Genomic DNA, 45,651 nt, shown 5'->3' on the forward strand with positions numbered 1-45,651 from the left:
TTTTTATTGAATCATAAAAAGCTATAGACATCAATACGCCCTTACACATCTTTATATACTTTGAATCTTGTTGCTAAAGCCTGATTTGCTCTCTGGGGGCACCATATGATTTTTTAATTACGTGTAGCTTATTCATTTTCCGATCCTTTTTAAATTCAGGAGAAGGTAGAGCTGGGCGTGAATATAAAAAACGTATTATTTTTATAAAATTTCTTTTTTAATGCTTTAAATTCAGCCAATTCCTACCAAGGAAAATATTAGAGTTTAAGTTTCTAATGAATATACTAACAACTCCATAACATTGGCAAAATTATCCGGTGAGCCGTTATTAAAAGAATCAGAAAGTTTTTTGTAAAGTTTCTTTCCACAAATATTTTCTTCAATAAAGCCACCTAATGCATCAGCCTTAACTTTACCAAAGATATAACCAAAGTCTTTTAAAGATTATAGCCTTCTATTTAACAGCGTTTTTTGCTGTAAAACTTAAATTATCTATCTGCTCAACTAAAAGAACTTTTATTATTTAGCTTTTGTGCTTTTTTCAAAGAGATGTGGGCTTTCAAGAATAAGCTTTTCTCGTGCTTTTTGTAACTGTTTAATGACTTCATCAATCTTTGATGGAGAACAACAAGATTCTTGGCTATTCAACAAATGCAGCCTCTCCTTTCCCTCATATAAACATTGCATCTGAGATTGAAGTATTCTAACTTCTTGAAAAAAAAGACGTCCTGTTTCCTTAAAACCATTGTTAAGTGCAAAAAGTTGATCTGAAATGGATAGCAGAATTTGTTTTAAAAAACGCTCATTTTCTTGGCGTTTACGATATTCTAAAATAAGAGCATGGCTTATCTCATCTAATTGTTTTTTTGTAGAATCAATTTGACGCAATAAATTTGGTTTTTCCCCCATATCACCTTTTCTCACCTTCACAAGCATAGCATGAATATCTAACAACTTAATTGCGGAATGAGATAAATAATCAACAACTGTAGGCGTATTAACATAGCGTTTCCGTGCAATCATAACAAACTCACCTAATGACTGTTTTTTACATTCATCCCGCTATTTATATTTTTCATTTTACAAAGCCATTCTAAAGAAAATGCTAAAAAATATTACCTCCAATGCATTATTCGATGTCCCCCTTCTCTATTTTTACTATCAACGTGGAATTCGTGGAGAGAGAAAACGTACAGGTGTATAAAGGATAAGATGTGTTGTTTTCTCCAACACACTACTACCATCAGCAAGAAGGGCTTGACTAGGTGACAATTCTGTACCTTGCATAATTGTAGAAGCCAAAGAACCTTCTCGAGAAAGAGCCATCAACGTTGGCGAAGATGCAAAGACATTGTGTGCTCCCCCATCCACATGAGAGAAATCAAGAACAGCTATTCCATTTTTACGCAACATTTCAATATCTGAGCCATCGCCCACACGATGATGTCCACCCGTAAGACGTCCTGAAACCGCGAGAGCTTTATCCGCTCTGGATACTAAAATCGCTGTTGGCTGCGGGAGTTTTTTTATATCATTAAGTTGACGCTCAAATACATCAACATCAATGTCTGGTGCCGCCATTAATAAACTTGTAATACGACGAATAGGCTTATATTTTTTCTGTAAGGCTAAAGTTCTAAATGCTTCCATTATAACAAAATTGCCCATAGAATGCGCAATAACCGAAATCTGATCAGCATTTGTTTCACTAATAAGTGTTAAGAGCTCTATCAATCCGTCACGGGCAAAATTAGCACTGTCACGATCATAAATATAAAGAGGAACAGATCCGGCAGAAGGCCAAGAATAATGCACAGCGACAACATTTAAAGAATAATCGTGTGTAAACTGTGCTGTACGAAATGTACCATCTGCAAAATTATTATTATACCCATGGATAAAAAGAAAAATTTCTCTTTTTCCTTTTGACTTTTTTGCTAAGGCAGCATTTAATTGCTGCTTAAACTGTTCTTTATTATCGTATTTTTGCAATGCTACTGCTGCAAAATACTTATCATGCGTAGGTTTATACGCATTTATTTCAACAACTCCCTTTACATGTTGCTGAGGAATTCCTACGTCAACGCGATTGTAATGTACTTTATTTGATCGCTCTGCACCATAAGGTTGAGCGTAATTATTTTGTATCATACGACTTGTTGCAACATATACTGGAATGATGGCTTTTGGAGAAACCGGTTTCCCTTCAACTTCCCTTTCTACTGCAGTCATAGAAGGAGTCGCATGCACTCCATGCCAAAGCACAGCGCGTGAATCACTACATGCTGACAATAAAGAGATACAAATAAGAAGTGTTAAATATCTCAAAATCATTATACTTCTCACTGCAACTTCACCCCCACCCTATAAAAATATAACATTTCAAATGTACAGATAAAGTAATAAAAAATGAAACATTATTAGCAACACATCAACAAATAACATACAAAAAAGATTTTTCTATAATACGCATAAATCCCCTCTCTACATAAATTCATCTCATTACAGAGAGACTCACTGCTAACTGGTGCGGTCGAGAAGACTCGAACTTCCACGGGTTGCCCCACAGCGACCTCAACGCTGCGCGTCTACCAATTCCGCCACGACCGCACGTGAGAAGAAAAACATTTTGGTTTTTAGCCTTTAACAAATCATAAAGAAAGGTACAAGCCAATTTTCTCTTTCTCATAATTTATTTTTATCCGGACGATTTATAACTTAATAGAGATTACTAAAAATATGGACTTCCTACGATCTTTGAATCATCATCATAAAGTGTGCTTGTGCAGCTTGATCTTTTTCATAATAACCATGAAAGTTTTTTGTAATTGTTGTAGAGCCCTGTTTTTGGATTCCTCTCATAGCCATACACATGTGCTCAGCCTCAATCAATACTGCTACACCATGAGGCTTCAGATACGTTTTTAACGCGTGAGCCACTTGCGCTGTCATAGCTTCTTGTGTTTGTAAACGACGAGAAAAAATATCTACAACACGTACAATTTTTGAAAGGCCAACAATTTTTTCATTAGGAAGATATGCTATATGTGCTTTCCCAATAATTGGGATCATATGATGCTCACAGTGTGAATAAAAAGGTATATTTTTTACGATCACGGCTTCATTGTATCCTGAAACCTCTTCAAAAACTGTACCTAAGGTTTCTTTAACCGATTGACTATAACCACTAAAAAGCTCGCGATATGCCTTGGCTATACGTCTTGGAGTATCTAAAAGCCCCTCTCTATTTGGATTTTCCCCTATCCATAAGAGTAATGTACGAATCGCTTCTTCCACCTCTTCAATACTCGGACGCTTTTCTTCAGATAAAAAAGAATCCTTCGCGTCTTCTTTAACAACATTACGCATTCAAAAACTCCAAGCTTACTCTATACAAAGCATTTGCTCCATACCTATTTCATTTTGTATAATCTCTATATAAGCGAATTAAAAGTTTAAACAATCACGACTCTCAAAATTTCAGGCAATAGCGCATGATTGATAATATTTATAATGATAAAATACTTAAATATGCTGCACATATAAGCAAAATTGGGCGTCTTAATAATCCTGATGCAACATCAAGAAAACATGCACACCTTTGTGGTTCGACAATCATTGTAGATTTAAAAGTGGAAAATGGTATTATTACGGATTTTGCCCATGAAATACACGCATGTGTGCTAGGGCAAGCATCGGCTTCACTTTTAGCATCTCATATCATCGGACAAACAACACAAGATCTTAAAATATTGCGTGAAGTTATTTATCAAATGCTAACGCAAAATGGTCCCTCTCCTCAAACTCCATTTGAGGATTTTTCTTGCTTACAGCCCATTAAAGACTATAAAGTGCGCCATGCAGCAACACTATTACCCTTTGATGCAACGATAGACTGCATTCAAAAAATTGAAGAAAAATAAATGTTCAAATCACAATCTCGACAAAAAAAATTGACTCGAAATTACACAGGCACTTGGCAAAAAACACCTGGACGATTATTGGGTATTTTCTTAATACGTTTCTATCAAATAACACTTTCAAGTCTTATAGGCAATCAATGTCGCCATGCCCCGACTTGTTCAGAATATACATATGAAGCGATTGCACGCCATGGGCTTTGGGCTGGTGCATGGATGGGACTCTTTCGTATCATACGTTGTGGGCCCTTTGGAACATATGGCTTTGATCCAGTACCTATTTCGCTTGGAAATTCTTGCTGTTTTTATAAACCTTGGCGTTACTGGAAAATTTCTGACAAACACAACAAATAATCCTTTTCTTTTTTCGTATGTATTGATAAAAAATCAGTCTATAAGCTTTTTACTCAATTTTCACGAAACCATCCGCAATCGTTAGCGGAATTGGATTAAAAGGGTGTTTTTATGTCTTGCTCTGTTTCTCTTTCTTTTCCTGATGGTTCAAAACGTAATTACCCCCCCGAAATGACTGGTTTGGAATTAGCAGAATCCATTTCTAAATCACTCGCAAAAAAAGCAGTCGCCTATAGTCTTGATGGTATCACGCGAGACTTATCGGATCCATTGGAACAATCTGGTCAAGTAGAGATTATTACCCGAGAAGATTCACGCGCTCTTGAGCTCATAAGGCATGATTGCGCCCATGTCCTTGCTGAAGCAGTGCAAGAACTCTTTCCTGAAACGCAAGTAACAATAGGTCCTGTCATTGAAAATGGATTCTATTATGATTTTGCACGCCAACAACCTTTTACATTAGATGATCTCACCGTCATTGAAAAGAAAATGCGTGAAATTATCCAACGCAATAAGCCTTTTAGAAAAGAAATTTGGTCTCGTGAAAAAGCCAGAAAAATTTTTTCTGAGAAAAAGGAATTTTATAAAGTTGAACTTATTGATAGCATTCCTGAAAATCAAGATTTAAAAATTTATTATCAAGGAAAATGGTTTGATCTTTGCCGCGGACCGCACATGCAATCTACAGGGCAAATTGGAAATGCTTTCAAATTAATGAAAGTCGCAGGAGCTTATTGGCGTGGCGATGCCAATAATCCTATGCTCACAAGAATTTATGGAACAGCATTTGCAAATGAAAATGACTTAAAAGCCTATCTCCATATGCTAGAAGAAGCTGAAAAACGTGATCATCGCCGCTTGGGACGTGAAATGGACTTATTTCATTTTCAAGAAGAAGGGCCAGGAATGATTTTTTGGCACAAAAAAGGTTGGAAAATGTTCCAAAATTTGATCAACTATATGCGTAGACGCCTTGATGATCATCAATATGCTGAAGTTAATGCACCACAAGTTCTCGATAGGTCACTCTGGGAAATATCTGGCCATTGGGGCTGGTATAAGGAGAATATGTTCAAAGTAATTCCAGCCGCAGAAGATTCAGATCATGGGAATGTTTATGCCCTTAAACCAATGAATTGCCCTGGTCATGTGCAAATTTTTAAACATGGTTTAAAATCTTATCGTGATTTGCCTATTAGACTTGCTGAATTTGGACTTGTTCATCGTTATGAGCCTTCGGGCTCTTTACATGGTCTTATGCGTGTGCGTGGTTTTACGCAAGACGATGCGCATATTTTTTGTACTGATGAACAATTAGCCGATGAATGTCTCAGTATTAATGATCTTATTTTATCAACTTATGCTGACTTTGGTTTTAAAGAAATTAGTCTTAAGCTTTCAACACGTCCAGAAAAACGAGTTGGCTCTGATGCATTATGGGATCATGCAGAAAGTATCATGGAATCTGTCCTTAAAACGATTGAAACAAAATTTGCAGGACAAATCAAAACAAGCATCCTTCCAGGTGAAGGAGCATTTTATGGTCCAAAATTTGAATATACATTAAAGGATGCTATCGGTCGTGAATGGCAATGTGGAACAACACAAATAGACTTTAATCTCCCCGAACGTTTTGGTGCATTCTATATTGATAAAGATTCAGAAAAACGTCAACCTGTTATGATCCACCGTGCTATCTTTGGATCAATGGAGCGTTTTCTTGGTATATTAATCGAAAATTTTGCTGGACATATGCCACTTTGGCTTGCTCCTGAACAAGTTGTTGTTGCAACAATTACGTCCGAAGCAAATGAATATGCCCAAAAAATAACGGCAAAACTTAGAGCTATGGGGCTTTCCGCAACAATAGATCTCCGCAATGAAAAAATTAACTATAAAATACGAGAACATTCTTTACAAAAAGTCCCCATAATTTTGGTATGTGGTAAACGTGAAGCTGAAACAAACAGCGTAAATATGCGTCGCTTAGGAAGTACAAATAAAACCCTTTTATCTGTAGAAGATGTGCTTAAGCAACTCTCAAATGAAGCAACACCTCCGGATTTGCAGCGTGTAATAAATGCATAACATTACAGAAGATGGTAATACGTTAATTTTTTACTATAAATCTTCAATTTTTGTACAAAATGAAATAATTTGATATTATAGTGCGTTTTTGTTTCATGCACAATTACCTATCACCGGAAAGAATCACGTGATCACTCTCTACAAGATGGATTGGTGAAAAAGTTAAATGTAAGCTATGAGCTATTTAAATGAAAAAATCATAGATAATTGAATATTAATAATAACATTAATCTTTTACCTTTATAATGAAAAGATAGCGCTATTATCATGGATAGATCATTACGATAATTATAGCAACATCAAGCAAGAAGACTGAAAACAAGATCATATTTATTAATAAAAAATATGTAAAATTAGCTGAACAATGATATGTCTTATTCGTAAGATAAGCCCTTATAGAAAAGACAAGATATTGATTTATAATGATAATATATCGTTATTCATATTAAATAAGGTTTAAAATATCATAGAATTCTTTCATTTTAAATATGTTTATGTTGAATCTATCAAAATCATTCGCTTGCACGAAATAAGCGGAATGAGTGTGTGGATAAAAATTATTGAGAAAGGACTTTAAAATGCTCACAATAAACCGCCTCAAGTGCTAAGATTGTTGCAATCATTGAGGGCAAGCTAAACTATAATGATGATGCCGACTTGCTCTTTCATAAGTGTAAAAATAGCGGTACTTAACGGGTTTAGCATTATATGATTCACGAGGAATCATGATAAAATAAGCTTAAGGAGCCTTAAGAAACATCTCTTTAAAACAAGCACATAAATTGGTAAACTAATAACATTCTATATCTCGCAATCTACACTGATGAGATATTGCCTTAACTTTTATAAAGTCAAATCAGAGAAAAATGGCAAAACTCAGCGTCTATTCTTTCCCCTCTTCATATTTTACCAAATTAAAAACTCTTATAAAAAACGCGTTAAATATACACATATGATACATTACTACTCGTTGAACGTATAAAACTCTGGGCACACCCATAAAACGTCTAAATATCTACGAAACACATTGCTACGCTAGACGCAAGATATTGATTTGTAAAACAATTTCAAAACACATGTTTTGCTAAAAAAGCAACACATATAAAACACAAAATATTATTGTTATCGTGCCCTATCAAGGACACGCTTACATTCAATGAGTTCAAATAAGATTTCTTGCAACAATGCTTTATCAGTTTTATCTTTATAAAGATTCACAGAACCGACAGATGTTTCTCCCTCATTCCTCATGAAACTCAAAAGCCCAAAAGAAGATTTCTTAAGCTTATTGCTAGCATTTTCAGAAGTTTGTCCTGCATGTTTCTTCTCTATGACCACATTCATAGCATCAAGATCACCATTACCCAATGCAGTCACAAAAGCAACACCATTTTCTTTCAAAAGACGTTGCACACCTTTTATCGTATAACCCTGATCATATAATAACTGCTTAATACCATTGAGCAAATCAACATCGACCGGACGATAATAGCGTCTTCCTCCCCCACGTTTCATTGGTTTAATCTGCCTAAAACGTGTTTCCCAGAATCTTAAAACATGCTGCGGAAGCTCCAATAACTCGGCTACTTCGCTAATTGTGCGAAAAGCATCAGAGCTTTTATCCATTTTGCAACACCTTATTTAAAACAAAATAAATTACTTTACAATGACTCATTCTCTCTCAATTTCTCAACAAGATTAGTCAAAAATAAGACCATCATTGACGACTTACGCAACTGTCTTTTTCTAAAAACCAAAGGCTTTTATTCTATCATTTTTTTAACAAATACCAAACATACCATGACATTCATTTATGAAATATCATTTTTTCTGTCTTGCACGATGCGAATCTAAAATTCTCTGTTTAAGGACATTGGCAGCCTTAAACGTCACAACACGTCGCGGCGGAATAGGTGCTTCAACACCTGTTTTTGGATTGCGTCCAACACGTTCATTTTTACTGCGAACCTGAAAAGTTGCAAAAGAGGATAATTTAACCGCTTCACCTCTTACAAGTGAGTTGCAAATCTCATCCAAAACCAATTCGACTAAAGCTGCTGATTCAGTATGTGACAAGCCCACTCTTTTACAAACTACGCTCGCTAAATCTGCACGCGTTACTGTCTTACTTGTCATTATAACCACCTATTAAAATATTAAAAATTACAAAATGACTTATACGTTTTCTTGAAATATGGTCAAGTAGCCATAATTTACCAACGAATAAGAATTGCTCCCCATGTAAATCCACCTCCCATGGCCTCTAACATGATCAGATCTCCTTCTTTTATTTTTCCATCACAAACAGCTGTTGTTAAAGCCAACGGAACTGATGCCGCAGACGTATTACCATGTTGATCAACGGTAATCACAACTTTATCTAGTGAAATTCCCAGTTTTTTAGCAGATGCTTCAATAATGCGCTTATTAGCCTGATGAGGTATAAACCAATCTAGTTGTGAAGAATCCATACCTGCAGCTGCAAAACAATCATCAACCACATCCGTTATCATACCAACAGCATATTTAAAAACTTCTCGTCCTTCCATACGCAAATAACCTGTCGTTTGTGTTGTTGAAGGTCCACCATCAACATATAGCTTATCTATATAAGCACCATTAGAGCGCAATTTCGCAGACAATATACCACGCTCAAAAGCAATCCCCCCCTCAATTTCTTGTGCTTCCAAAATAGCAGCACCCGCACCATCACCAAACAAAACACATGTCGTACGATCTTCCCAATCTAAAATTCGAGAAAATGTATCGGATCCAATAACTAAAATTCTTTTAGCCGCTCCACACCGTAAATAAGAATCTCCTGTCGTTAAAGCAAAAATAAAACCAGAGCAAACAGCTTGAATATCAAAAGCAAATCCATGGCTCATTCCCAAAGCACGCTGAATTTCAACAGCAGAAGCAGGAAAAGTACGATTCGGGGTGGACGTTGCTAAAATAATACAATCAATGTCTTTTATTGTTAAACCAGCATTTGTAAGTGCTGCTTGCGCAGCCTCAACTCCTAAAGAAACAGTTGTTTCATTTTCACTGGCAATATAACGTTGGCGTATTCCTGTACGCTGAACAATCCATGAATCTGACGTTTCAACAAACTTTGCAATCTCATCATTTGATAAACTTCTCTTCGGCAAAGCACTTCCTACACCACGTATAATTGACCGAATCATTCAGCTCTTACCTTTTCTTCAAATTTTTCATTTCTATTATAAGAGCTTATCATAAGGACTCTCCATTCACTGTCTCTTCACCTTCTTGATCAAAAAGTGTTTCTTTATTCTCATGAAACCGTCGCAAATCAGCTGTTATTTTTTTCAAAAGTCCATTATTAACCATCTCATAACCAACGCGGATAGCAGAAGCAAAACCGTTAGCATTAGCACTCCCATGGCTTTTGATCACAACACCATTCAACCCCAAAAGCACTCCTCCATTCACCCTCTCGGGATCCATTTTGTGTTTCAGCGTACGAAAAGCACCTCGCGATAAAAAATACCCAAGAGATGTTAAAAAAGAACTGCGCAGTGCAGAGTTTAAAATCTCTCCTATCTGTCGCGCGGTTCCTTCTGCGGTTTTTAAAGCAATATTACCAGAAAACCCCTCTGTTACAACAACATCGACTGTTCCTTTTCCAATGTCATTGCCCTCAACAAATCCTTTATATTCCAATCCTTCTAATTGTACTTCACGCAATATCATTCCTGCTTTTTTTATTTCATAAAGTCCTTTAACCTCTTCCACCCCCACATTTAAAAGCCCAACACTTGGTCTTTCAGTGTGATATAAAGCGCGAAACATACCCGCTCCCATAACCGCCAAATCAACCAACTGACTAGCAGAGGCACCAATTGTTGCCCCAATATCCAAAACGATACTCTCACTGCGAAGTGTTGGCCAGATACCCGCAATACCTGGACGTTCAGCCTCTGCTAGCATTTTCAAACAAAAATAAGACATGGCCATGAGTGCACCCGTATTACCAGCAGAAATGCAAGCATCAGCTTCACCATTTTTTACCGCTTCAATGGCGTACCACATTGATGATTTACCACGTCCATTACGAAGTGCTTGGCTTGGCTTTTCATCCATACGTGTATAACTTTCTGTAGGGCAAAAGCGCGATACAGAATCCAAACAAGGGTATTTTTTTAAAACCGGACGAACAGCCTCCTCTATTCCATAAAACAGAAAATAAATATTTGATAAATATTTTTGTACAATTGCTGCTCCTGCAATAACTGCTTCTGGACCGTAATCACCGCCCATAACATCCACAGAAATTCTAATCACGCTTGCATATCCCACATCTTTTCATTTACATCTTTAAACATATATTATGATTTTTGGCTCCTGAACACTCACAAAGCAAATCTTGCAAAAATCGCTCCGCAGAAAATACCGTTTAGCATACAATAGATATTTTTTATGTTTTTACAATCACTTCCAATTTTTCAAAACAAAAAATGGCGAGAATTTTTGTTCTGCTTCTTCTAAATTTTCAACCATATCCATCTTTATCCCCTCTTTACGTGGATAATGATTAATAGACAACTCAAAAAACTCTTCCATGATTGCACCAATATCAATTTTATCACCATAAAACACTTCAGGAGTATCAAGCCCCTCCACATCTAAAAACAATTCTCCTGTATCCTCTGATATTTTTGGCTTCATCAAATTTGAATCTTCAGGAACAAAAACAACCTCAATATTTTCACAAAGGATATTTTCTAATGGTTCTAATGTAACAACACATAACTGTAGTATACGCGCTTGCAACAGACCTTTTATACGCACTCCGCGTTTTTTCCACGGGAAAATATGGAAATTTCCCTCACAAGATTTTACTTCAATTAAATCATGGTTCTGAGCTAAATGTGTACATTCTTTTTTGTTTGCACAAAATTGAACCCTTATACCTTTAGCAGGTAGAGAACGTACGGATATTGGATAAGCCAAAGCAAATGTCATTTGAGGAACATTTTGAACATTCATTGACAACTCCCAAACATAAAAACGCATAAAACACTGTGTTTTTATTTATCTCAAGTATTCATGCATTTTTTTCTTTTCTAAAGAAATTCTATATGGCATAATTTGCTTTATAACAGGGAAACTCAGTGTAAGCTACGGTAGATTAAGCTAAAATTAGAAAAAACTTGAGGTTGCCTTCTTGTCCTACATCTCAGTATAAAAAGGAGATATCATTGTTTCAAATGCCTCACATAATAGCCTTAATCAGACGTAAATTATTGATTGGTCTATCAATAGCAAGCATAGGAATGCTTGGTGGGTGTAGTCTTCTCGATTCTTCAGGTTCGAGCCAAATTTATAGAGAGGGCTATGTTCTTGATAAAAATGCTCTAAGTTCTATTGCTATTGGCTCAAGTCAAGAGCAAGTTCTTTTAACTTTAGGAACCCCTTCATTAAAAACAAAATATGATAATGAAGTTTTTTATTACATCTCACAGACACGCTATCGTGGGATGCAGTTTATGAAAACAAAGATTATTGATCGCAAAGTTTTAGCTATTTACTTCAATAAAAATGATCAGGTTGCAAAAGTTGCTAATTACGGATTACAAGACGGTCAAGTATTTGATTTTATTACACAAACAACACCAACTGTAACAAAAGAACATCCTTTCTTAATTCAAATTATAAAAGGCCCTGCGAATTTGCCACCCCATAACTAAATTATATAGTCTACATACCGTCTCAATATTATTAGGTCTGATATTATCAGACCTAATAATAGGGGGATTTGTAGCTCTTAGAGGCGGACTTTTTTTGCCATACTGTCGAGAACTGCATTAACAAGTTTTGGCTCATCACCTTCAAAAAACGCCTTCGCTATATCAACATATTCATTCATGACAACCGCAACAGGAACATCTTTACGGTTGATCAACTCCCATAAACCTGCTCGTAAAATTGCTCGCAATATAGAATCAAGACGTGAAAGAGACCACTCTGCAGAAAGCTGTTGATGAAGTAGAGGATCAAGCTGCTTTTGATCTTTTACAACACCCGTTATAATAGCCAAAAACCATTGAAAATCAGCTTCAAGATACTGGTCTCCATCGATATCTTTTCCCAAACGATAAGCTTCATACTCAGCTGCCGTTTCCATCACCCCCAAACCCACGATATCCATTTGATAGAGGGCTTGGACTGCAGCGAGTCTTGCTGCTCCACGTTTATTGGCTGAACGCGGAAAATGTCTGCTTTTTATATCAGCCATATTTAACGATTATCTCCAAATCTCTTTTTTAGAGCGATCATACATAAAGCAGCTTCAGCCGCAAAACCACCTTTATTTTTGTCATCTAGTTTTGCACGCACCCATGCTTGTTCTTCGTTTTCAACAGTCAAAATACCATTTCCAATAGCCAAATGCTGATGAACAGTTAAATCCATCAATGCACGACAAGAATCATTAGCAACAATTTCAAAGTGATATGTTTCCCCCCGAATAACACAACCAAGAGCAACATAGCCATCATAAGATATGTTATTTTGTTCAGCAAAAGCTATTGCACTTGGTATTTCTAATGCTCCAGGAACCGTTACAACATCATAACTTGCTTCAGCTTTTTGCAAAGTATTCACTGCACCTCTCAAAAGCTCATCAGAAATCCCCTCATAAAAACGTGCTTCAACAATCAATACGTGAGGCTCTTTACGTATCTCTTTCATCATAATGGAATTCCACAAAAAACGAATCAAAAAAATCAAGGTTATAAAGCATAAAGTTCTGAAAACGATCAATAGAGTTTTGGCTTATTCATCTTCTCTTTTTAAAGCAAAAATCTTCACAGCATAACGAGCAAGTTGATCAATTTCCAAATTGACCCGATCTCCAATTCCAGCTTGTCCCCACGTTGTCATTTCGAGCGTATGGCGAATAATAAGAACATCAAAAACACAATCCTCAACACCATTAACAGTCAAAGATGTCCCATTAAGTGCAATAGATCCCTTATTGACAATGAAAGGCATAAATTGTCTTGCAACTTTTAAATAAAAACGAATTGCATCGCCTTCATTTTTTTGATCAATAATTTCAGCCAAACCATCAATATGACCAGAAACCAAATGTCCTCCCATTTCATCACCCAATCGAAGCGAACGTTCCAAATTAACAAAGGTTCCTTTTGTCCATTGTGCAAGATTCGTTAAACGTAATGTTTCTTCCCACGCCTCGACAACAAACCAATTGGAATCGTCTTGTTTTAATCCTCGCTCTACAATTGTCAGACAAATTCCTGAACAAGCAATTGACGCGCCTATTGTTAAGCTTTCTATAGCATAGCGTGTAGAAATCTTTAAACGCATCCCCTGCTTTAAAGGTTGAATATCTTCAATACAACCAACATCCGTTATAATTCCTGTGAACATAATGTCTTACGTCTCCATTTATAAAAACGGTCATTTCCAAACATTCTTGTCTCAATCTCATGAAACTGCGAGAGATAATTTCCAAAATGAGGGGCTTCAATACGATTTTTTCCTAACACCATGGGAGTATGAAAACATATCAAATGATCAACACAACCAGCATTCAAAAACTTTTCCCCTGTCTTTACGCCCCCTTCCAATAAAACACTATTAATCCCATGTTTATAAAGCATCTGTAAAAGAGCAAAGGGTTCTACACAACCATTGTTCATCTCTACCGAATAAACAGACACACCATATTGCTCCAATGCATTTTTTTTGCTTTTCTTTGAAAGATCCCCATCACAAATAACCCATGTAGGAATTTTCATGGCTGTTTGGACAACTTTTGCATCAAGGGGGATAGATAAATCTACATCCAAAATAATACGAATTGGTGAGCGCATCTCCATCCCTGGCAAGCGGCAATTGAGTTGTGGATCATCTGCTAATATAGTACCAATACCAACGAGTATAGCATTATTTTGAGCACGTAGAATATGTGTATGGGCATGAGAAAGTATTCCACTAATTTTTACGCTGCCCTTTTCTCTTTTTCCAACACCATTATCGGCAGAAATTGCCATTTTAAAAGTGACCGCACAGCGTTGTATCTTTCTTATGCACCAATGCGTCCATAAAGATTCAAAAGCCTCTTCAGCTAAAATGCCCTCAACCACTTCAATACCCGCCGCTCGCAAAAGAGCAATACCATGGCCATCAACACGCTTGTCACAATCAGTCAGCGCAACAACAACCCGTGAAATACCTGAATCAATAAGTGCATTCACACACGGCGAAGTTTTTCCATAATGCGCACAAGGTTCTAAAGTAACATAAGCAGTCGCTCCTTGAGCCAAAGAACCAGCCATATGTAAAGCTTGCACTTCCGCATGAGGGCTCCCATGAATAGCTGTTACGCCATATCCAACAATAAATGCCCCCGCACTATTATCGTTTCGCACAATTAACGTACCAACGGAAGGATTCTCACCTGTAAGACCGACATGACGTTCTGCTAAACGAATAGCTGCAGCCATAAACCGTTCATCTTGCACTTTTTTATTCATCAAAACAAGATTCTGTATCCGCGATACCCTTTGACAATTCATCTATAACATTGTGAAAATCGCTTGCATTACGAAAGTCTCGATACACAGAAGCAAAACGAATATAAGCAATATCATCAATTCTTTTCAATGCTTCCATCACAAGATGTCCAATTTTTTCTGAAGCAATCTCTGGTTCTCCGAAACTTTCAAGCTGGCGCACAATGCCAGAAATTGCTCGTTCAATATGATCAGGATCAATATTGCGCTTACGTACAGCCACATCAACTGATCGCATTAACTTATCACGATCGAATGGTTCACATCGCCCACTTTTTTTAGCAACCAAGAGCTCACGCAACTGAACACGTTCAAAAGTTGTAAAACGACCACCACAAACGGAACACACACGACGGCGGCGAATCACTGCCCCCTCTTCTGCTGGACGTGAATCTTTAACCTGTGTATCCTCATATTGGCAGTAAGGACAGCGCATCTTTTGTTCCCTTAACGAGTACTAAGATAAGAGTAAAGAGGAAATTGACTCGTTATATCTTTTACCTTTTTCTCAACAGCCATTTCAACGGCATAATTATCTTCATCGCTTTTTGCGCTCCGAAGACCATCAAGAACTTCTGAAACCAGATGACCAACTTGAATAAACTCTTTTTCTAAAAAACCACGCGTTGTGGCAGCAGGTGATCCCAAGCGAATTCCCGATGTTATAGATGGCGTTTCAGAATCAAAAGGAATACCATTTTTATTGCAGGTAATATGAGCGCGCCCCAAAGCCAATTCAGCACGTTTACCTGTTAGATTTTTGGAACGTAAATCAACCAACAACAAATGATTATCTGTGCCACCAGAAACAATATTAAAACCATTACTCTGTAATATTTTTGCTAAAGTTTTCGCATTAGCAACCACATTGGCACTGTAACTCTTGAAAGAGGGACGCAAAGCCTCCTCAAATGCAACAGCCTTTGCGGCAATTACATGCATTAAAGGACCACCTTGAAGACCAGGAAAAATTGCAGAATTAATTTTTCTGGATAAAGACTCATCATTTGTCAATATTAAACCACCACGAGGACCTCGAAGCGACTTATGTGTTGTTGTTGTTACAATATGCGCGTGTGGAACAGGTGAAGGATGCACACCACCAGCAACAAGACCGGCAATATGAGACATATCAACGAGTAGATGAGCACCAATCTCATCTGCAATTTCACGGAATCGTTTCCAATCCCATAGCCGTGGATAAGATGAGCCACCCGCTATAATAAGTTTGGGCTTACGTTCTTTTGCAAGCTGCTCAACCTCATCCATATCAATAATCTGATCTTCTTGACGCACACCATAGGAAACAACATCAAACCATTTTCCTGACATATTAACAGATGAACCATGGGTAAGGTGACCACCAGCATTTAAATCTAATCCCATAAATGTGTCACCAGGCTGAAGTAAAGCTAAAAAGACAGCTTGATTCATTTGGCTACCAGAATTAGGCTGTACATTCGCAAAAGCAGCACCAAAAAGCTGTTTTGCCCTTTCAATGGCTAAATCTTCAACGACATCAACAAATTGACACCCACCATAGTAGCGCTTTCTTGGATAACCTTCTGCATACTTATTAGTTAAAACAGACCCCTGCGCTTCAAGAACCGCTCTTGAAACAATATTCTCTGAAGCAATCAACTCAATTTCATGTTGTTGACGCTCAAACTCCCCTCTAATTGCATCAAAGATTGCACCATCAACAGTTTGTAAATTATCATTAAAAAAGCGCTTTTGTGCGTCATTTCCTTGCTGAGTCATAAAACACGTTCCTAACATAAAAAAATAAAGTTACTGAACGATAACACAGCAAACCATGCAAACCAAACATTTTAAACCACTTACACTCAAAAATAATGATGCAAATATTTATCTTACTCTTTGTTATAAAAATAGCGAAAAACTTCCCTCTCAAGAATAGCAAAAAATGAGATTACATTTCTTTTTTTACACTCTTATTTGTTTACACCTTTTACAAAAGGTATCTATAATCTAAAGAAATTCAATAATTTAATGATTAAAAATAGTTTATAATGTGAAATGCTGAATATAATAGGCAAAGTTAATACAAGGCAAATAAGAATGCTAACCAAAGTTTTTATTGATGGTGAACATGGCACAACCGGACTACAAATACAAAAACGCTTAGAGAGGCGTACAGATTTAAAACTACTCTCTCTTGCTCATAAAGACCGCCATAATGTTCATCTGCGACAAGACTATCTTAATCAAGCCGATATTGCTATTTTGTGTCTTCCAGATGATGCTGCACGCGAAACAGTTCATTGGCTTAAAAAAAATAAAAACATTAGGATTATTGATAGCTCGACAGCCCACCGTGTTGCACCAGACTGGGTTTACGGTTTTCCTGAAATGACAGCAGGACAAAGAAAGCGCATCCAAGCAGCACATTATGTAACTAATCCAGGATGCTATCCTACCGGTGCCATTAGTTTGATTCGCCCACTCCGTGAAGCAGGACTACTAGACGCCTATTATCCCATCTCGATTAATGCAATCTCCGGCTATACCGGTGGTGGAAAACAGTTGATTTTACAAATGGAAAATCAATCTCAACAAAATATTCAGGAAAATTATTTTATCTATGGTCTTAATCTTGAACATAAACATGTGCCAGAAATTAAAATCTATGGACAAATCAACCAAACCCCAATTTTTATACCAAGTGTTGGTCGTTTTCCCCAGGGAATGATTGTGAATCTCCCTCTGCATCGCCATTTATTCACAAAATCAGCAAACTGTTCTGATTTGCGCGAAATTCTCGCAAACCATTACGATGGGCAAAATACCATTTTAGTTGCATCACAAGAAGAAACTGCTTCACTTCAAAGACTTAACCCAGAGTGTTTAGCCAATAAAGATGATATGAAACTGTTCGTATTTGGAAATGATCGTGAAGGTATTTTTAATCTCAGCGCCATATTCGATAATTTAGGAAAAGGCGCATCAGCTGCGGCTATCCAGAACCTCGATTTAATGCTTTCAAGCGACTAAAACTTCCTAAATACAAGCTTTTATTCAACAACGCGATATGCCCCTTTCGTTGCTCGCCAGTGCGCAACCGCAAAACATAACACTGCTAGTGCCATACTTTGGTGAATGAGCCCTAAACTTATCGGAACCTCATGTAACAGTGTTAAGATACCCAAGAGTGCTTGGATAATAATCATAACACAGATAAGAAATGCACGACGAGAATGGGTTGAATGTGGAATGTTTTTTTGTACATAGAACGCATGAATAACTGAGACAATAAATAAAAAATAAGCAAAAAACCGATGAATAAACTGAACCATTAAGGAATTTTCGAATAAATTGAGCCAAACAGGACGAAGCTGCAACAACCCATCAGGAATAATCTGCCCATCCATAAGAGGCCATGTATTATAGACTTTTCCAGCATGAAGCCCTGCAACCAAAGCTCCGAAATAAATCTCTATCAAGATGAGAACAACAAGCCAAGCCGCAAAATATTGCACCTTTTGATTTGCTGGCTTTTCTGAGTATTCTGCAAGTCCTCGAGATAAATAAGTAACAAAAACAATAACAAAACATGCCGTTATAAGATGAAATGCCAAACGATATTGGCTCACACTTGTTAAATTACTTTGCCCAATCCCTGAAGCAACCATCCACCAACCAATAAAGCCTTGAAAGGCGATAAGAATAGGTACGACAATAAGCGGGAGTAAGATATTTTTTTCAACACGCTTAGTCGCCCAAAACCAAATGAGCCCCAATAAAGCAACAAGACCAACAAGACGCCCAAGAACACGATGCGCCCATTCCCACCAAAAAATTATCTTAAAAGCACTTAAGGTCATATCAGGATTAAGTAGCTTATATTGTGCTATCTGTTGATATTTTAAAAATTCCTCTTGCCATTGATCCATACCAATCGGTGGAATAACGCCGTGTATTGGCTTCCATTCCGTTATAGATAATCCTGATCCCGTCAAACGAGTAGCGCCACCTACTAAGACAATTGCTAAACAAAGCAATAAAATAGAGTAAAGCCACACCTGTATTTGTTTTCTATTTTTCTTTTGCACGGGCATTAAAATGCTATTGTTTAATCTCTTTACTGCCATCTCTGATTGCCCCACGCTTCTCTCCAACTACAATGCATTTTAAAATTTAAACATCAAATCTTTGTGTATTTTAGTTTGTACTATAACTTTAGTAAAAAACAAGCATACCACTATAACATGCGATACATATTTCTTTTTTACGAAGTTTATGATGCAACAACGCGATAAACAGTTTTTGGAAAACTGCTTACCATCCGCATCATCCATTCTTGTTCATTAAGAACAGTATTACAAATATAATAGTCTGTTAGCTCTGCAAATTGCTCAAATCCATATTTGGGTTCACTTGCCATCTCTAGGATGATAAAATCATATTCTTTTTTAAATTCTTGTAATATATGAGAAATGTCATTTGAAAAATCTTGTGCAGAAATAGCACTTGTTAACCCCTGAGGAAGAATATCAACCCCCGTATCATAATCACGGTAAATAACATCATGCAACTGGGCATTGCCCGTTAAAATATCACTCAATCCGCGATGTGGACCAATGACTTTTTCTATTTGTTGACCAGAAATATCGACCAACAAAATTGTTTTGTTCTCTTTTGTGAGATGAAGTGAAAGCTTTGCCGCTGTCCGTGCAGCCTCTACTCCAATGATTGAAATAATGGTTGAAGCACGCCATTTCAAAACATCAGATAATCCCTCTATCGTAATAAAAGCTTCAAGATTTTTCATTTCTTGAGAAACTAAAATACTCTCGTTCTTCTTAAGAGTATTTTCTTTTGATCTCAAATCCTCTTCTGAGGGTTGATCTTTTTTGCTTTTAAAGCACGGATAAAATAACAATATTCCTAGTAAAAGAGTAAGGAAGCTCGCCAATGCACTCACAAGAATATTTTTTCCATAAAGAGCCATAAAAGAAATTGGTGCTAGCGTTGTTGGCATAACCACGTGGATATTTGTATTTTGTAAGAGAAGAGGATCATCACTAAATCTCCGATATGAACCAATAATTTTTTCTCTTCGTTGAGCAGACTTACTCATCGCTTTATTTTGTGCATCAACTGCTGCTTTTATTTTATTTTCAAACTCGTTAAATATTTCATTCAAAGATTGGGGTTGATCTTTTACAAAAAAGTTCATTCTTTTTTTGAGCTGTTTTTCTAATTCCCTTGCAATAACCTCATCTGAATGAACTTGATCAACGATTTGTAAAATTTTATTTTTTAATTGATGAGAAACTGTCTCTAATTCCGCAGTCATTGCTTTAATTTGAGGATGTGTCCACCCCAATTGCACCGCCATATGTGCTCTTTGCGTTTCCAAAAGATCACGTTTAGATTCCAGAGCAAAAATTGCTGAATTACCTGCAATAAACGATAAAGACAATAAAGACTGCCCCTTTTCACGCATCATATTAATTGTTGAATTCAAACTTGTTAAATGAATACGCTTTAAAGTTGCTTCCGTTAATTGCATAGAAAGATCATGAAGCTCTGTTTGTTTTATACCATGCTGAATAAAAGACTCAACAGATGTACGAAACCCCTGCACGATATTAACGATTGCAGTACTATCATATTGTTTGTCTTCTAATTTATCATTTAACAAGAATTGTTTCTGTTTTATGATTGCTTGTGAAAATGCGGAAAACCAAGTTTCCAACCCACGTTGAGCTGCTTCAAGTGTCTCAGCTTCAAAAGTCAGATCGATAAAATCACCACGACGCGATAAACGGATATTTTCATGATTTTTTTTCTTATTAAAAGCACTTAAAGAAAATTGCGAATCATTGAAGAACATAGGCTGCGAAAACAAAAAGGCGATAACATTGTCTTGCTTTTTGATTGGTAACGGTTTTCCTACAGAATCAGATAATGAAAATATTAAAGTTGCTTGGTAACCACGAGGCTGGACAAAATAATACAACCAAATCAAAGATATACATAGCATTTGTAATAGCAAAACAATCAAAATGCTTCGCCATACGGTACGTACGAATAGTCTTTTATTACACTTAAGACTCATCTTTATTTTAACCAGCAAAATACTTCTTCATATTGTTTTATTAAGAGAAAGTAGTAACTATCCTCTTAACTTGCTGTCATATTATTTTCAGATAATAAAAACATAAAATTTAAGCACAAATGTTCAGCAATAGCTTTAAACAACTTAATTCATATTTTTTTTGATGTTCTCTAATTGTTTTTTTGCTTCAGAAGTAATAACGGCTTTAATGGTAACAGACCCATCATCATGTCCTTCTTGCACTATTTCCGCAGAGTTTTCATAAAACCAATCGATAAGCGACATTTCATGAGGTTTTAAAAGATATTCAATGCTTTGCACCTCTCCAAAAATTCGCTTTTCAATGGCTCTTAATAATTGATCGAGTCCATCCCCCTTAAGCGCAGATACCATGAGAGCAGGATTTAATCGTGTTTTTGCGCTTGTTTGTAAAACATTCAATGCCTGCTCATCCAACATATCAATCTTATTCCAAACTTCTATGATATGCTCCATATCATCAATATCGATATCAAGACTTGAAAGCACTTCTAAAACATCTTGGGCATGTGCACGATGATCAAGATCTGACATATCTCTTACATGAAGAATGAGATCCGCTTCAACCACTTCTTCAAGCGTTGCACTAAAAGCTGCAATCAAATTTGTTGGCAAGTTAGAAATAAACCCTACAGTATCAGACAAAAGAATAGTTTTTCCATGGGGAAGAACAACTTTGCGCAAAGTCGGATCAAGCGTTGCAAATAACATATTCTTTGCTAAAACATCTGCACCACTTAAACGGTTAAAGAGAGTTGATTTTCCTGTATTCGTATATCCTACCAGTGCCACAACAGGATAAGATGTTTTTTTCCTTTTTGCTCTATGAAGTGCACGTGTTTTAATAACCGTTTCCAATTCGCGTCGAATACGAATAATTTTCTCTTGTAAAAGACGCCTGTCTGCTTCAATTTGCGTTTCACCAGGTCCACCTAGGAAGCCACGCCCCCCCCGTTGCCTTTCCAAGTGCGTCCAACTACGCACAAGTCGCCCTTTTTGATAGGACAAATGCGCTAACTCTACTTGCAAAACTCCTTCTTTTGTTCGTGCGCGATCCCCAAAAATTTCAAGAATCAAAGCCGTTCTATCGATAACTTTGCAATTCCATAACTTTTCTAAATTACGCTGCTGTACTGGCGTTAAAAAGTGATCTACAATCGTAAGCTCAATAGAATATTCATCTATATAACAGGTTAACGAATCTACTTTACCTTTTCCAAAGAGAGTCGCAGAGCGAGGCGTTTCAATATTAATCGTTTCATAATTAACAACTTCTAACCTTATAGCACGCGCTAAACCTAATGACTCTTTAACACGAGAAGATATAGAACACTCTCTCAAAGAGCTTTCACTTCTATTTTCTTGAAAAATCGGTATCAAAACAAGTGCGCGCACCTGTCCTGTATTCTGCGAAAATATCCCTCCTAATCTCTCATTTTCATTTATCATGGCAATCTAAGTACTTTTAAAATGGGATAAGAGGTCTATCTTAAAATGATATATTTACTCAGGACTTTCACCCTCAAACATCTGTACAGGCTGTCCAGGCATAATCGTAGAAATAGCATGCTTATAAACCAATTGCGCATGTCCATCTCGGCGTAAAAGAACACAAAAATTATCAAATGAAGTTACAATACCCGTGAGTTTAACGCCATTGACAAGAAAAATTGTAAGGGAAATTTTTTGCTTACGCACCGTATTTAAAAACACATCTTGCAGGTGTTGTGATCGCTCTGCCATTATTCTTACACCTTCATCTCGATTGCATAAAATATTCGTGCATGCATATCGACTGAAAAATATCCAATTGTCAACGTAGAAGCTTCAAAATTTAGCAACAAACAACTGAAATTAGAGAAAAAACGGCTCTTTAAGGCAATAATAAAGCGCAACTTACGAAAAGCTATATTAAATTAAAAATTTTTCCACGTTTACTCTTTTATAATCTTATAATTCAAAGGCATACTTTTATACATCCTAAGCTATTACAGACTATATGTGATGAAGAATCTGCTTCGTTTAGAATCAATAAAAGTAAACGGACAACAATATTTATTAACGATCATCGGTATTAAAGAGGGGTATTCGCACCTAACTGTATATATAACTGCTATTAAATTATCCTTATTTCAAAGACTAACAGCTTATAAAGTTTTTTATAAACACAAGTTGTAAACAGTATTTTTGTTTTTGTTAGATTCAAATAATAAATTGTTTTTACTATATTTTATAACATTTTTAAACAGGGTATAAGAAACCGCGTTAACTTTATCTTGATAAGTTTTTAAAATTTTTCCCTAAGCATATTCCTTTCTAAATAATTAACAGCTAGTATGTAGAAATTATGTGGAAGAGGACGTATCCCTTTTCTGTCTGTAAGAGTACGAGGCGAGTATGGCACGCAGAACCAAATTGCAAACATTTGAAGTTGAAGTTGAAGAAGCCCTCACAAAAGCTATGAACTTTGATTTCAATGACACAGGATTTGAAACAATATCATCCAATAATTCTGAAAATATTGTTAATGTCGATGATCTGATTCAAAAAATTGCAATGGCCGAAGAAGAATTCTTTGCTGAAAACGGTACGTCAACTTTTGTTTCTAATATTCATGATGAAGCTGTTGTTGATAAATCCGTTGTTGAACAGCTTTTTGCTCCCAAACCTTCACCTGATATTTCAGGTGGAACTGTTCATAATACGTTGTTGTCTACAAAACTTCTTCCTGCAAATGATGATATAACAACCCCTGTAAATTTTGGACTATTAAAGCAGCGTTCTTCCTCTCGAGTCTACTGGTATACAACAGCGCTTAGTGCTTTATGGGCAACGGGAGGAGCTTTTGTTGCGCATAAGCTCGCACCTATCGGGCTCAGCTCCTTATCCAATATCAGCACTTTTGTTACATCCCCAACAGGACTCGCTGTAGCAGCCGGAACAGCAATTCCTATCCTTATATCTTGGGGCGTTGCTCAATTAACAAAACGTTCAAACGACTTGCATAATATTGCTCTTCTTATGACAAATGCTGCACAGCGCCTTAGTGAACCACAACATTTATCTGAAAAACAAGCTATTGCTATAGGGCAAACCATTCGTGAAGAAGTAGCAGCAATGAACGAAGGTATTGAACGTACCCTCGGACGTGCTGTTGAACTTGAAGCAATCATACAAGGTGAAGTTCACAATCTAGAACAAGCCTATGCTGAAAATGAATCACGCATTCACACATTAATCAAAGAATTGAGTAATGAACGCATCGCCATTTTGAATCACGCAGATCGCGTAAAATCAACAATTAAAGGAACCCAAGAACAACTGAGTGATGAATTTGGTTTAGTTACCTCTAAAATTGTAACTAATGTTGAAAAGCTTGCACAAACCCTCTCTCAAACTTTACAAAAACAAGGTGAAGACCTTGTTGAAAAACTTTCCTATGCCGGTGATGGCGTAACAAATCAGCTTGTTGAAAAATTTAACGAAACAACAATACAAATTCAGCAGAAAAACACAGAATTTTTTCATGAATTAGGAAAAAACTTCGATGGTTTTGCAAAACGATTTGATCATAATGAAAAGCAAATAGAAAAAACCTTTAATGAAACAGCTGAAAAAGCGGAAGTACATGTTGCTAAAATTGCAACACATATACAAGCAGTAACAGATCAAACTTTGCACGCTGTCGATGAAAAGTTTAAAGCCTTGGATAAAGCTCTTATTGATCGTAATAATCAATCTCTACAGAATTTTGATGAGAAGATCTTAAAGCTCGACGACCAAGCACATAAACTCTCTTCTAAATTTGATAACGTCACCTCTCAAGCAATTGGAGCCTTTGAACAACGTTTAGCAACTGTTGATCTTTCTCTTAAAGAACATAGTGATTCCATCATTGATTCCTTTATAGAACGCAGTCAGGCTTTAGAGGATAATGCTGAAAAACTTGGTAACTTCTTGGAATCTCATGTCTTGAAAATAAATGAAAACCTCCAAGAAAAAACAGCAGACATTACCCATGCATTTACAAATGGACGTGAAGCTATTCTTTCTGCAATTGATAAAAGTAAAGAAAGTCTGAGAGAAGAAATTCAGTATGTCGACAATGCCATTGTTGATATCATACAAGAACGTTCACAAGATTTTAAAGTACAACTTTCTGATCAACGAGCTCTTATGGCAGACATGCTCGATAACGAGAAGAATAAAATTGCGGATACATTAAGAAATCAAATTGATGTCTTGTCCCAAAATACTTCTCATATTGAAAAAGTTTTGGCTGACAATATTCAAGTCGTTGATAAACAAGCTGAAAATCATATCACAAACATCATTCAATGCACTGAAAAACTACAAGATGTCATTGTACAAAGCTGCAATACAACCCAAGATGCTTTAGAAGCACAAGCGAGAAATATTGATATCCGTGCCGATGCTCTGCGTGATTCTTTAGCGATTAATAGTTTTTCTCTCAATGAAGTTCTTGCCGATCAAGCACGCACACTTGAGCAACGCATGGAAACAATCCATAACCTCATTGCAAAAAGTGATATACGTGTCGATGTTGCATTGAAACAACAAATAGATTTAGTTGAGAGTGCAATTGCAGCCAATAATAAGAACATTACTGAAACGGTTCAAGATCATATCAAAAACCTTGAAAGCCATGCTGAAATTTTAAAGAATACTCTTTCTCAATCGAGTGGTGTTTTCTTCGAAACCCTTGAAACACGTATGGAATCATTCGATACAGATCTAGAAGATCGTGCACACAAAATTTTTGAACGAACAACAACGCTAGAGGAAACATTATCTGAAAAATTTAGCCAAATCTGTGAAGCCATTGATATGCAAACATCTGTTATTGAAGAACGTTCTGACACGTTAAAAACGTCTCTCATGCTTAATAATGAGCAAAGTCAGATAATTCAACAAGCGCTGGAAAATAGTGTTGACAATATGCGTGTAACCTTAGAAGACTCTGTTAATATAGTTACAGATAACCTGCATAATAAGATTATAAAAGCTTCTGATATTCTTTCTTCTACGAGTGAACAAATTCTTTCATCTGTTACAAATGTTACTACACAAGCAGAAAATATTCTCTCAGAATCAGGCAATCGCATTGTATCAAATGTCAAAAAAACTGTTTATGATACCAGTGAAAAAGTTCTGTCCGTTCTGTCTGAACAAACAGCGCATACTGTCGAAGCTTTCACAACAGCCAGTCATAATGCACAAGCATTATTGAATGAAACCATTCACACATCAACAACAGCAATAGAGCAAGTTCTTAATGAACGCTGTGATGTTCTTCATCACTCTATGCAAAATTTTAAAAATAATTTAGGGTATCAGCTCTCTGATGTAACGAGCCGTCTAGAAGATGCAGAAAATCAAACAGCAACACAAATTTCAAAACATGTTGGAAAAATAACAGAGCTGACAAATCACTTAAATCAAGCAGCGCAAAATACGACAGAATCAATTGATTCTTTAACACAGCATATAGGAGAACAACTCTCTCTCTCCACACAAGAAGCTGAACAAAGAATTTATGCACATAATGAATTTTTAGTGAATAGCTTAACCAAAGCTAACTCTGAAACACTTCAAACAATAACGGTTATGAAGGAAGAACTTGTTAATAATGTCTCATCCGTCTTAACACAGTTGAATCAATCAATTTACAATTTTCACGAAAATAGTAATGTTTTATTATCAGCTGTTCAAAATATTGATGGTCAGTTTAATGAGAGCGCGAATAATTTTTTCCGCAACACGGACCAAGTAGCAGAGCGTTTGTCAGCCTCAAATCAAGTGCTCAATAATAATGTTGAAATTCTGCAAGGACTTTCAAAGAATACCTTTGAACAAATTAATCATATAACGAGCAGTTTTGGTGAACATGCAAAGACACTTTCCCAAACTATTCATGTTCTTGAACAGTCTGAAAATTCACTTAGTGCAACACTTGAAGAAAAACATAATACGCTTTCTGTATTAAGCGATGCTCTTGTTTCAAAGTCTCATGAAATTAATCAAATGATTGGGCATTATGAAAAAATCTTCAACTTAGCACTTGAACGCTCCGATAAGAATGCACGTAACTCCACAAATTCATTCCAACAATCACTTAATAAGCTTGTTAGTGAAGCATCGACGCGTTTTTCAGAAGCAGCAGAAGACATACGTCGCTCCGCTGATGAGGTTCGTTTAGAACTTTCAAAGATTAATAATGATATCAATGAGAATGTTAAAAAACTTCCAGAAAAGACAAAAGAAACAACGCAAACAATTCGCACAGCTTTGAATGAACAGATTACAGCGTTACAAGATCTAGTCAGAGTTATACAAAATGATCAAAAGGACGCAAAAAAACAGCTGATATCAGAATTTCCTGCATCATCAATGTTTAATCAAAGAAGTGACAATTCCACTGAGTCCGTTAAAAAGATCGTACCACCTAAGCCTATTTTACAACAAGATCAAAGCAAAAAAAGACCAAATAAATGGGTATCAAATCTCTTAGAAAGAGCTTCACGTGAAGAAACATTTTATGATGCTCCCCCTAGTGATGATGTTTTAACTTCAGTGCAAACAAAACCATCTCCTGCAAACTGCTCTCTTAATTCATTAGCTTCTGGTATAGTGCAAGCTATTAATCACAATGCCATTATTGAGCTATGGGATCATTATCAACGTGGACAGAAAAACATCGCAACAGAACGCCTTTATACCTTAAATGGACAAAAAATATTTGAAATGATTAAGAGAAAATATACGAGCGATTTTGAGTTTAAACGTTCAGTGAATCAATATGTTACAGATTTCGAAAAGCTCTTACGTGATATATCGCGCAGTTCTGGTTCTTCAAACTCAGTTCGCAAATACCTGATATCAGATACCGGAAAAGTTTATACTATGCTTGCTCATGCAAGTGGTCGAATCCAATAAAAAATAAGAAAAGTGGAAAAAGATATTTTTTCCACTTTTTCTCTCTCCAGTTGTTTTAATGGCTCATCGTAAAGTACTTTGCTTTCAACTACAGCTTTGTACTTCAAAGACTGGGATAATTGGCATGCGATTTTCTTTGAGATCCTAAGCAATAACCCTAAAGAAGCGTAATGACTTAGCAAACAACATATCATTCTAAAAATGATAAAGCATATTTTCTATTTCCTTATCTTTTTCTTAACTCCTTTATTTTTTAAATGTTTTTTATCCACATATTACTCTCGTTTGAATTATATAAGTAAATATTTTTTATGATATTAGGTGAATTTTAAATAAAAGAATCTTATTGTATTCAAATTTCTCATTCAATATACAAAATGATGCATTATAAATTATAAAGAAAAGCGTTATGCGAAATATATGATTTTCATGTATAAAACCCGCAATTACAGCCATTTCAGGAACATCTTTGTTTATTAAAACACATGATTATCAGTATATAAAAAATACAGCGTTCACTATTAAGAATCCAATTGAATAATGAACAACACAACTTCCATTCTCAACGTTCCAGTCTCCTTTAAAATAGCTGAATAAACAATTTATAAATTACAAATTGTTATTTAAAATTTCTTCTACCTCCGTATAAAACTTTCAATAAAATATATATTTTATAAAAAATGGATGAAATTGATAGGAACCGTTCTTCTGTTCTTTCCTTATTTTGTAAACATTGCCAAAAATAATGGCTTGATAATGTAATCGTTAGAAAATATTTTATTTTTTTGTAAACTAATCAATTTTACGAGTTTTATTAAGGAGAGAAAAACAAATGTGCTGCTATCAATGAAATTATTCATGCAGACAAACAAAAAGAATCATCAAACTGGTTTTACGATCCAGAAGAATTTTCTCATGCTCATGCATTTTGATATTCAGAGAAATGAGGATCTATTAGTGGACAAAACCTTATCGTAGATGGAACATCTCATATACACATACGCTAACTTGGATATCATAAAAATGTCTAGAGAACGAAATAGTGATTTCAGTTCACCAAAAGCTGAACTTGACAGTGCCGCACTTTTTTATCACCAACACCCAAAACCTGGAAAATTGGAAATACAAGCAACAAAACCTCTTGATAATCAACGTGATTTAGCTCTTGCTTATTCTCCAGGCGTTGCAGCACCATGTCTTGCGATTCATGAAGATCCCAATCTTGCTGCTCAATATACCTCCCGTGCTAATTTAGTCGCTGTTATATCCAATGGAACTGCTGTTCTTGGTTTAGGAAACATTGGTCCACTCGCTTCAAAGCCAGTTATGGAAGGCAAAGCCGTTTTATTTAAAAAATTTGCGAATATTGATGTTTTTGATATTGAAATTGATGCATCCGATATAGAACAAATGGTACAAACAATATCGACCTTAGAACCTACATTCGGTGGTATTAATCTTGAAGACATTAAGGCGCCGGAATGTTTTGACATCGAAGAAAAGCTTCGTGCTAAAATGAATATTCCAGTTTTTCATGATGACCAACATGGAACTGCCATTATTGTTTCTGCGGCTGTATTAAATGCCTTAAATCTTTCAAGAAAAAAAATTGAAAATGCAAAAATAGTTACCTCAGGTGCAGGTGCTGCTGCCCTAGCTTGTCTTAATCTTTTGGTTCGTCTTGGGGCGAAAGTTGAAAATATTTGGCTTAGCGACTTAGAGGGTGTTGTTTATGAAGGTCGCAAGACCCTTATGGATCGTTGGAAAATCAATTACGCACAAAAAACGGACGCACGAACTTTATCTGATATTATTGATGATGCGGATATCTTTCTAGGCCTATCTGCGGGTGGTGTTTTAAAGCCTGAATATCTTAAAAGAATGGCTCAAAATCCACTTATTTTAGCGCTAGCTAATCCAGTACCAGAAATTATGCCTGAAGAAGCACGCTCTATACGACCAGATGCAATGATCTGTACAGGACGCTCTGATTATCCCAATCAAGTTAATAATGTCCTTTGTTTTCCCTATATCTTCCGTGGTGCATTAGACGTAGGTGCTAGTGCAATTAATGAAGAAATGAAAATGGCCGCTGTTCATGCGATTGCTGCCCTTGCACGAGAAGAAACTTCAGATGTTGTAGCACGTGCATACTCAAAAGAACCACCCAATTTTGGACCAGACTATCTGATCCCCTCTCCTTTTGATCCGCGTTTAATACTACGTATTGCTCCCGCTGTTGCTAAAGCAGCAATGGCAACTGGTGTCGCCATTCGTCCCATTGAAGATATGGAAGCCTACTATGATACCCTCAATCGATTTGTCTTTCTTTCTGGTTTAACAATGAAACCTGTTTTTGCTGCAGCAAAAACAGCAAAACGTAAACGGGTCATCTATGCCAATGGTGAAGATGAACGCGTCCTTCGTGCAGCACAAGTTGTCATTGAAGAACAAACAGCAACGCCTCTCCTTATCGGCCGTCCACATGTCGTAGAAGCGAGATTAAAACGCTTTGGTTTAAAAATTCGTCCTGGTATAGATTTTGAATTAACAAACCCTGAAGATGATCCACGTTTTCGTGATTATGTTAATTTATTTTTTCATTATACAGGAAGGCGTGGTGTTACGCCTGAAATGGCAAAAACAGTAGTGAGAACATCAACAACTGCTATTGCTGCCCTTGCTGTCATGCGTGAAGAAGCAGATGCAATGATTTGCGGATTAGAAGGACGTTTTGAACGTCAACTTGAATTGATTGAACAAATTATAGGACTTGATCCTAATGTTCACCGTTTTTCTGCTATGAGTTTGCTTATCTCTCAACAACGTACTCTTTTCCTCACAGATACTTACGTCAATGAAAATCCTTCTGCAGAAGAAATCGCTGAAATGACTGTATTGGCAGCTCAAGAAGTTGAAGCATTTGGAATAACACCAAAAGCAGCCTTATTATCACACTCAAACTTTGGTTCTAAAAACACAGAAAGTGCGCGTAAAATGCGACGTGCAACAGAAATTCTTGCCAAATTACACCCTGATTTAGAAGCAGATGGTGAAATGCATGGTGATGCTGCCCTTTCCAAAGTTTTTCGTGATCGTGTCTTTCCTGATTCTCGTCTTAAAAGTGAAGCTAATTTGCTTGTCTTTCCAACACTTGATGCAGCCAATATCACGCTCAACACTGTTAAAAGCCTCACAAATGCACTCCATGTTGGTCCTATTCTAATCGGGGCAGCACGTCCCGCCCATATATTAACGCCTTCAGTAACTTCACGGGGAGTTGTTAATATAACAGCCCTTGCTGTCCTTGCAGCCAATAGAAAAAATAGTCTCGTAAAATAAATGCGCAATAAAATTTCAAAGTTTTTTAAATATTGAGATACAGTATTTCATGTACTGTAAACCTCTTTTCTCTATAGATAAAGACAGCTATATTCTGGATTAAGTCTTTTTTTTAAAGAAAAAAAAGGCTAGAAGAACAATATTAAATGTATTTTGAATTTACTAACTCTATAATAAGGAATCCGTACATTGCCTTCCACGTTTGATAAAGTTGCTGATATCATTGCAGAAATCAGTGAAATTGATCGCAATACGATTACACCTGAAAGTCATACAATTGACGATCTAGGAATCGACAGTCTTGATTTTCTTGATATTGTTTTCGCTATTGATAAAGCTTTCGGAATAAAAGTACCTCTAGAACAATGGACACAAGAAGTCAACGAAGGTACCGTTGCAACAGAAGAATACTTTGTTCTTAAAAACCTTTGTGCAAAAATTGATAATCTCGTTGCCTTAAAACAGGCGGAGTAGTTTTTTCACCATGCATGATCAATCTGTATTCATCACTGGTATAGGCCTCATAAGCTCTCTAGGGGAAGGAACTGATCAACATTGGAATCTCTTAAATGATCCAATCCGTACACCAAACCTAGATTGTACAACTTTTTCACCCTACACGGTTCATAAATTGCCCGAAATTGATTGGAGTTTACAAATTCCTAAAAAAAGTGATCAACGGCAAATGGGAACATGGCAGCGTCTTGGTACCTATGCGGCTGGTCTTGCTCTTGATGATGCTGGCATGAAAAATAATGTACAACTCACTTCGACAATGGATATGATCGTAGCAGCAAGTGGAGGAGAGCGTGATATTACTGTTGATACACAGATTCTTTCTAAAGCGCGCACAGTTGCCGATCATGCCTCTATGTTAAATGTTGCTCTTTCAACCGAACTTCGTCCAACATTATTTTTAGCACAACTTTCAAACCTTTTGGCAGGAAACATTTCAATTGTTCATAAAGTCACTGGATCATCTCGTACATTTATGGGAGAAGAAGGCAGTGGACTTTCTGCACTTAAAATTGCTGTAGCTCGTATTAAATCAGGTCAAAGTACCCATGCTCTTGTAGGAGGTTCCTATAATGCACAAAGTTATGATATGTTGTTGGCGCATGAACTTGGTGGTCTTTTAACCCATAATGGATGGAGTTCAGTGTGGGATCGTGAAATCCACCCCGGCGGCGGTATTATAGCCGGTTCTGGTGGTATCTTCATAGTTCTTGAAAGTGGAGAACATGCAAAAAAGCGCAACGCACGTGCTTATGCTGAAATTAGCCAAATTATTACAGACCAAACAGATAGAACCAAAATTCCACTTAGAGAATCAATTGCAACAATGTTAAAAACTGCGGGCGCTAAATCTGCCCTAGCCATTTCAGCTGCCTCGGGAGCTCACGAAGCAACAAAAGCAGAACAAAATGCTCTTGATAACGCTGATCTATCTTACCGTGGCATTGCAACATTATTTGGTTATATGCGGGAAGCGCAATTTCCTCTAGCTCTAGCTCTTGCAGCACTTTCAATTGAAAAAAAACACTGTTTTCCAGCGTTAAGTCCTCATGAAAAACCTTTTTCTAAAGAAGTACGTGAAATATTTGTTACAACTATTGGTATAAAAAGAGCTGAAGGTGTCGTACGTCTTACAGCTGTTTGAAGGGGAATTTCTATAGTGAAATATCATGATCATTTTGGGCGTCCACTTGTAGCAATAACTGGGGCAGGCATTGTCACATCACTGGGACAAGGCAAACATGAAAATTGGCAAAAATTAATAAGCGGTGTAAGCGGTATCCACAAAATAACACGTTTTCCCGTTGAGGGATTAAATACATATATTGCTGGAACAATTGATTTTCTCAAAGAAAGTACACTTGGTGCTTCAGCTCTTTCTGAGAAGCTTGCACTTCTTTCTGCTGAAGAAGCTTTGGAACAAGCTGCTGTTGATAAAAAAAATTTTAATGGACCACTCTTTCTAGCTGCTCCTCCTGTTGAACTTGAATGGACCGCGCGTTTTAGTCTTGATCAAGAGGAAGGATTCAATGATGAACCTTCTTATGCACATCTTCTTAAAGTCTGTAAAGATAAACTCCATGAAACGCTTTTTGAAGCCACACAATTTGGTGCAATTGCAGAAAAACTTCAAAAAACATTTGGTACAAAAGGACTTCCTGTTACACTTTCTACTGCTTGTGCATCTGGTGCAACAGCAATTCAATTAGGAGTTGAATCTATTAGACGGAAAGAGACAAATAGAGCTCTCATAATTGCGACAGATGGATCAGTTTCAGCAGAATCTCTTATTCGTTTTTCGCTACTATCTGCTCTTTCAACTCAGAATGAGCCTCCAGAAAAAGCAGCAAAACCCTTTAGCCGTGATCGAGATGGATTTGTTATGGCAGAAGGCTCAGGTGCTTTTGTTCTTGAATCTCTTCAAAGCGCATTAAACCGTAATGCTACAGTTTTAGGAATTTTAGCTGGCTGTGGAGAAACAGCCGATGATTTTCACCGTACACGTTCAAAACCCGATGCATCACCAGCAATTGAATCCGTTCGCAAAGCTTTAGATGATGCAAAAATAACCATCAATGAAATTGATTATATTAATGCACATGGAACTTCAACACCTGAAAATGAGAAAATGGAGTATCTTGCATTATCAACAGTATTCGGTGATCTTTTAGAGCATATTCCTGTCTCTTCTAATAAATCAATGATTGGACATACATTAACTGCTGCTGGTGCAATAGAAGCGGTTTTTTCGCTTTTAACCATTCAATCGGGGATACTTCCACCTACAATAAATTATGATAATCCTGACCCTGCTATCCCTTTAGATGTTGTTCCTCATCATAGCCGTAAAGCCTGTGTCAATGCGGTTTTGTCCAACTCATTTGGATTTGGTGGTCAAAATATGAGTCTTGTCATCACTGCATATAAAGGATAATCCTTTAATAATAAAATTTTATAACGCTAACCTAATAACATATTTAAGGGGAATGGTAATGCGTGCACTGCAACTCTTCGATGATCGTCGGCTTGAAATCACTAATATTTCCCCGCCATCTTCACCTAGTCTAGGTGAAGTAACTGTGCGGATAAAAGCTGTTGCTCTTAATCATATTGATGTATGGGGATGGCGTGGCATGGCTTTTGCGAAAAGAAAAATGCCACTCATCATTGGTGCAGAAGCCTCTGGTGAGGTTATACAAATAGGAGATGGCGTTGAACATCTCAAACTTGGACAGATTGTCTCAGTTTATGGTGCACAAACCTGCGGAGTATGCCAAGCTTGTCATGAAGGACGGGATAATCTTTGCAGTCATGTAAAGGGAGTCTATGGTTTTCACCTTGATGGATTTGCGTGTGAGCTTGTCAATTTGCCAGCACGTTTATTAGTTCCATCACCTCCCCAATGTGATGAATTGCAAGCAGCGGTTGCTCCAATTACTTTTGGTACCGTAGAACATATGCTTTTCGATAACGCAAAACTACAAGCAGGAGAAACAATCCTGATACAGGCTGGTGGTTCAGGTATTGGCTCTGCAGCCATTCAACTTGCAAAACACATGGGCTGTACAGTTATCACAACTGTAGGTTCAGATGAAAAAATTGCAAAAGCACACTCTCTTGGAGCAGATCATGTGATTAATTATCGTAAAGATCGTTTTGAAGGTGTAGTGCGTAAATTAACCCAAAAAAAAGGTGTTGACGTTGTTTTTGAGCATGTTGGTGTAGATACATGGAACGGTTCTTTGTTATGTATGAAAAAAGGAGCACGCTTAGTGACTTGCGGTTCTACCTCTGGTGTTTCAGCACCAATAAATCTCATGCAATTATTCCAACAACAACTTAAGATATTCGGTTCATTTGGCTGCCGTATAGAAAATATGAAAAATGCTATGCAAAAAATGGCAGAAAAAACTATACACCCTGTCATTGATACAATTGTTGGGCTTGATGAAATTAATACAGCTTTAAAACGAATGGAGAGCCGTAATGTTTTTGGTAAAATTATCCTTAAAATCGATTAAATCATGATGAAGCTTTCTCTTAAAAAGATCATATATCTTATTAAAATTATAGCTAAAAAAATATCCTACTTGTTATGGGCATATCTGCTCTTTGGTTCTTTATTTATTCTAAAATGCTTTCCTGCCAAAATGGGAGTCTCTTTTTTTTCTTGGTTGGTAAAAAAAATTGGTCCCCTTTTACATCGTCATCAAATCACACTTACAAATCTTAGAGGTGCATATCCAGAAAAAACAGAGCAAGAACTCCATGCAATTGCAATAGAAATGTGGGAAAATATAGGATGTTTCCTAGCCGAATATATTTTTCTTGATAAAATTTTTGATTTTGATCCTCATGCGGACGAGCCAGGTTTCATTGAGGTTAAAGGCGTTGAAATATTTGAGCGATTAAAAAATGAAAAAAAACCACATATTTTTTTCACCGCACATACTGGAAATTTTGAACTTCTACCTATTTGTGCACAAAGTTTTGATCTTAACGTTACGGTATTATTTAGACCACCCAATAATCCCTATGTTGCCAAACGAGTCCTTAAAGCACGACAAACTTCTATGGGGCATCTTATTCCCTCCAAGGCCGGTGCAGCATGGGCATTAGCAGCCAAATTAGAAAAAGGTGAAAATGTTGGTATGCTCGTTGATCAAAAATTTCGCCGCGGTATCATGGGAACATTTTTTAATAGACCTCTTAAAACAAATCCCTTAATTATAAAACTCGCTCGACAATATGACTGTGATATTTATCCAGCACGTTGTATTCGTTTGCCTAATGGACGCCATCGTTTAGAGTTATATGAACATATAGAACTTCCACGTGATGAAAAAAATGATATTGATATAGCTGCTTCTACGCAAAAATTAAATGATATTGTTGAATCTTGGGTCCGTGAATACCCTGGACAATGGATGTGGTTACATAGACGTTGGGACATCTAACATAAAGCTCTATTGCTTACAAAGGAAGTGCAAATGTTAGCCTCAAAAGACATCAAAGATCTCATTGCAATTATCACTGCATTACGAAATTCTGATAGCGGTTGTATCTGGCATAAAAAACAAACTTTTGAATCCCTCATACCCTATATGCTCGAAGAAATTTACGAAGTCATCGATGCCATTGAACGAAAAAACCGAAAGGATCTCTGTGAAGAACTTGGAGATCTTCTTTTACAAGTTATCTATCATGCTACCATTGCACAAGAAGAAGGCAGCTTTACTTTTGAAGATGTTGTTTATGCAATCACGGCAAAAATGATTCGACGCCATCCTCACGTTTTTGGAAATGCCGAGCAAAAAAAACGAGAACAGGTTGAACAAAAAAAATTGCGCGAAGAAAAAAACAACAATTCCTCCACAAGCATACTCGCACAAGTAAAACAAATCCAGCCAGCAAACCAAGAGGCACTTGCTTTACAAGAAGCAGCAGCTAAAGTAGGTTTTGATTGGAAAAAAAGTGATAAAGTTTTTGAAAAAATAGAAGAAGAACTCGAAGAGCTCAAAGAAGCCATCAAAAATAAACAAAATTCAGAGATAGAAGCAGAGTTTGGAGATCTCTACTTTATTCTCCTTAATCTCGCACGCCACTTAGCGATTGATTCACAAAAAGCATTAAAAAAAACGAATATAAAATTTCGAAACCGTTTTGCCTATATTGAAGAAAAGCTATCCACTCAATCTAAAACACTCACTGACGCATCCTTGAATGAAATGGAAGCACTTTGGAAACAAGCTAAAAATGAACAATAAAAATATTAGATTTTTTCTACCTCAAAGAACAAGTCCCTCTAAAATTACTGAATTATAATTCAGCTCAACTCAATTTGTTTTATATTGATCCTGCGTAGCAGGACGAAGTTCCACCGATTCGCCACACCCACATGCTGAAACTTGATTAGGATTTTTAAAGACAAAACCAGAACGAAGCGTTGTCACTTCATAATCCATCTGCGTCCCTAATAAAAATAATACCGCATCATGTGCTACGAAAACACGGGCACCATTCACTTCAACAACATCCGCATCTATCCCCTTTTCTTTGACAAGAGTAATTGTATACTCCATCCCTGCACAACCACCTTTTTTGATACCAACAAGAATACCCTGTGCATCTTTTGCGTCCATAATCGCTTTAACACGATCCACTGCTGCTTCCGTCAAATTTATTACCGAAAAACGGCTCATGGTTTACTCTTTTCTTAGTTCAATAAACACTTTGAAAGTTTTTTCTCTATAATATTGTATCTGGTATTTTAGAAAAAAAACAACAAAACCTAAATTAAAGTATTCTAACCTTGTTTATTTGGATAAAAACGCGTACCCATAAAATGAGATTTATGATTATACAATCCAGAACTTACAATTTTTTGTCCACATAAAACACAAAATACTTCGTCTATAAAAACTCTAAACAAAGGAAAACGTTTCAATACCATACATTCACTCCTCTCCTTTTGAAAATCTTTATCTTTTTAGAAAAGTAACGATTAGATAAGGAAAAAATATACCCCCCGTACTCATTTTCTCCCCTCCTTCTCCAATTCATACCCCTAAAGCCACCAATCTTACCCCTTCACAAAATGATTACAAAGAATTTTACAGATTTGTTACGTATCTTGAATTGATAACAAGATATTGATGTCCAAAATTTTTACTTTCAAAAGCTCTAAGTGCAAAAGCATTTTAGATTTTATTCTGTTTATTTTTTCTCTTGCCTTTAAAGAAACAGTCATTTAATCGTTTTACACAAACTCGGAGCGTAGCGCAGCTTGGTAGCGCACTTGACTGGGGGTCAAGGGGTCGTGGGTTCAAATCCCGCCGCTCCGACCATTTTTAAAATGCTATAAAATAAAAAATAAGCTTACTTAAAAAGTGAATTATTATGCATTTCAATTAGGACATACATGAATTTTTTCTTCAACGTAGAATAATGTGCAATAACATTTTATCATAAACTCGAAATAAGCTGTTTTATTAAAATAAGCTTCGTTCTTAGGAGAACACACACGAAACGCGAGACCTTTTGCCTCGCGTTTTTTATTCTTCAGAAAAATTTATAATTATTCGATCTCATATTTTCTAAATTTTCCTACACGACAATGTCGCTATTATCATTTTTTGTAATGGATGGTGACATCTGTACGGTTATCTTTTTGGGTTTTAATTCAGCTGGCATTTCCCTTTTAAGCTGAATATGAAGAAGCCCATCTCCAAGTTCTGCTCCAATAACCTTAACATGATCAGCCAAATGAAAACGCCGTTCAAAAGCACGCGAAGCAATGCCTCGATAAAGGAATTCTCGCTCTTCATCATCATTTTCAGACTTTCTGTTTCCCTTAACGATCAGCTGGTTACAATGCGTTTCAATATCAATTTCATCTTGAGAAAAACCAGCAACAGCCATAGAAATTCTATAAGAATCTTCAGTTAAACGCTCGATATTATAAGGGGGATAAGAAGAAACTTCATCTGGTTGTCTTCTAGAATCAAACCAGTTAAAAAGATGATCAAAACCTACTGTGGAACGATAAAATGGTGAAAAATCTACTTGACGCATAATATTGCCCTCCTCTAGAGCGACTATAATTTATAATTAATTCACAAAGTTCCCAAATGGCAAACTTACTTGTGAACCTGCGGCCCCATCATGGCAACCACACTATATTATCTGGTAATTGTTTTTCTTTATTTCAACTCTTTGGAATCTAAATTGATAAAAACTATCTAAAAAGCAATATACCCCTTTTTAAATCCTTTTTCTTCATTACATAAATGTCAAAGTCCTCTCATTATCTCACGTTGCACTAAGCGGCAAATACACTGTAAAGGATTTCAATTGGAAACACCTATTTATCCCATAGACTGGGCTTCCACTCCTCCTAATATCCATCATGGTACTCTTAAAATAGCAATAGATCACGAAATTCGTTTTGCGATAACATATCCTGAGGTGGAAAAATCTAAGGGAACAATTGTTATTCTCAAAAGCTACGCAAGTACTTTAGAAAAATATTTTTTATTAATAAATGAAATTTCTAAACGCGGTTTTCATACAGCAATATTTGACTGGTTTGATCAAGAAAAAAAATCCTTCAAGATAAGAAAACAAAGCCGACATCATTGTTTTGATATAAATAATGATATTAATGACTTATATAAATTTCTTAAAAATATTGTTTATCCTAATTGTCCGCCTCCTTACTCTATGCTCGCCTATGGTATAGGTGGATTGATAGCACTTAGCGGATTAGATCTCATTAATCATCGGTTTAATAAATTGCTCTGTGTTTCTCCTCTTTTTGCTCCATTCGGTAATAAAACGAATGGTTTTCAACATAAGTTAACACAATTTCTTTCTGATATAGGTCTTGGCTTTATACCAGCGAAAGATGGGAAAAAATTAAACAAAACAAAACAAAACAAAATACAATTGGGACACATGCATAAAGTGCCGTTCCATTCCATTAAGCCCCCAACATCCCAATGGATGGCATCGGTATTTAATGCGATCGATTCTATGAAGAGAAATGTACTCCACGGAGATTTACGAATTCCAACACTCTTTATTCTTGCCAATCAAAACAATATTGCAAACAACATTGAAGTGCGGCAATTATGCCAACACACACGCCTGACAGAAAGTATTACTATTACAGGCGCTAAACTGGATACAATTATGGTTAACGAAAATTATAAAAAGCAATTTTGGGCTGCATTTGATGCATTTATTCCCGATAATGTATTTGTAAAATAACACTAAATCTTAATTTCCGCGCCGCCCATAAAAAAAGAAAATTTCTACGAGCGTTGGATCTACAAACACTTTTTAATATAATGGATTTTACTTTCCAACCACTCATATGATTCGTTTTCTAGCCTCTACAGGCAAGCCATGACCTAAATATTTACCACGCATTCTAATAAAAAACTAATATACAAAGTATATCGTTACATTAAACAAAATTATTTTACATCATAAAAAATAACTTAATAAAAAAATATTTTGTATAATTAATAAAAATGAATATAATAAATCTACTTAATATAACATGATAGATATTTATAAATAAAACATCAAAATACTATTTTTGATCTATTATTAAGTGTTAATTTAATATTATATCTAGAAAAATAATAGTTTTCATCTATTTAAGGAAAAAACTGAAAATAAAGCGCACTTATAATATTTATTACAAATCTCTATAAAAACAAATAACTATGAAATTTCTATTTCTTAAGAGAACTTTTAAAAAACAATAAATTAACATAATATTCTTCTAATTTCTCTATATAGCAAGTCCCTACAGTAACGGTTTTCATAAGTTTTTTTAATGAAATTCTGATAATAATCAGCGAATTTAAAAGAAAAGATAGCAATGAATCATCTTAAAAGTTTTAGAGAACCCCTTCTTTTTTCAAAATCACATATATTTTGAATTTAACCAACTCACAACGAATATGCTGTATTCTGAATAAGAATGTAAGAATTAACCATTTTGCCATTCATTTCAATTATGAGCATTTTACCGTCTTTTTTATAAACACTCTATATTGTATAATTGATGCGGCAAAACTCTGACAAATGGAGCCATTGGAACATAATCATGAAACGAATCCTGCTCGCAGAAGATGATAACGATATGCGTCGCTTTCTCGTAAAAGCCTTAGAACGTGCAGGCTACGAAGTCGCCGATTTCGATAATGGTATTAGCGCGTATGAACGTTTACAAGAAGAGCCATTTTCCCTTCTCCTGACTGATATTGTGATGCCAGAGATGGATGGAATCGAACTCGCACGACGTGCTACTGAGATTGACCCCGATTTACGAGTAATGTTCATTACAGGTTTTGCAGCGGTAGCACTCAATTCAAATAGTGATGCCCCTCCTGATGCAAAGGTTCTCTCTAAGCCATTTCACTTACGTGAACTCGTCAATGAGGTTGAAAAGATCCTTATCGCTGCTTAAAAAGTATTTTTTTAAGTTATTTGCATCTGTTGAAAGAGAAAACGAAATTAGGCATTGACGTTTGTCATTCTATATGGTGTATGCAACATTAATGAATGGGCGTGTAGCTCAGCGGGAGAGCACTACGTTGACATCGTAGGGGTCACAGGTTCAATCCCTGTCACGCCCACCAGATTCTTTTTCTTATTCTATAACTTGCTGTATTTATACATCTTTTTTACTGTTAGGGATGTCTGAATAAAGTTAGAGGAATAGGATTTTTTAACATTTCTCTACAAAGGTAGCATTTTTCTCTCTTTTTGATTCGCGAATTACTTCTAGTATTTGTTTGAATTTTTCTAAATCCTCTTGTGTAAAAACATCTATAAGTCTAGGAAACATGCCAACAATTTCACGACTCAACGGATTAGAAGTCTTGATTGTAAAACTTGTGCGACAAGCATCCGATTCTCTTCTCAAAATTTCTGCTACCCCTTGATCTAAAGCATAGAGTTCAATTATCTTTTCCTCCAGTCCTACAGGAACAGATTTTTTGCTGATCTATACAAAAGAGAAAAATGCTACAGATATGTCTAATTTCTTAGCCATATCTAAAAGGCGTTCTGAGTGATCAAGAGAAAGTTTCCGTAAAATTTTACCAAAGGATGTAAGCATCAAAAACGTCCTGTTAGAGAAAAAATATTTCTTCTGATTCTAACAAATCTTTTTATGATTTTCCTCAATTATTGCGAATCAAGAGTTCTTTTCGAAGAGTTTTTTTTAGCAAAACCAGAGGTCCAAAGGGTCTCTAATTCTAAAAAGTCAAAATCCCTAAAGATCTCTCGAACCTCATCACTATCATTCAGACTCAAGACAAATTTTCCTTGGATGCTTTTGAGAACTTTTGCCATACTCACAAAATCATCTTCAACAAAATTCCCAGAGCTGTAATACCTCCTCTCTACAAGATAAGGCGGGTCTAAGTAAAATAAACTGTCGGATGCATCAAAAAGTTCGACAACCCGCTCCCACGATAAATTTAAGATCGTCGTATCAAGAAGCTTCTGTCTAACACGCCGCATCCTTGCTAACAGCTTATCGGGATTAAATACTGTAGGCTTTTTCCTTCCAAAACCAAAAGAGACATATTCTTTTTTCCCATACATGACACAACGTTGGAGAAACAAAAAACGTGCGGCTCTTTCAACTTTGGAAAGGCTTTCTGGATCAATCGCCGCAAGTTCAAAAAACAACTGTCTTGAACAAACAAACCACTCTAGTTGTTTAGCCAAATCATCAAAATGGTTTTGAACGCATTGAAACAGATTCGTGATCTCACCATTCAAATCATTAATCACGGAATATTTTGCTGGTCTTTTATTTAGGAAAATAACACCAGAGCCTAAAAACGGTTCAACATAGGTTTCATGATCAATACTATTTAAAATCGGTATAATTTTCTTACGCAGATAGTGTTTACCCCCCATCCACGCAAACAATGTTTGTGTAAATTCTTGTTTCATCATATCTTTAAAGGAGAGATTGGACGTTCTAACTTTTTGTTATCCACTTTTTGAGGTGTGAGAAGCTATTCTCTACGGCGTCCACGAAACGGGAAAAATCTATTACAAATATAAAGAGGATGAAGGCAATCAATTTCATGATGCGTGACATCATCTTTAAGCCTTGGTAGGTCTCTATCATCTCGTGAAGGAGCTGTTGTTCTTTTTCTGTAAGACCTTTATCTTTGGTGCTTTGTTTCTTGACCATCTTTCCAACCACATAAATGGGCTCCCTGCTTGTTATGCTTCAAAATATCTCTTGCAAGGTTTGAAATGATGACCGCAACATACTGATTATCCAAATAAATGAGCAAGCAGCCACCACAAGAAACAGACCTATTTGCCGCGCACCAAACGAGAAAGTTCAGAACGCACACCAGCATCACTTTTTTGATTAACTTCATTTTCTACCTCAAGACGTATTGTTGCTGTCTTTAAAGCATTCTCTGTTTGCTTTTGCCGTTCGCTTTGCTTGCCAAGGTGAAACGCCTTGGCTAAAGCCGCTATAAAACAAAACTTCTCAAGACAGATATCATTGGTTCTGGAACACCGATACCTCTTAATTTTTTCAAGCAAAAAAAAACAAAACGCGGCGTAACTTACACAATGTTTGGAAAAAAGAAATCTTGCCTCATGGTTTTATCAAGGGTAGAAGTTTTCCAAAGCGTGTTGATTTTAAAAAGATGAAGAATAATGTTTTTCAAAGGGTAGACGGAAGTAAATTCCCCATTGCAAAACAAGAAGGATCATCAATTGCTGGAGTAATGTCCAAGCCAGAAATCACAAATTCTATCGCACAATATGCCAGTAAAAGATTAACTAAAAACATACAGAGACAACTTGAACGTCAAGAATACGCTGCTAATAAGAAAGCTAAATAATGTTCTCAAGCTTTATCTACCTATCCCATATCCTTATAAGTTTATGCATTACACACTTTGATTGCAATTTTAAAAACGAATTATCACTTATGCTTTGTTTTTTTTATAAAAAAGTCAATAAAATCAATATAAAAGATACTTCCCAGCGAGTTAGCTTCGTTACGGGGCAGGCTGCGCAAACTATCGCTAGCGACAGAATTTTCAAATTAACTGTACATTGTACACTTAACTCATTGATAAATAATGATTTCAATATGTACACTGTACAGTATATAATTATTTTGAGATGGAAATTATTTTTATTCTCGACATTATTGCGTCAATGTATATTTTCGAATCAGGTGCCTAAGAAACACCTTAAATCGATAGCGGATAAATTACCGACACAATCTCTTCTCCGCACATTAGAGACTTTGACTCATTATATGCTGCATGCATATAATGGATTTGTCGGGTGTAGTTACGCTATACAATACTCTTTATGGGGAAAGCGTAACGACGGACTATCGACCGTCTTTCTTAGCGCCCAGCATTCTTCTGGAATATCAATAAGAAACCTCTAATCGATAGGAGTTCACTATGAACACTCTTATAGAAATTAAAGAACGGGTTATTGATAGAGAAGCTGTTCAAACCATCAATGCTCGTTATTTGCATGCATTTTTGGAAATTACATCAAAATTTGCAAACTGGATTAAAAATCGTATAAAAGAATGCAAATTTCGAGAAAATATAGACTTATAGTTTTTTCTAAAAATTTAGAAAAAGGGGAGCGTCCAAGCATGGAATATCACCTCACCTTAGACATGGAAAAACACCTTTCAATGATCGAGCGTAATGATAAAGGTCATCAAGCAAAAGAGTATTTTATCGAATGTGAAAAGCTTGCAAAACAAGTAGCGACACCGCAAATCGATTACTCCAAGCCCGAAGCATTACTTGGCGTCTTGAATCATCTACAAAATCAAATCGAACAGAAAGATAGCATCATTGCAGAATAGCAGCCAAAGCAGACGCGCTTGAGGATTTAAAGCCTTCTGATGGTTTGTTCGGTCCTATTGAAGCGGAAAAAACTCTTGAAGTACGACCAAAGGACTTAACAGATTACTTGCATAAACATGATTGGGTGTATCGCCGTGTTCCAAGTGGTCCATTATTACCCTATCAGGATAAAATCAAGAAAGGATTTATGGATTATCCTGCTATCACTATTCAAGGACCTGATGCTACAGAAAAGATACTGCCTTCAACAAAAATTACACCAAAAGGATTGGCATGTTTGAGAGAACAAATCTTTGGGGGGGTGCAATGAAGGTAGATACCAACTTTTTATGTAATGTGTGAATGGCTTTGTTTCAGTTTGTCAATTGTGAATATGTAGATAACAAAAATTGTAGTACTCTGGTTGACATTATGGGTGTGGTAGAAAAAGCTTTGATTTTAAAACCTCAAGATGAGGTACCGAATATTACAAAGATTCTAGCAGTTCTTAAAGGCTTTGGAACTTCAGAACTCCCGCATAGCATGAATTCGTTATTGCAAGCTTATGCTCCTACTTTGGAGAGCCCTGTTATGGAAGCTGCTTAGCTAAAAACATAACTCCCCTCTCCATTCTCAAAAATGGGGAGGTAGTTTAAAGATCAAGTTTTGAATGGGAGCCATTGAAAACTATGAGTTTCAACCTGGTCTTATAAACTCTCTTAATCTTTTTGAGGAAGTTGAAACGAGTACCACAGTGGTTGGGATTGAACGGCGTGATAATACATTTTCGCTTATTCAAACCAGTGAACGTGGCGCACATTTGGCAGAAGGTGATAGAGAGGGTCGTAATCTTCGGTTTTTCAAAACAACACGGATTGCCAAAAGTGATACGGTGA

Annotated in this window: 41 protein-coding genes, 3 tRNA genes and 2 pseudogenes; 21 read left to right on the plus strand and 25 right to left on the minus strand. The window is 36.3% G+C overall.

Annotation, left to right across the window (positions count from 1 at the left end; genetic code table 11):
- Window positions 1-519: 519 nt before the first annotated feature.
- From ACFINF_RS06570 to folE, 4 genes are all read right to left on the minus strand, one after another.
- Window positions 520-1,023 (minus strand): hypothetical protein, encoded by a 504-nt coding sequence (locus ACFINF_RS06570; protein ID WP_375620180.1) that lies wholly within the window; start codon window positions 1,021-1,023, stop codon window positions 520-522.
- A gap of 138 nt (window positions 1,024-1,161) precedes the next feature.
- The gene (locus tag ACFINF_RS06575) at window positions 1,162-2,334 is read right to left on the minus strand and encodes an alpha/beta hydrolase (RefSeq protein ID WP_375620181.1); all 1,173 of its coding nucleotides are present in this window, start codon (window positions 2,332-2,334) and stop codon (window positions 1,162-1,164) included.
- Between the two features lie 191 nt (window positions 2,335-2,525).
- Window positions 2,526-2,610: transfer RNA gene (locus ACFINF_RS06580), tRNA-Leu, on the minus strand.
- 138 nt (window positions 2,611-2,748) lie between these two features.
- Entirely contained in the window at window positions 2,749-3,369 is a 621-nt protein-coding gene (gene folE / locus ACFINF_RS06585; protein ID WP_375620182.1) for a GTP cyclohydrolase I FolE, read from the minus strand.
- A 125-nt stretch (window positions 3,370-3,494) separates the two neighbouring features.
- Between folE and ACFINF_RS06590 the strand changes: the two genes are divergently transcribed.
- The 3 genes from ACFINF_RS06590 to thrS all read left to right on the plus strand — a co-directional run bounded on the left by ACFINF_RS06590 (window position 3,495) and on the right by thrS (window position 6,362).
- Complete coding sequence (locus ACFINF_RS06590) at window positions 3,495-3,923, plus strand: iron-sulfur cluster assembly scaffold protein (RefSeq protein ID WP_375620183.1); 429 nt, start codon at window positions 3,495-3,497, stop codon at window positions 3,921-3,923.
- The gene (yidD, locus tag ACFINF_RS06595; RefSeq protein WP_375620184.1) at window positions 3,924-4,274 is read left to right on the plus strand and encodes a membrane protein insertion efficiency factor YidD; all 351 of its coding nucleotides are present in this window, start codon (window positions 3,924-3,926) and stop codon (window positions 4,272-4,274) included. It abuts the gene before it with no gap.
- A gap of 111 nt (window positions 4,275-4,385) precedes the next feature.
- A complete protein-coding gene (gene thrS, locus ACFINF_RS06600) occupies window positions 4,386-6,362 on the plus strand; it encodes a threonine--tRNA ligase (RefSeq protein WP_375620185.1) in 1,977 nt (658 codons plus the stop codon).
- A 1,122-nt stretch (window positions 6,363-7,484) separates the two neighbouring features.
- Here the strand turns inward: thrS and ACFINF_RS06605 are convergent.
- From ACFINF_RS06605 to ACFINF_RS06625, 5 genes are all read right to left on the minus strand, one after another.
- Window positions 7,485-7,988, minus strand: coding sequence for a MerR family transcriptional regulator (locus ACFINF_RS06605; protein WP_375620186.1), 504 nt, complete (start codon window positions 7,986-7,988; stop codon window positions 7,485-7,487).
- Window positions 7,989-8,183: 195 nt separating this feature from the next.
- The gene (locus ACFINF_RS06610; RefSeq protein ID WP_015856447.1) at window positions 8,184-8,498 is read right to left on the minus strand and encodes an integration host factor subunit alpha; all 315 of its coding nucleotides are present in this window, start codon (window positions 8,496-8,498) and stop codon (window positions 8,184-8,186) included.
- A gap of 77 nt (window positions 8,499-8,575) precedes the next feature.
- Complete coding sequence (locus ACFINF_RS06615) at window positions 8,576-9,550, minus strand: beta-ketoacyl-ACP synthase III (protein WP_375620187.1); 975 nt, start codon at window positions 9,548-9,550, stop codon at window positions 8,576-8,578.
- Between the two features lie 49 nt (window positions 9,551-9,599).
- Window positions 9,600-10,670 carry a phosphate acyltransferase PlsX gene (plsX, locus tag ACFINF_RS06620; RefSeq protein WP_375620188.1) on the minus strand — a complete coding sequence of 357 codons (1,071 nt, stop codon included), beginning with the start codon at window positions 10,668-10,670 and terminating at the stop codon, window positions 9,600-9,602.
- A 147-nt stretch (window positions 10,671-10,817) separates the two neighbouring features.
- Window positions 10,818-11,375, minus strand: a complete 558-nt coding sequence (locus tag ACFINF_RS06625) for a DUF177 domain-containing protein (protein WP_375620189.1) — start codon at window positions 11,373-11,375, stop codon at window positions 10,818-10,820.
- 221 nt (window positions 11,376-11,596) lie between these two features.
- Here ACFINF_RS06625 and ACFINF_RS06630 point away from each other — a divergent pair, with 221 nt between their 5' ends.
- Window positions 11,597-12,076, plus strand: coding sequence for an outer membrane protein assembly factor BamE (locus ACFINF_RS06630; RefSeq protein ID WP_375620212.1), 480 nt, complete (start codon window positions 11,597-11,599; stop codon window positions 12,074-12,076).
- Window positions 12,077-12,153: 77 nt separating this feature from the next.
- Here the strand turns inward: ACFINF_RS06630 and nusB are convergent, their stop codons facing one another.
- From nusB to glyA, 6 genes are all read right to left on the minus strand, one after another.
- A complete protein-coding gene (nusB, locus tag ACFINF_RS06635; RefSeq protein ID WP_375620190.1) occupies window positions 12,154-12,624 on the minus strand; it encodes a transcription antitermination factor NusB in 471 nt (156 codons plus the stop codon).
- A 2-nt stretch (window positions 12,625-12,626) separates the two neighbouring features.
- Window positions 12,627-13,082: a 6,7-dimethyl-8-ribityllumazine synthase gene (locus tag ACFINF_RS06640; protein ID WP_375620191.1), complete on the minus strand. Its 456-nt coding sequence runs from the start codon at window positions 13,080-13,082 to the stop codon at window positions 12,627-12,629.
- A gap of 81 nt (window positions 13,083-13,163) precedes the next feature.
- Entirely contained in the window at window positions 13,164-13,781 is a 618-nt protein-coding gene (locus ACFINF_RS06645; protein WP_375620192.1) for a riboflavin synthase, read from the minus strand.
- Window positions 13,763-14,890 (minus strand): bifunctional diaminohydroxyphosphoribosylaminopyrimidine deaminase/5-amino-6-(5-phosphoribosylamino)uracil reductase RibD, encoded by a 1,128-nt coding sequence (gene ribD / locus ACFINF_RS06650; protein WP_375620193.1) that lies wholly within the window; start codon window positions 14,888-14,890, stop codon window positions 13,763-13,765. Before ribD ends, ACFINF_RS06645 begins: the two co-directional genes overlap by 19 nt.
- Window positions 14,883-15,365 (minus strand): transcriptional regulator NrdR, encoded by a 483-nt coding sequence (gene nrdR, locus ACFINF_RS06655; RefSeq protein ID WP_375620194.1) that lies wholly within the window; start codon window positions 15,363-15,365, stop codon window positions 14,883-14,885. The genes ribD and nrdR overlap by 8 nt, the downstream gene beginning before the upstream one ends.
- Before the next feature lie 11 nt (window positions 15,366-15,376).
- Window positions 15,377-16,690: a serine hydroxymethyltransferase gene (gene glyA, locus ACFINF_RS06660; RefSeq protein WP_375620195.1), complete on the minus strand. Its 1,314-nt coding sequence runs from the start codon at window positions 16,688-16,690 to the stop codon at window positions 15,377-15,379.
- 321 nt (window positions 16,691-17,011) lie between these two features.
- Between glyA and argC the strand changes: the two genes are divergently transcribed.
- The gene (gene argC / locus ACFINF_RS06665) at window positions 17,012-17,944 is read left to right on the plus strand and encodes an N-acetyl-gamma-glutamyl-phosphate reductase (RefSeq protein ID WP_375620196.1); all 933 of its coding nucleotides are present in this window, start codon (window positions 17,012-17,014) and stop codon (window positions 17,942-17,944) included.
- A gap of 20 nt (window positions 17,945-17,964) precedes the next feature.
- Here argC and ACFINF_RS06670 read toward each other — a convergent pair whose 3' ends face one another.
- The 4 genes from ACFINF_RS06670 to hfq all read right to left on the minus strand — a co-directional run bounded on the left by ACFINF_RS06670 (window position 17,965) and on the right by hfq (window position 22,796).
- Entirely contained in the window at window positions 17,965-19,041 is a 1,077-nt protein-coding gene (locus ACFINF_RS06670) for a COX15/CtaA family protein (protein WP_375620197.1), read from the minus strand.
- A 146-nt stretch (window positions 19,042-19,187) separates the two neighbouring features.
- Window positions 19,188-21,014 carry a hypothetical protein gene (locus ACFINF_RS06675; protein ID WP_375620198.1) on the minus strand — a complete coding sequence of 609 codons (1,827 nt, stop codon included), beginning with the start codon at window positions 21,012-21,014 and terminating at the stop codon, window positions 19,188-19,190.
- A gap of 144 nt (window positions 21,015-21,158) precedes the next feature.
- Window positions 21,159-22,502: a GTPase HflX gene (gene hflX, locus ACFINF_RS06680; protein WP_375620199.1), complete on the minus strand. Its 1,344-nt coding sequence runs from the start codon at window positions 22,500-22,502 to the stop codon at window positions 21,159-21,161.
- A gap of 54 nt (window positions 22,503-22,556) precedes the next feature.
- Complete coding sequence (hfq, locus tag ACFINF_RS06685) at window positions 22,557-22,796, minus strand: RNA chaperone Hfq (protein ID WP_005773461.1); 240 nt, start codon at window positions 22,794-22,796, stop codon at window positions 22,557-22,559.
- Between the two features lie 654 nt (window positions 22,797-23,450).
- Here hfq and ACFINF_RS06690 point away from each other — a divergent pair.
- From ACFINF_RS06690 to mazG, 8 genes are all read left to right on the plus strand, one after another.
- The gene (locus tag ACFINF_RS06690) at window positions 23,451-28,010 is read left to right on the plus strand and encodes a hypothetical protein (protein ID WP_375620200.1); all 4,560 of its coding nucleotides are present in this window, start codon (window positions 23,451-23,453) and stop codon (window positions 28,008-28,010) included.
- A gap of 1,023 nt (window positions 28,011-29,033) precedes the next feature.
- Window positions 29,034-31,352, plus strand: coding sequence for an NADP-dependent malic enzyme (locus tag ACFINF_RS06695; RefSeq protein ID WP_375620201.1), 2,319 nt, complete (start codon window positions 29,034-29,036; stop codon window positions 31,350-31,352).
- A 189-nt stretch (window positions 31,353-31,541) separates the two neighbouring features.
- Window positions 31,542-31,826, plus strand: coding sequence for an acyl carrier protein (locus tag ACFINF_RS06700; RefSeq protein WP_375620202.1), 285 nt, complete (start codon window positions 31,542-31,544; stop codon window positions 31,824-31,826).
- 10 nt (window positions 31,827-31,836) lie between these two features.
- The gene (locus ACFINF_RS06705) at window positions 31,837-33,012 is read left to right on the plus strand and encodes a beta-ketoacyl-ACP synthase (protein ID WP_375620203.1); all 1,176 of its coding nucleotides are present in this window, start codon (window positions 31,837-31,839) and stop codon (window positions 33,010-33,012) included.
- A gap of 15 nt (window positions 33,013-33,027) precedes the next feature.
- The gene (locus ACFINF_RS06710; RefSeq protein ID WP_375620204.1) at window positions 33,028-34,302 is read left to right on the plus strand and encodes a beta-ketoacyl-ACP synthase; all 1,275 of its coding nucleotides are present in this window, start codon (window positions 33,028-33,030) and stop codon (window positions 34,300-34,302) included.
- Window positions 34,303-34,360: 58 nt separating this feature from the next.
- The gene (locus tag ACFINF_RS06715; protein ID WP_375620205.1) at window positions 34,361-35,389 is read left to right on the plus strand and encodes a zinc-binding dehydrogenase; all 1,029 of its coding nucleotides are present in this window, start codon (window positions 34,361-34,363) and stop codon (window positions 35,387-35,389) included.
- Between the two features lie 6 nt (window positions 35,390-35,395).
- Window positions 35,396-36,325: a lipid A biosynthesis lauroyl acyltransferase gene (locus ACFINF_RS06720; RefSeq protein ID WP_375620213.1), complete on the plus strand. Its 930-nt coding sequence runs from the start codon at window positions 35,396-35,398 to the stop codon at window positions 36,323-36,325.
- Between the two features lie 33 nt (window positions 36,326-36,358).
- A complete protein-coding gene (gene mazG, locus ACFINF_RS06725) occupies window positions 36,359-37,135 on the plus strand; it encodes a nucleoside triphosphate pyrophosphohydrolase (protein ID WP_375620206.1) in 777 nt (258 codons plus the stop codon).
- A 69-nt stretch (window positions 37,136-37,204) separates the two neighbouring features.
- On the opposite strand, the gene ACFINF_RS06730 is transcribed toward mazG, so the two are convergent.
- The gene (locus ACFINF_RS06730) at window positions 37,205-37,570 is read right to left on the minus strand and encodes an iron-sulfur cluster assembly accessory protein (RefSeq protein WP_015856470.1); all 366 of its coding nucleotides are present in this window, start codon (window positions 37,568-37,570) and stop codon (window positions 37,205-37,207) included.
- A 568-nt stretch (window positions 37,571-38,138) separates the two neighbouring features.
- On the opposite strand from ACFINF_RS06730, the gene ACFINF_RS06735 reads away from it, so the two are divergent.
- A tRNA-Pro gene (locus tag ACFINF_RS06735) sits at window positions 38,139-38,215 on the plus strand.
- Between the two features lie 259 nt (window positions 38,216-38,474).
- Here the strand turns inward: ACFINF_RS06735 and ACFINF_RS06740 are convergent.
- Window positions 38,475-38,942, minus strand: a complete 468-nt coding sequence (locus tag ACFINF_RS06740) for an Hsp20 family protein (protein ID WP_273788169.1) — start codon at window positions 38,940-38,942, stop codon at window positions 38,475-38,477.
- Between the two features lie 279 nt (window positions 38,943-39,221).
- Between ACFINF_RS06740 and ACFINF_RS06745 the strand changes: the two genes are divergently transcribed.
- The 3 genes from ACFINF_RS06745 to ACFINF_RS06755 all read left to right on the plus strand — a co-directional run bounded on the left by ACFINF_RS06745 (window position 39,222) and on the right by ACFINF_RS06755 (window position 41,524).
- Entirely contained in the window at window positions 39,222-40,139 is a 918-nt protein-coding gene (locus tag ACFINF_RS06745; RefSeq protein WP_375620207.1) for an alpha/beta hydrolase, read from the plus strand.
- A gap of 850 nt (window positions 40,140-40,989) precedes the next feature.
- Window positions 40,990-41,352: a cell cycle two-component system response regulator CpdR gene (gene cpdR, locus ACFINF_RS06750; protein WP_005773448.1), complete on the plus strand. Its 363-nt coding sequence runs from the start codon at window positions 40,990-40,992 to the stop codon at window positions 41,350-41,352.
- 97 nt (window positions 41,353-41,449) lie between these two features.
- Window positions 41,450-41,524 (plus strand) — tRNA-Val (locus tag ACFINF_RS06755).
- A gap of 89 nt (window positions 41,525-41,613) precedes the next feature.
- Here ACFINF_RS06755 and ACFINF_RS06760 read toward each other — a convergent pair.
- From ACFINF_RS06760 to ACFINF_RS06775, 4 genes are all read right to left on the minus strand, one after another.
- Entirely contained in the window at window positions 41,614-41,892 is a 279-nt protein-coding gene (locus tag ACFINF_RS06760; protein WP_375620214.1) for an XRE family transcriptional regulator, read from the minus strand.
- A 182-nt stretch (window positions 41,893-42,074) separates the two neighbouring features.
- Window positions 42,075-42,854 (minus strand): DNA adenine methylase, encoded by a 780-nt coding sequence (locus ACFINF_RS06765; RefSeq protein WP_375620208.1) that lies wholly within the window; start codon window positions 42,852-42,854, stop codon window positions 42,075-42,077.
- A gap of 28 nt (window positions 42,855-42,882) precedes the next feature.
- Window positions 42,883-43,113 (minus strand): hypothetical protein, encoded by a 231-nt coding sequence (locus tag ACFINF_RS06770; protein ID WP_375620209.1) that lies wholly within the window; start codon window positions 43,111-43,113, stop codon window positions 42,883-42,885.
- Between the two features lie 116 nt (window positions 43,114-43,229).
- Complete coding sequence (locus ACFINF_RS06775) at window positions 43,230-43,457, minus strand: hypothetical protein (RefSeq protein WP_375620215.1); 228 nt, start codon at window positions 43,455-43,457, stop codon at window positions 43,230-43,232.
- On the opposite strand from ACFINF_RS06775, the pseudogene ACFINF_RS06780 reads away from it, so the two are divergent.
- The 4 genes and pseudogenes from ACFINF_RS06780 to ACFINF_RS06795 all read left to right on the plus strand — a co-directional run.
- Window positions 43,407-43,774 (plus strand): annotated as a pseudogene (locus ACFINF_RS06780) (hypothetical protein); the annotation flags it as partial. The gene ACFINF_RS06775 and the pseudogene ACFINF_RS06780 sit on opposite strands and share 51 nt — an antisense overlap.
- Window positions 43,775-44,353: 579 nt before the next feature.
- Window positions 44,354-45,086 (plus strand): annotated as a pseudogene (locus ACFINF_RS06785) (antA/AntB antirepressor family protein).
- 32 nt (window positions 45,087-45,118) lie between these two features.
- Window positions 45,119-45,361 carry a hypothetical protein gene (locus tag ACFINF_RS06790; protein ID WP_375620210.1) on the plus strand — a complete coding sequence of 81 codons (243 nt, stop codon included), beginning with the start codon at window positions 45,119-45,121 and terminating at the stop codon, window positions 45,359-45,361.
- 64 nt (window positions 45,362-45,425) lie between these two features.
- Window positions 45,426-45,651 (plus strand): major capsid protein (locus ACFINF_RS06795; protein ID WP_375620211.1); only part of this gene is annotated, 226 nt, incomplete at its 3' end.

It is taken from the genome of Bartonella sp. TS25HLJMH, from assembly GCF_042193505.1.
Taxonomy (GTDB): domain Bacteria; phylum Pseudomonadota; class Alphaproteobacteria; order Rhizobiales; family Rhizobiaceae; genus Bartonella; species Bartonella grahamii.

Coding starts and splice junctions, on each gene's coding strand:
- argC (WP_375620196.1), top strand. CDS start 17,012: ATGCTAACCAAAGTTTTTATTGATGGTGAACATGGCACAACCGGACTA.
- ACFINF_RS06605 (WP_375620186.1), bottom strand. CDS start 7,988: ATGGATAAAAGCTCTGATGCTTTTCGCACAATTAGCGAAGTAGCCGAG.
- ACFINF_RS06630 (WP_375620212.1), top strand. CDS start 11,597: ATGCCTCACATAATAGCCTTAATCAGACGTAAATTATTGATTGGTCTA.
- ACFINF_RS06625 (WP_375620189.1), bottom strand. CDS start 11,375: ATGAATGTTCAAAATGTTCCTCAAATGACATTTGCTTTGGCTTATCCA.
- ACFINF_RS06640 (WP_375620191.1), bottom strand. CDS start 13,082: ATGATGAAAGAGATACGTAAAGAGCCTCACGTATTGATTGTTGAAGCA.
- ACFINF_RS06695 (WP_375620201.1), top strand. CDS start 29,034: ATGTCTAGAGAACGAAATAGTGATTTCAGTTCACCAAAAGCTGAACTT.
- ACFINF_RS06670 (WP_375620197.1), bottom strand. CDS start 19,041: ATGGCAGTAAAGAGATTAAACAATAGCATTTTAATGCCCGTGCAAAAG.
- nusB (WP_375620190.1), bottom strand. CDS start 12,624: ATGGCTGATATAAAAAGCAGACATTTTCCGCGTTCAGCCAATAAACGT.
- nrdR (WP_375620194.1), bottom strand. CDS start 15,365: ATGCGCTGTCCTTACTGCCAATATGAGGATACACAGGTTAAAGATTCA.
- glyA (WP_375620195.1), bottom strand. CDS start 16,690: ATGACTCAGCAAGGAAATGACGCACAAAAGCGCTTTTTTAATGATAAT.
- mazG (WP_375620206.1), top strand. CDS start 36,359: ATGTTAGCCTCAAAAGACATCAAAGATCTCATTGCAATTATCACTGCA.
- ACFINF_RS06705 (WP_375620203.1), top strand. CDS start 31,837: ATGCATGATCAATCTGTATTCATCACTGGTATAGGCCTCATAAGCTCT.
- ACFINF_RS06570 (WP_375620180.1), bottom strand. CDS start 1,023: ATGATTGCACGGAAACGCTATGTTAATACGCCTACAGTTGTTGATTAT.
- ribD (WP_375620193.1), bottom strand. CDS start 14,890: ATGAATAAAAAAGTGCAAGATGAACGGTTTATGGCTGCAGCTATTCGT.
- ACFINF_RS06740 (WP_273788169.1), bottom strand. CDS start 38,942: ATGCGTCAAGTAGATTTTTCACCATTTTATCGTTCCACAGTAGGTTTT.
- hfq (WP_005773461.1), bottom strand. CDS start 22,796: ATGGCAGAGCGATCACAACACCTGCAAGATGTGTTTTTAAATACGGTG.
- ACFINF_RS06675 (WP_375620198.1), bottom strand. CDS start 21,014: ATGAGTCTTAAGTGTAATAAAAGACTATTCGTACGTACCGTATGGCGA.
- ACFINF_RS06610 (WP_015856447.1), bottom strand. CDS start 8,498: ATGACAAGTAAGACAGTAACGCGTGCAGATTTAGCGAGCGTAGTTTGT.
- ACFINF_RS06615 (WP_375620187.1), bottom strand. CDS start 9,550: ATGATTCGGTCAATTATACGTGGTGTAGGAAGTGCTTTGCCGAAGAGA.
- ACFINF_RS06765 (WP_375620208.1), bottom strand. CDS start 42,854: ATGAAACAAGAATTTACACAAACATTGTTTGCGTGGATGGGGGGTAAA.
- hflX (WP_375620199.1), bottom strand. CDS start 22,502: ATGATAAATGAAAATGAGAGATTAGGAGGGATATTTTCGCAGAATACA.
- ACFINF_RS06715 (WP_375620205.1), top strand. CDS start 34,361: ATGCGTGCACTGCAACTCTTCGATGATCGTCGGCTTGAAATCACTAAT.
- ACFINF_RS06690 (WP_375620200.1), top strand. CDS start 23,451: ATGGCACGCAGAACCAAATTGCAAACATTTGAAGTTGAAGTTGAAGAA.
- folE (WP_375620182.1), bottom strand. CDS start 3,369: ATGCGTAATGTTGTTAAAGAAGACGCGAAGGATTCTTTTTTATCTGAA.
- ACFINF_RS06720 (WP_375620213.1), top strand. CDS start 35,396: ATGAAGCTTTCTCTTAAAAAGATCATATATCTTATTAAAATTATAGCT.
- ACFINF_RS06590 (WP_375620183.1), top strand. CDS start 3,495: ATGATTGATAATATTTATAATGATAAAATACTTAAATATGCTGCACAT.
- ACFINF_RS06645 (WP_375620192.1), bottom strand. CDS start 13,781: ATGTTCACAGGAATTATAACGGATGTTGGTTGTATTGAAGATATTCAA.
- yidD (WP_375620184.1), top strand. CDS start 3,924: ATGTTCAAATCACAATCTCGACAAAAAAAATTGACTCGAAATTACACA.
- ACFINF_RS06575 (WP_375620181.1), bottom strand. CDS start 2,334: ATGATTTTGAGATATTTAACACTTCTTATTTGTATCTCTTTATTGTCA.
- ACFINF_RS06790 (WP_375620210.1), top strand. CDS start 45,119: ATGGCTTTGTTTCAGTTTGTCAATTGTGAATATGTAGATAACAAAAAT.
- cpdR (WP_005773448.1), top strand. CDS start 40,990: ATGAAACGAATCCTGCTCGCAGAAGATGATAACGATATGCGTCGCTTT.
- ACFINF_RS06730 (WP_015856470.1), bottom strand. CDS start 37,570: ATGAGCCGTTTTTCGGTAATAAATTTGACGGAAGCAGCAGTGGATCGT.
- thrS (WP_375620185.1), top strand. CDS start 4,386: ATGTCTTGCTCTGTTTCTCTTTCTTTTCCTGATGGTTCAAAACGTAAT.